The following is a 57,671-nucleotide window of genomic DNA, read 5'->3' on the forward strand; positions in this document are numbered from 1 at the left end:
CCGACCCACGTCCCGAGCGAGGAGGCCATGCGCCCACCCCGTAGCACCCCCAGAGCCGGCACCCCGGCGCAGTCCCCGCCCCCGCCCCGCGGCCGTCGCGCACACGCCGGACCACCGGCCGACGAGGAGGCGGGCGGGCCCCTCGACACGCTGCCGGACAACGCGCCCCCGCGCGCGGGCCGTTGGCGCATGCGTGCCCGCACGGTGCGTGCCAAGGTGGTCTGCCTGCTGATGGTGCCCGTCGTCTCCCTGCTCGCCCTGTGGGCGTACGCCACCGTCAGCACCGTCCAGGACGTGGCCCGGCTGCGGCAGTCCCAGCGGGTCGAAGCCGAGCTGCGCGCCCCGGTGGCCGCAGCTGTCGCCGCACTGCAGACCGAGCGGGCCGCGGCCGTGCGCCATGCCGCAGACCCGGGCGCGGGAGGCGGTGACGACCTCGAAGGCCTCGCCGCCCGTACCGACCGTGCAGTGGCCAAGCTGCGGCTCGGCCACGGCAACACAGTCGCCGACAGCCAGGAACTGCCCGCCGGAGTCGGCGGACGCCTGGAGGACTTCGTCACCGGCGCCGAGCACCTGCGCGCGCTGCGGACCGCCGTACGCGACCACAAGGCCGGCTGGAGTCAGGTGTACGCGCAGTACACGAACACCATCGGTACGGCCTTCACGGTGGACGGCGCCCTCACCGGCGTCCAGCAGGCCGACGTCGGCTCCGACGCGCGCGTGCTGCTCGAATTCTCCCGCGCCGCCGAGGCGCTGGCCCAGGAGGACGCGATTCTCGGCAGCGCGCGCCCGGCCGCCGGCCTGCAGGGCGAACGGCTGCGGCTGTTCGGCGCGGCCGTCGCCACGCGCCGCAACTTCTCCGAGGCGGCGGTGGCCGACCTGCCCGGCACTCAGCGAGCCGCCTGGCGTGACCTGGCCGGCAGCAGCGCCTATGCCGGCCTCACCGCCGCGGAGGACAAGATCATCACCGCCGGCACCGGTGCCAAGGCGGTGGACACCGCACCGGCGAGCGCCTGGAACATCACCTACGCGCGCGTGCAGGACGGGATGCGGACCATCGCGACGGACACCGGCCGTGCCGTCGCGGGCCGCGCCGACCCGTTCACACGCGGCTTCCTCAGCCCCGCCGGCGCCGCGGTGCTCTTCGGCCTCGCCGCCGTCGCCGCCTCGCTCGTCATCTCCGTCCGCATCGGACGGGCCCTAGTGGTCGAACTGGTCAGCCTGCGCAACGACGCTCTGGAGATCGCCCGGCGCAAACTCCCCGAGGCGATGCGGAGACTGCGCACCGGCGAGGAGATCGACATCCAGGCCGAGGCGCCCGCCGGACCACCCGCCGAGGACGAGACCGGCCAGGTCGCCGAGGCCCTGACCACCGTGCACCGTGCCGCCCTGCACGCAGCGGTCGAGCGCGCCGAACTCGCCAGCGGCATCTCCGGAGTCTTCGTCAACCTGGCCCGCCGCAGCCAGGTGCTCGTCCACCGCCAGCTCAGCCTCCTCGACAGCATGGAGCGGCGCTCCGACGACCCCGACGAGCTGAGCGACCTCTTCCGCCTCGACCACCTCACCACCCGGATGCGGCGCCACGCCGAGAGTCTGATCATTCTCTCCGGAGCCGCACCCGGCCGGGCCTGGCGCATGCCGGTGTCCCTCACGAACGTCGTACGCGCCGCCGTCTCCGAGATCGAGGACTACGCGCGCGTGGAGGTTCGCCAGCTCCCCGAGGCGTCCGTCATCGGCGCGGCGGTCGCCGACGTCACCCACCTGCTCGCCGAACTCGTCGAGAACGCCGCCCAGTTCTCGCCGCCCCACACGCGCGTGCGGGTCACCGGAGAACCCGTCGGCAACGGCTACGCCCTCGAAGTCGAGGACCGTGGCCTCGGCATGGGCGCCGACACCCTCGCGGAGGCCAACCGGAGGATCGAACAGTCAGAGGCCCTGGACCTGTTCGACAGCGACCGCCTCGGACTGTTCGTGGTCAGCAGGCTGGCCGCCCGGCACGGCATCAAGGTGCACCTGCGCACCTCCCCCTACGGAGGCACCACCGCGGTCGTCCTGGTGCCCACCGCCCTGTTGCACACCCGCGCCGCCGAACGCCCCTCCCAGGAGGAGGCACCGGCACGGCCGGAACGGTCGCGCGAGTACGCGCCCGTGCCCGACGCGCCCCCGCCGCCCTCCGAGGTCACCGCGCAGACCGGTCGGCCCGCCCTCGGGGCCGGTGTCCCGGCCCCCTCGACCCCCGCGCACGAACCCCCGCCCCCCGGAGTCACCACCTTGAGGCTGCACCGCCCTCCGAACGACTCCGAATCCGTCGACGACCTTCCACGTCGCGTGCGCCAGGCGAGCCTCGCGCCCCAACTCCGCCATCAGCGCCCCGAAGGGACGGCGCCGGAACCCGGCCCGCGCGGCGACGACCGGCGCACCCCCGAACTCGTACGGGACCGCATGGCGGCCTACCGCGCGGGCTGGGCCCGCGGCGGCGGCAGGCAACCCGGCCGCGGTGCCGCCCCGGAACCCGAAACGGGCAGTGACAGCACTGAAGGAGACCCGGCATGATCCAGGACCCGAGCATGAGTGCCGCCCAGCGATCCGGTGAACTCGACTGGCTGCTGGACGACCTGGTGATGCGGGTGAGCGAGGTACGGCACGCCGTCGTGCTGTCCAATGACGGCCTGGCCGTCGGCGCCTCCACCGCCCTCGCGCGGGAGGACGCGGAGCACCTCGCGGCCGTGGCCTCCGGCTTCAACAGCCTCGCCAAGGGCGCGGGACGGCATTTCGGGGCGGGAGGAGTGCGCCAGACCATGGTGGAGATGGACGACGCCTTCCTTTTCGTGGCCGCGGCCGGTGAAGGCTCCTGCCTCGCGGTGCTCACCGCCGTCACCGCCGACATCGGGCTGGTCGCCTACGAGATGGCACGTCTGGTCAAACGCGTGGGCGAGCACCTCTACACAGCGCCCCGCGTCGCCGCCCAGCCGCCTGCCGCGGGCTGAGCCGGAAGGGCGGCACCCACCCATGACCGAGAACCCGAGCGGCGCCCGGCGCGAGCAGGGCAGCCAGTGGTACGACGGCGAGGCCGGGCCCCTGGTTCGCCCCTACGCCATGACCGGCGGACGCACCCAGCCCGGCCCCACCGGAGTGCGCTTCGACCTGATCGCCCTCGTCACCCTCGACCCCGCCGCACCCGCGGTGGACGACGACACCCTGCTCGGCCCCGAACACCGCGCCCTGGTCGACCTGTGCCGCATCGAGACACAGTCCGTCGCCGAACTCGCGGCCGACGCGGACCTCCCGGTGGGCGTGGTCAGGGTGCTCCTCGGTGACCTCCTGGAACTGGGCTGCGTCGCCGTCAGCCGCCCGGTACCCCCGGCCCACCTGCCGGACGAACGCATTCTCCGTGAGGTCATCGAGGGGCTGCGGGCACTGTAGATGAACGTTCAGAATCCGACGGATGTCTCACGGCATCCCGTTCCGTGCGCGTTCCGGAACCGACCGGGCGCGATTCGGTCACATCAGGCGTCTTCCGGTCCAATCCCGCAGGGGAATAGCGGAGTTGTCATGATGCTGACTTCCTGCCCCGAGCAGTCCGACACCGACCGAAGCCGGCCCTCCCGAGAGAAGTGATCATGGTCTCCGAGCACTCAGACGCCGCCGTCGACATCTCCGCCCTGGCGCTGAAGATACTGGTCGCCGGCGGCTTCGGTGTCGGAAAGACGACACTCGTCGGGGCCGTCAGCGAGATCCGCCCGCTGCGCACCGAGGAACTCCTCAGTGAAGCCGGCCAGCTCGTTGACGACACCGACGGCGTGGACCAGAAGGTCACCACGACCGTCGCCATGGACTTCGGGCGCATCACCATCCGCTCCGGCCTCTCCCTGTACCTCTTCGGCACACCCGGACAGGACCGCTTCTGGTTCCTGTGGGACGAACTGGCACAAGGAGCCCTCGGCGCCGTGGTCCTCGCCGACACCCGCCGCCTGGAGGACTGCTTCCCGGCCGTCGACTACTTCGAGCACCGGCGCATCCCGTTCGTCGTGGCCGTCAACTGTTTCGCCGGAGCGCGCAGCTACGGCGCCCACGACGTCTCCCGGGCCCTGGACCTGGACCGCGGAACACCCGTGGTCCTGTGCGACGCGCGCGACCGGGACTCCGGCAAGGAGGTGCTGATCCGCCTCGTCGAGTACGCCGGGCGGATGCACACCGCCCGACTCCTCGACTCGGTGGGCTGAGCCTCAGCCGGTCAGATCCTTCAGCGCCACCACCTTCTCCACGGCGACCCGGACCAGCAGCTCGCCGGGCACGCCGTTGCGGGCGCCGAACTCGTCCGCCCGCTCCTCGCCCATGTACCGGGCGGCGATGCGGGTGGCCCAAAGACGCACCTCGTCCAGCTCCTCCGACAGTCGGGCGCGCCCCTGCAGCACCACGAAGTGGAACGGTGGCCGGTCGTCGTCCACGCACAGGGCGATCCGTCCGTCACGGGCGAGATTGCGCCCTTTCACGGTTTCCTTACCGGTGTTGAAGACCACGTCGTCCCCGTCCAGCAGGAACCAGATCGGGGCCACATGCGGGCTCCCATCGGCGCTTACGGTGGACAGCTTGCCGGTTCGGGTGCCGTACGAGACGAACGCCCGCCATTCCTCATCGGTCATCTTCTGTGCCATACGCCCATCCTGCTTGCCCGTAGGCCGGTCGTGGGGAAGGCTGGCGGACAGTTCCTCCAGCCAGGGGGAGACGTCACACGGGGAGACGGAACATGGCGCAGAACCAGGGACTCGGCTGGCTCCTGGACGATCTGACCGGGCGGGTGGACCATGTGCGGCACGCGCTGATCCTGTCCAACGACGGCTTGGTCACGGGAGCGAGCACCGGCCTTCGCCGCGAGGACGCCGAGCATCTGGCCGCAGTCGCGTCCGGGCTGCACAGCCTCGCGAAGGGATCGGGGCGCCACTTCGGCGCGGGCAGGGTGCGTCAGACGATGATCGAGTACGACGACGCCGTGCTGTTCGTGACCGCCGCCGGCACCGGCAGTTGCCTGTGCGTGCTCAGCGGTGCGGAGGCCGACATCGGCCAGATCGCCTATGAGATGACCCTGCTTGTCAACCGGGTCGGCGAGCACCTCGGCGTGGATGCCCGGCAGCCCGATCGCGCCCCGCTGTCAGATCTCTGACCTGCGTCTTTGTCTCGCGCCGTGGAGTTATCCACAGGCTGGCCACGATGTGCGTCGAACCGGCTACGGTGTGTGCACGGCGAACGCACAGGGCGTGAGCCATCGACTCCACGGGGGAGTACGACCATGTCGGGAAGCACCTTCGTCCCCGCCCGCACCGTCACCTGCACGCCGGGCCGAGCGGCTCGTGAACTGGGGATCCGGCGCCGCGAGTTCGACCTCGCCGTCCATCTCGGCCGCATCCGGACCGTGCCCGACGAGGGCGGAGGCGGGGGACGCCGGGTCGAACGGGCCGAGATCGACCGGCTGCGCACCCAGGACGGCTTTCCCGACACGCTCCGTGAGCGCCTGCGCGTCGTGGGCGCGGCAGAGGGTGCCGCGCTCATGGAGATCCCCGCGGGCAGGTTCACTCGGCTCGCCCGACTGGGTCTGCTGGTGCCGGTGCGTTTTTATCTGAACCGCTACCGAGCTGTGGTCTGGCTCTATCTGGCAGAGGAGGTACGGCAGTTCACGGCCGGTACGGAGAACGCACACCTGCTCAGGGGGCGTACGCCCGAGAGCCTCAGGGGTCAACTGGCGGCCGGGGTCGACCTTCGGGCCCGCAACTGGCGGGGTCGGCAACTCGGTTTTCTGACAAGGCAGTCCGAGGGCCCCTGGGCACGTGCCGGGGTCGTGGCCGCCTTCCTCCCGCCCGTCGACGTCGCGGACGTGGTCAAGGACCCCTATGAGCGCGCCCAGTTGAACCGCTTCCGGCCCGCTCCGCTCGACCACGGAGCGCCGGGTTCACCGTCCGCGCATCTTGCCGAGCAGCTGATGACGGCGCAGGACCCGGACGAGATCGGCTGGCTGCGGAGCGACCTGGCGCACGCGGTGGGGCAGGCCCGCAACCACGCACCAGCCCCGCGCCCGGCTGCACGGCCTACCACCGTGCCCACGCCCCGATCGGCCCCGCCGACCACACCCGGGGACCACGACTCCCGGCCGGAGGCACCGCGACCGCCCCGCGGACTGCGGGCCTGGCTCCGCCGCAGAAACCCCCGGCCCGCCGAGGTCTGAGCCCCGCGCTACAGGGCCCGGAACAGACCCTCCTGGACGACCGACACGAGCAGCCGCCCCTGCAGGTCGTAGATGCGCCCGCGGGCCAGACCGCGCCCGCCGGTCGCGATCGGGGACTCCTGGTCGTACAGGAACCACTCGTCCGCGCGGAACGGCCGATGGAACCACATGGCGTGGTCCAACGAGGCCATGTCGAAGTTCCGCGCGGCCCACAGGGGTTCGACCGGGATGCGGACCGCGTCCAGCAGGGTCATGTCGCTGGCGTAGGTCAGCGCGCACGTGTGCACCAGCGGGTCGTCACCGAGCGGACCGACCGCGCGCATCCACACGGCGCTGCGCGGCTCGCCGCCCTCGATCTCCTCTGCGTGCCAGCGCAGCCGGTCGACGTAACGGATGTCGAAGGGCTGGCGGCGCGCCATCCGCTCCAGCTGCTCCGGCAGTGCGCCCAGATGCTTGCGGATCTCCTCTGTCACCGTCGGCAGGGACTCCGGGTCCGGCACCTCACGGGCCGGCGGCAGCTGGTGCTCGAACGGTCCTTCCTCAGGCTTGTGAAAGGAGGCGGTCAGATTGAAGATCGTGCGGCCCTGCTGCACGGCCGTGACCCGGCGCGTCGTGAACGACCGGCCGTCGCGGACCCGTTCCACCTGGTACACGATGGGCACGCCCGGCCGGCCCGGGCGCAGGAAGTACGCGTGCAGCGAGTGCACCGGGCGTTCGCCGTCCGTGGTGCGGCCGGCGGCGACCAGTGCCTGGCCCGCCACCTGGCCACCGAAGACCCGCTGCAGGGACTCCTGCGGGCTTCGGCCGCGGAAGATGTTGACCTCGATCTGCTCCAGGTCGAGCAGGTCGACCAGTCTCTCGGCCGGGTTCGTCATCGGTGGGAATCTCCTGTGGTCAGAGCTGGCCGACATCGGTGACGCGCACGACGGCACGTCCCTCGGCGTCGGAGGCCACCAGGTCGATCTCCGCGCTGATGCCCCAGTCGTGGTCGCCGTTCGGGTCGTCGAAGATCTGGCGGACGCGCCAGAGGCCGTTCTCCGGCTCCTCCTTGATGACCAGCAGCTTGGGGCCGCGGGCGTCGGGGCCGGTGCCGAGGTCCTCGTACTCGTCCCAGTACTTGTCCATCGCCTCGCCCCACGCCTCCGCGTCCCAGCCGGCCTCGGTGTCCATCTCGCCCAGGTCCTCGACCTGGTCGAGGGCGGCCAGCTCCACACGGCGGAACATGGCGTTGCGGACCAGGACCCGGAAGGCGCGGGCATTGGCCGTGACCGGCTTGACCTCGTCGGCCTTCTCCTGGGCCTCCTCGGCCGTCATCTCCTCCGGGTTGGCCAGCTGCTCCCACTCGTCGAGCAGGCTGGAGTCCACCTGGCGCACCATCTCGCCGAGCCACTCGATCAGGTCCTGGAGATCCTCGGACTTCAGGTCGTCCGGGATGGTGTGGTCGAGGGTCTTGTACGCGCTGGCGAGATAGCGCAGCACGATGCCCTCGGTGCGGGCCAGCTCGTAGAAGGACACCAGCTCGGTGAAGGACATCGCCCGTTCGTACATGTCCCGGATGACGGACTTGGGCGACAGCGGGTGGTCGCCGACCCACGGGTGGCTCTTGCGGTAGGTGTTGTACGCGTGGAAGAGCAGCTCTTCCAGCGGCTTCGGGTACGAGATGTCCTGGAGGCGCTCCATGCGCTCCTCGTACTCGACACCGTCGGCCTTCATCGCGGCCACGGCCTCACCACGCGCCTTGTTCTGCTGGGCGGCGAGGATCTGTCGCGGGTCGTCCAGTGTGGACTCGACCACGGACACCATGTCGAGGGCGTAGGACGGCGAGTCGGGGTCGAGCAGTTCGAAAGCGGCGAGCGCGAACGTGGACAGCGGCTGGTTGAGGGCGAAGTCCTGCTGGAGGTCGACGGTGAGCCGCACGATGCGGCCCTCGGCGTCCGGCTTGTCGAGCTTCTCCACGATCCCGCCGTCCAGCAGCGAGCGGTAGATCGCGATCGCCCGCCGGATGTGGCGCAGTTGCTGCCTGCGCGGCTCGTGGTTGTCCTCCAGGAGGTGGCGCATCGCCTCGAAGGCGTTGCCGGGACGGGCGATCACCGACAGCAGCATCGTGTGGGTCACCCGGAACCGCGAGGTGAGCGGCTCGGGATCGGACGCGATCAGCTTCTCGAAGGTGTTCTCCGTCCAGCCGACGAAGCCCTCCGGCGCCTTCTTGCGCACCACCTTGCGGCGCTTCTTCGGATCGTCGCCGGCCTTGGCGAGCGCCTTCTCGTTCTCGATGACGTGCTCGGGCGCCTGCGCCACGACCAGTCCCGCCGTGTCGAAACCGGCCCGGCCGGCCCGCCCCGCGATCTGGTGGAACTCGCGGGCCCGCAGCGTGCGCACCCGGCTGCCGTCGTACTTGGTCAGCGCGGTGAACAGCACCGTCCGGATGGGCACGTTGACACCCACGCCGAGCGTGTCCGTGCCGCAGATGACCTTGAGCAGACCGGCCTGGGCGAGCTTCTCCACCAGGCGTCGGTACTTGGGCAGCATGCCGGCGTGATGGACGCCGATGCCGTGCCGGACGTAACGGGAGAGGTTGCGGCCGAACTTGGTGGTGAAGCGGAAGTTGCCGATCAGCTCGGCGATCTGGTCCTTCTCCTCGCGCGAGCACATGTTGATGCTCATCAGGGCCTGTGCCCGCTCCACGGCCTGAGCCTGGGTGAAGTGGACGATGTACACAGGGGCCTGCTTGCTCTCCAGCAGATCGGTGAGCGTCTCGGTGAGCGGGGTGAGCTGGTACTCGTAGGAGAGGGGCACCGGGCGGGTGGCCGAGCGGACCACCGCGGTGGGGCGGCCGGTGCGGCGGGCGAGGTCCTTCTCGAAGAACGTCACATCGCCCAAAGTGGCCGACATCAGGATGAACTGTGCCTGCGGCAGTTCCAGCAGCGGGATCTGCCAGGCCCAGCCCCGGTCGCCCTCCGCGTAGAAGTGGAACTCGTCCATCACGACCTGGCCGACGTCCGCGTTCTTGCCGTCGCGCAGTGCGATCGACGCCAGCACCTCGGCGGTGCAGCAGATCACGGGCGCGTCGGCGTTCACGGAGGCGTCGCCGGTGAGCATGCCGACGTTCTCGGTGCCGAAGAGCTTGCACAGCTCGAAGAACTTCTCCGACACCAGCGCCTTGATCGGAGCCGTGTAGAAGGTGACCTCGTCCCGGGCCAGCGCGGCGAAGTGCGCGCCCGCCGCGATCATGCTCTTGCCCGAGCCGGTGGGCGTCGAGACGATCACGTTCGCCCCGGAGACAGCCTCGATCAGCGCCTCCTCCTGGTGGGGGTAGAGCGTGAGACCGCGCTCCTGCGCCCACGACTCGAAGGCTTCGTACAGGGCGTCGGGGTCGGCGGTCGGCGGCAGCTGATCGATGAGGGTCACGCACCCATCTTGCCTGGCCTTCTCCCCGAGAGGGGAATCGGCTGTGAGTGCGAAGATCACGGCAGCTACGCTGTGTCGCCGACGGCGCGTCAGTGCACCGGGTCAACTGGACAGCGGCACATGAGGAATGGGGCGGGAAGCGGCCATGATGGGACCAGCACACTCACTGTCGGGGGCCGCGGCCTGGCTCGGCGTAGGAGCGGCGGCCGCCGCGGCCGGGCACCCGATGCCCTGGCCGGTCCTGCTCGTCGGTGCGCTGATCTGCGCCGGTGCGGCGCTCGCCCCGGACCTCGACCACAAGGCGGCCACCATCTCGCGGGCCTTCGGGCCGGTCTCGCGATGGCTCTGCGAGATCGTGGACAAGCTGTCGTACGCCGTCTACAAGTCGACCAGGAAGAAGGGCGACGCGCGGCGCTCGGGCGGCCACCGCACGCTCACACACACCTGGCTGTGGGCGGTCCTCATCGGCGCCGGCAGCTCCGCGGTGGCGCTCGCCGGTGGCCGGTGGGCGGTGCTGGCCATCCTCTTCGTGCACATGGTCCTGGCGATCGAAGGGCTCCTGTGGCGGGCGGCCCGGGGCTCCAGCAGCGATGTCCTGGTCTGGCTGCTCGCGGCGACGAGCGCCTGGATCCTCGCGGGGATCCTGGACAAGCCGGGCAACGGCTCCGACTGGCTGTTCACCGCGCCGGGGCAGGAGTACCTGTGGCTGGGGCTGCCGATCGTGCTGGGCGCGCTGGTGCACGACATCGGGGACGCGCTGACGGTGTCCGGCTGCCCGATCCTGTGGCCGATTCCGGTGGGCCGCAAGCGCTGGTACCCGATGGGGCCGCCCAAGGCGATGCGGTTCCGGGCCGGCAGCTGGGTCGAGCTGAAGGTGCTGATGCCGGTGTTCATGCTGCTCGGGGGAGTGGGCTGCGCGGCGGCCCTCAACGTGATCTGACGCTCCCGGCCGCGTCAGCCCGGCTCGCCCGGCTCCGCCCCGCCGTACCGGCGCTCGAACCGGGCGATGCGGCCCTCGGTGTCCACCGTGCGGGCCTTGCCCGTGTAGAAGGGGTGGCTCTCGGAGGAGATCTCCACGTCGATCACCGGGTAGGTCTCGCCGTCGTCCCACTCGATGGTCTGCTCGCTGCTGGCCGTGGACCGGGTGAGGAAGGCGTAGCCGGCGGCGCGGTCGCGGAAGACCACGGCGTGGTACTCGGGGTGCTTGTCCTGCTGCATCGCGGCTCCTCGCGCGGGGCGGTCGGGCAGGGGGCGTCCTGGTCAGCCGGAGAGGGAGTCCTCGTCGACGATGTGCATAGCGGCCTCCTCTGCGGAGGCGGCGGCTCCGTCGATGCCGACGTCGGTGGCGATGAGGGCGCTCTCCTCGTCCTCGTGGGCGCCTTCGTCGGGGGCGACCAGGCGGCCGGAGCGGCGCGCACCGACTTCGTTGTCGAGGAGTTCGCCGTCGGCCTCGCAGTCGCCGATGCCGTCGCTGTCGGGTGCGACCGTGTCCGGCAGTTCCTCGGCGAGCCGCTGGTCCAGCGTCTCCCCGGACAGGCGTTCGCTCGCCGTCACCCCGTTGTGCTCCACCGCCCACGGCCGCTCCGGAGGGGACCAGCCGCGGTCCAGCGGGTCATCGACGCCGTCGAAGTCCAGTGTGTCCTCGACGTCGAGCACGCCCGAGTCCTCCCGGACCTCCGAGGCATCGGGCTGGTAGACGTCGTCCCCCCATCCGTCGGCGCTGTCCACGGGTACCTCCAGGTGGTGAGGACGGCCTCGTGCCCCGGCGAGGGGCAGGGCGCCGCCGGCACGCTCGGCACGGGTTTCACGCGGCCGGAACCAAAGGCGTCCCAGCCGTTCCCCGAGTCGGTGCCGCTATCCAGCCTTCCACCCCTGTTCGGCACTGCGCAACGGCACGGGCGGTGGCTCGTGGCCGCGCACCCTCGCCAGGCCCCGCCTCTCCGCTCCTTCCCGGGGTCACCCACCCGCCCCCGTCCGGCCCATGCGGTCACTGTCCGTGACGCCGCGTGCGTGGTCGCCGTCAGTGTCGCCACGAATGCGGCGACACGATCCTCAGCCCCTGCCCGCGAGTACTCAGCCGTGCCACGACCGCCACAGCGCCGCGTACGCCCCGTCCGCCGCGACCAGCTCCTCGTGGCTGCCCAGCTCGCTGATGCGGCCGTTCTCCACGACGGCGATCACGTCGGCGTCGTGGGCGGTGTGCAGGCGGTGGGCGATGGCGACCACCGTGCGGCCGTCGAGGACGCCGGCCAGGGAGCGTTCCAGGTGGCGGGCCGCGCGGGGATCGAGCAGCGAGGTCGCCTCGTCCAGGACCAGGGTGTGCGGGTCGGCCAGCACCAGCCGGGCCAGTGCGATCTGCTGGGCCTGCGCCGGGGTGAGCGCCAGTCCGCCGGAGCCGACCTCTGTGTCGAGCCCGTCGTCCAGCGCCCGCGCCCAGCCGTCCGCGTCGACCGCGCCCAGCGCCGCCCACAGCTCGGCGTCGTGGCTGCCGATGGGGGTCCCCCCGCTCGAACGAAGCCGAGAGTGGGGGAGGGCCAGCAGGAGGTTGTCGCGCAGGGAGCCGACGAAGACGTGGTGCTCCTGGTTGACCAGGGCGACGTGCGAGCGGACGCGTTCGGCCGGCATCCGGGACAGTTCCGCGCCACCGAGGGTGATGCGGCCGTCCCGGGGCGCGTAGATGCCGGCGAGCAGCCTGCCCAGCGTGGACTTGCCCGCACCCGAGGGTCCGACCAGGGCCAGCCGGGTGCCCGGGGCGACCTGCAGCGAGACCTTGCGCAGTACGTCGACGCCCTCGCGGTAGCCGAAGTGCACCCGGTCGGCGTGCACGTCCCGTCCACCGGGGGCCAGCGAGGCGTCCCCGGTGTCCGGCTCGATGTCCCGGACACCGACCAGCCGGGCGAGCGACACCTGGGCCACCTGCACCTCGTCGTACCAGCGCAGGATCAGGTTCACCGGGTCGACGAGCATCTGAGCGACGAGCGCGCCCGTCGTCAGCTGACCCACCCCGATCCAGCCCTGCAGCACGAACGCACCGCCGACCATGAGGACCGAGCCGAGCACGATGACGTGGACGGCGTTGATCACTGGGAAGAGCACGGACCGCAGCCAGAGGGTGTACCGCTCCCAGGCGGTCCACTCCTTGATCCGCCGCTCCGACAGGGCGATGCGCCGGGCGCCCAGGCGGTGCGCCTCGATGGTGTGGCCCGCGTCCACGGTCTCGGCGAGCGCGGCGGCGACGGCGGCGTACCCGGCGGACTCGGAGCGGTAGCCGGAGGGCGCCCGTTTGAAGTACCAGCGGCACCCCGCCAACAGCACCGGTACCGCGAGCAGTACGGCGGCCGCCAGCGGCGGGGCCGTCACGACGAGCCCGCCGAGCAGCAGCAGCGCCCACACGACACCGATCGCCAGCTGCGGTACGGCCTCCCGCATGGCGTTGGCGAGGCGGTCGATGTCGGTGGTGATGCGAGAGAGCAGGTCACCCGTGCCGGCCCGCTCCAGCACGCCCGGCGGCAATCCCACCGAGCGGACGAGGAAGTCCTCGCGCAGGTCGGCCAGCATCCGCTCGCCGAGCACCGCACCGCGCAGCCGCACCCGCCGGACGAACAGGGCCTGTACGAGGAGGGCGCACACGAACAGCCCTGCGGTCAGGCCCAGATGAAGTTCCCGTGCTCCGTCCGACACGCGTTCGACGAGGCCGCCGAGCAGGTACGGGCCCACCATGGAGGCGACCACGGCCACGGTGTTGACGGCGATGAGGAGCAGGAAGGCCCGGCGGTGCCGGCGGAACAGCTCGGACACGTACGCGCGCACGGTCGAGGCCGCGCCGACGGGCAGGGTGGTGGCGGTCGTCGGGGCCGCCGGGTCGTACGCCGGTGGCGCAACGCCGATCATGCGCTCTCCTCGATCTCTTCCAGCTTGTCGAAGGCACCCAGGAGGGTGCCCCCGTCGACCAGGGCCGTATCCCCGTCGGCCGCGGCCAGCTCCTCGTCGGTCTCACGTGTCACCACGGCTCGGTACCGCGGTTCGGTGTCGATCAGTTCGCGGTGCGCGCCGACCACCACCACCTCGTCCTGGTGGACGAGGGCGACGTGGTCCGCGCGGTCCAGCAGCAGCGGCGAGGAGGTGAAGACCACGGTCGTCCGGCCGGAGCGCAGCCGCCGCAGCCCGTCCGCGATCCGGGCCTCGGTGTGCGAGTCGACCGCGGAGGTCGGCTCGTCCAGCACCAGCACCTCGGGGTCGGTGATGAGGGACCGGGCCAGTGCGAGCCGCTGCCGCTGGCCGCCCGACAGGGAGCGGCCGCGCTCGGTGATGCGGGCGTCCATCGGGTCGGCGGCGTCCAGCGACCCCTGGACCAGCGCGTCCAGGACGTCCTCGCACTGCGCGGCCGCCAGCGCGTCCTCCGCGCTCACCGCACCGGAAGAGGGCACGTCGAGCAGTTCGCGCAGCGAGCCGGACAGCAGTACCGGGTCCTTGTCCTGGACGAGTACAGCGGTGCGGGCGCTGTCGAGCGGGAGGTCGTCCAGCGGCACCCCGCCGAGCAGCACTGCCGGGCCCGGCTCGGCGGGGTGGCCGCCCAGCCGCTCCGCGAGTCGCCCGGCCGCGTCGGGGTCGCCGCACACCACCGCGGTGAACCGGCCGGAGGTCGCGAGCAGACCGGTGGCCGGGTCGTACAGGTCGCCGCCCGGCACAGCGTCCGTGCGAGAGCCGTCGGCGTCCGTGGACCGCTCCAGCGACAGCACGCGCGCTGCCCGTTTGGCCGAGGGCCGGGAGAAGGAGTACGCCATGGCGATCTCCTCGAAGTGCCGCAGCGGGTAGTTGAGGACCATGACCGCGCTGTAGACGGTGACGAGTTCGCCGACCGTGATCCGCTCCTGGCGGGCGAGGTGGGTGCCGTGCCAGACGACCACGACGAGCAGCAGTCCGGGCAGCAACACCTGGATCGCGGAGATCAGCGACCACATCCGGGCGCTGCGCACGGCCGCGTGCCGTACCTCCTGCGAGGCGCGGCGGTAGCGGTCGAGGAACAGTTCCTCGCCGCCGATCCCGCGCAGCACGCGCAGTCCGGCGACGGTGTCCGAGGCCAGTTCGGTGGCCCGGCCCGCCTTCTCGCGCTGGATGTCGGCGCGACGGGTGGCCCTGGGCAGCAGTGGCAGCACGGCCAGCGCGACGATCGGCAGGCCCACGGCGACGACCGCACCGAGGGCGGGCTGGTAGACGACCAGTCCCACGCAGACCACGACGACGGTCAGCGCGGCGGCGGTGAAGCGGGAGACGGCCTCGACGAACCAGCCGATCTTCTCCACGTCGCCGGTGGACACGGCCACCACCTCGCCGGCCGCGACTCGCCGGGTCAGCGCGGAGCCGAGTTGGGCCGCCTTGCGGGCCAGCAACTGCTGGATCCGGGCGGCGGCGGTGATCCAGTTGGTGACGGCGGTCCGGTGCAGGAAGGTGTCGCCGACGGCGATGGCCGTGCCGCACAGCAGCATCAGAACACCCGTCAGGGCGAGCCGGGTGCCTGAGTGCTTTATGACGGCCTCGACGGCGAGACCGACGCAGAAGGGCAGGGCGGAAACGGCGACGAAGTGCAGCAGGCCCCAGGCGAGCGACTTGAGCTGGCCGCCCATCTGATTGCGCCAGAGCCACCACAGGAGGCGAGGACCCGAACGTGCGTCCGGCACGCCGGGGTCGGAATACGGAAGGTCTTGAATCTGCATGACGTCCCAGTGGCTCGTGTCAGGGAGGACGGGAGGCGGGAACAAACCGTGAAAGGGTCGCGTCGCAGAGTGGTGAATTTCAACCGGTTTTCCCCGACGGCCTGCGAAATCCGCCGGGTTCCGGCCAGGTGCCGTCGCGCCCGGACCGGCTCATGTCCGGGAGCCCTGTGGTCCGGTGCGGCGCATGCCCGGAGGGTCGCTCGATCGGCCGATACGTGATGTCATCATGTTCGCGTGCGGATAGACGGTGTGCGGCGAGTGACCATTGCGGTGGCGGCTTTCGGAACCCTCCTTGCGGCCCTGTCCGCGTGCGGGGCGGAGGGGCGCGGCCACGCCGACCCGGAACCCGGTGGCCAGGCCCGGCAGTCGGGCACGGCCAGCCGTGACCCGCGCAGCATCCCGGGCGTCGGCGCCGGCCTCCAGCGGCGGATTCCGGCCGACTCCCAGCAGGTGGTGGCCGTCTACGGCGACGGCAAGGACTCGGCGGACTCCACGGTCGTGCTCTACGCCAAGCGGGGCGAGGCATGGCAGCGGGTCCGCAGTTGGTCGGCACACAACGGCAAGAAGGGCTGGACCACCGACCACCACTCCGGTGACCGGCGCAGCCCCGTCGGTGTGTACACCCTGACCGACGCCGGCGGCGTGCTCAAGGATCCGGGCGCCGAACTGCCCTACACACAGGACGCTTCCTTCACCGCCCCGCGCTGGTGGGCCAAGTCGCACTGGCACGACTTCGACTACGTCATCGCGATCGACTACAACCGGGTCAAGGGCACCCCGCCGAACGATCCGACGCGCCCACAGGGTGAGGAGAAGGGCGGGAGCATCTGGCTGCACATGGACCACGGCAGCGGTACGTCGGGCTGCGTCAGTATGTCCAAGTCGGCCATGGAGTACCTGCTGCGCACGCTCGACCCGGATCGGCATCCGGTGGTGGTCATGGGGGACAGGGCTGACCTGATGAGCTAGTGCGGTTGGCGGCACGCCTCATTGCGGGGTGGACCCGACTCCCCGTAGAACACCGGCCATGAGAAGACGGATAGTCATGTCCATGCTCGCGGGAGCGACCCTCCTGGCGGGCACGTTCTTCGGTACCGGGGTCACTGCCGCGCAAGCCGCACCCCAGGGCGCCACCGACGTTCCGGCCGAGTTCGGCACCGACTGGCACGACCCGGTGACCGCCGCCCCACCCGTCGACCGTCCGCACGCCAAGTCCTGCCAGGTCACCCTGGCCGAGGCCCAGTTCCGTGACTTCACCCCCTACCGGGGCGCCTACACACCGCCCCAGGGCTGCGGCGACCGCTGGAGCAAGGTCGTCCTGCGCCTCGACGGCAAGGTGAAGGGGCGCCAGTACGACCGCCTCGGCTATCTGCACGTCGGCGGGGTCGAGATCCTGCGCACCTCGACGCCCGAGCCGTCACCGGACGGCATCGAGTGGCATGTGGAGAAGGACGTCACCCGCTACAGCGACACCTTCCGCAGCCCGCAGGACGTCGAGATGCTCATCGGAAACGTCGTGGACGACACCTACACCGGCGTCATCGACGTCAAGGTGACGCTCACCTTCTACGCGGGCCGCGCCGAGACACCCATGCCCGACCGCGTCCTCACCCTGGCCGACACACCCGACGGCACGACCCTCACCACCCCGCGCAACAGCGAGCGCATCGTGGCCGAGGTGTACGCCACCGGATCCGGCGGCGGCTGCGAGGAGTTCTGGTACCTGACCGTGGCCGACCCGGCGTCGTACTCCTGCAAGGCGGACCACGGGCCGTACCGAGAGGTGCAGATCAAGGTCGACGGGCAACTCGCCGGTATCGCCGCGCCGTTCCCGAACGTGTGGACCGGTGGCTGGTCCAACCCCTTCCTCTGGTACGTCATCCCGGGTCCGCGCGCCTTCGACGTCAGGCCCGTCGAGTACGACCTGACACCCTTCGCCGGACTCCTGAACGACGGCCGCCCGCACCGCGTCGAGGTCTCCGTCGTGGGAGTGCCCGCGGGACAGTCCGGCTGGAGCGTCCCCGTGAACGTCCTGGTCTGGCAGGACGCCCACCGCGCCCACGTCACGGGTGCCCTCACCACGGACCGGGCGAGCGACATCGACAACTCCTCGACCTACTCACCCGGTTCGGAGAACCGCGTCGACACCGAGGCCGGCCACCGGCTCACCGTCTCCGGATACCTGAACACCTCGCACGGCCGTGTGACCACCACAGTCACCCGCACGCTCGCGAACACTTCCGCGCACCGCTGGACCGACGGCGAGAACACGGACGGGCTCGACGCGACCTGGACGGACGACGAGACGGTGAACGTGCACGGGCAGGGGCCCGCGCGAACGACGCACACGCACCGGACGTACACCATGAACGGCGCCACGACCCTGGGTGCGAACGACCGGCTGCGCACCGTGCTGGACCTCGGCGACCGGACGACGGTCGTGGAGCGGCAGGGCGGCCGGCGCACCGCGTGGTCGCGGCTCGACGACACCTACAGCGGCGACGCGGCGTACACGATCAACGTGCCGCGTGACCAGCGCCATGCGGTCGGCACGTCGAGCGAGCGCTACCGCCTCACCGGCTCGGACGGCTGCTACGACCGTTCGCTGACCACCGTCCAAGGGATGCTGACGGAGGACCGCAGCCGTTGCTGAGGGCGGCGGTGCGGGCTGCGCCACCCGAGTGATCTACCTGGCTGTGGCACGGGTGTCTCGGGCGTGATCAACGGACCCTCCAGAGTCGTAGATGCGGAAGCCGCTTTCCGTATTGCAGAAGTCCCGTCCGGCTTCTGTGAGTCGACGTCCCCTCCAGGGGTGCCCGTGCCGCAGTCCGTACCGTCTCTGCCGCGCCGTGTCGCACGCATACTGCGAACCTCTCTGTTCGTGCAGGTCGCCTGTGCGCTCGTGCTCGGCATCGTCGTCGGAAAGCTGTGGCCGGACTCGGCCACGGCTCTCCAGCCGCTCGGCGACGGTTTCGTGCGTCTGATCCAGGCGGTGATCGCGCCGCTGGTGTTCTGCATGGTCGTCGTCGGCATCGCCAAGGCCGGTGACCTGAAGGCTTTCGGGCGGATCGGGCTCAAGGCCCTGATCTGGTTCGAGGTCGCCTCCACGGCCGCGCTGCTGCTCGGTCTGACCGCCGCCGACGTGGTCGGACCCGGTTCCGGTATGCACGTCGATCCCGCGGGCCTCGACGCCTCGGCGCTGGACCGGCAGACCCAGGGCGGATCGCTGCCGTCCACCACCGAGTTCGTCCTCGGCGCGCTGCCCAACAGCTTCGTCGGCGCCTTCGCGGACAGCGCTCTGCTCCAAGTCCTGGTGCCGGCCTGTCTGGTGGGCGCCGCCCTGCTCCACCTCGGCCACACCGAGGTGCCGAAGATCCTGCCCGCGATCGAACAGGCGCAGGAGGTCGTCTTCGCGGTCGTCGGCTTCGTCGTGCGACTCGCTCCACCGGCCGTGTTCGGTGCGATGGTCCATCTGGTGGGGCAGTACGGCCTCGGCGTCATCAGGACCTACGGCAAGGAAGGCGCGCTGGACACCGTACGGGCCAAGAAAGTGCTGGACGGCGAGATCGCGTTCGTACCGGAGAAGGCACCGGAGGCAGACGCCGACGCCGTGCCGGTGTCGTCCGTCAAGACAGGCCGCCGCCGAGGCCGGTTGACCCGCGTCCGTACACACGCGCGGCCCCGCTCCGACCTCGTGGAGCGGGGGCCGCGGCCGTTCAGCAGGGCTTGGCCGTCTCTCCGTCGATCAGGGTGTCCAGCAGCACGCCCAGTACCTCGCGCTCCTTCTCCGTCAGCGGAGCGAGGATCTCCGCGGCGGCCGACCGGCGCGCGCCGCGCAGCTCGCGCAGGGTCGCCCGCCCCTCGTCCGTCAGCTCGATGCGGGTCACCCGCCGGTTCGTCGGGTCCGGCACCCGCCGCACCTTGCCGCTCGTCTCCAGCCCGTCGACCAGTGTTGTCACCGCACGCGGCACCACCTCCAGGCGCTCGGCCAGGTCGGCCATGCGCGGGGGCGAGCCGTAGTGCGCGAGGGTGCGCAGCAGCCGGGACTGGGCCGGCGTGACGCCCAGGTCGCGCCGCTCCAGGTGGCGCTTCTGGATGCGGTGCACCCGGCGGGTGAGCCGCAGCAACTGCTCGGCGAGCAGGCCCTCGGGATCGGGGGTGGTCATGCGGGAACAATATCAGGATGCCGTTCATTGTGAGTATAGGTAACAATGAGCTACGATCCGTCCGCCATCGTCGGCCACACCCTGGGCCGGCGCCCGCTCACCTCCGTAGGAGCCCATGCACCCCGACCGTGAACCCTCCTGGACCCCGCCTGCCGACGCCAAGGAACAGCCCCGGCAGGTGCGCCGCATCCTGAAGCTCTTCCGTCCCTACCGTGGGCGGCTCGCGATCGTCGGCCTTCTCGTCGGCGCCTCCTCGCTGGTCTCGGTGGCCACGCCGTTCCTCCTCAAGGAGACCCTCGACGTCGCGATCCCCGACGGCCGCACCGGCCTGCTGAGCCTGCTCGCGCTCGGCATGATCCTCAGCGCCGTCCTGTCCAGCGTCTTCGGCGTGCTCCAGACGCTGATCTCGACCACCGTCGGCCAGCGCGTCATGCACGACCTGCGCACCGCCGTCTACGGCCGCCTGCAGCGCATGTCGCTCGCCTTCTTCACCCGCACCCGCACCGGCGAGGTGCAGTCCCGCATCGCCAACGACATCGGCGGCATGCAGGCCACCGTCACCTCCACGGCCACCTCCCTCGTCTCCAACGCCACCAGCGTGGTCGCCACGATCGTCGCGATGGTCGCCCTCGACTGGCGCCTGACGGTCGTCTCGCTGCTCCTGCTGCCGGTGTTCGTGTGGATCAGCCGCCGCGTCGGCAACGAACGCAAGAAGATCACCACCCAGCGCCAGAAGCAGATGGCCGCGATGGCCGCCACGGTCACCGAGTCGCTCTCCGTCAGCGGCATCCTGCTGGGCCGCACGATGGGTCGCTCCGACTCGCTCACCTCGTCCTTCGCCGAGGAGTCCGAGCAGCTGGTCGACCTCGAGGTGAAGTCGAACATGGCCGGGCGCTGGCGCATGGCCGTGATCACGATCGTCATGGCCGCGATGCCCGCCGTCATCTACTGGACCGCGGGCCTGGCCCTGCAACTCGGCGGCCCGCAGGTCTCGCTCGGCACCATCGTCGCCTTCGTCTCCCTCCAGCAGGGCCTGTTCCGCCCGGCCGTGAGCCTGCTGGCGACCGGCGTCCAGATCCAGACCTCCCTCGCGCTCTTCCAGCGCATCTTCGAATACCTGGACCTGCCCATCGACATCACCGAGCGCGAGGAGCCGGTCCACCTCGACGCGATCAAGGGTGAGGTCCGCTTCGAGGAGGTCGAGTTCCGCTACGACGGCAAGGGCGGCCCCGTCCTGGACGGCATCGACGTCACCGTGCCGGCCGGCGGCAGCCTGGCGGTGGTCGGCCCGACCGGCGCCGGCAAGTCCACGCTCGGCTATCTGGTGCCCCGGCTCTACGACGTCACCGGCGGCCGCGTCACCATCGACGGCATAGACGTGCGCGACCTCGACTTCGACACCCTCGCCCGCGCGGTCGGCGTCGTCTCGCAGGAGACGTACCTCTTCCACGCCTCGGTCGCCGACAACCTCCGCTTCGCCAAACCGGACGCCACCGACGAGGAGCTGCACGCGGCGGCCCGGGCCGCCCAGATCCACGAGCACATAGCCGCGCTGCCCGACGGCTACGACACGGTCGTCGGCGAACGCGGGCACCGCTTCTCCGGCGGCGAGAAGCAGCGCCTGGCGATAGCCCGCACCATCCTGCGTGATCCGCCGGTCCTCATCCTCGACGAGGCCACCAGCGCCCTGGACAACCGCACCGAAGCCGCGGTGCAGGACGCCATCGACGCCCTGTCGGCCGACCGGACGACTCTCACCATCGCCCACCGCCTGTCCACCGTCCGCGGCGCCGACCAGATCGTCGTCCTGGACTCCGGCAAGGTCGCCGAGCGGGGCACGCACGAGGAGCTGCTGGATCTGGACGGGCGCTACGCGGCCCTGGTGCGCCGGGATGCCCAGTTGGAGCCCGCGGGCTGAGACGGAACCGCAGCCGACAAGCTGACGATATGTCGGATTTGAAGCGATATACGTATTAACGTGCCTGCATGCAGATGAACACTCCGCGACGGAGCACGATGCGACTGACGCGCCGGGGCAGGCTCCTCCTCGTCGTGTCCGGCGCCGCCCTGGCCGGCACCGCCGCCGTGGCGGTGCCGCTGCTGACTCGGGAGAGCGGTCACGTGGAGGCGAAGCCCCCCATGCTGGTCGTCCCGGAGGGCTGGCGCGCGAACCAGATCTACGACGCCGTCGACAGGGCCCTCGCGCTGCCACCGGGCAGCACCCGGAAGTCCCTCGACAAGGCCGCCCTCAAGCTGCCGAAGGAGGCCGCGGGCAACCCGGAGGGCTACCTCTTCCCGGCGACCTATCCCGTCGAGAAGGGTGCCACCCCCGAGTCGCTGCTGCGGTTCATGGTCGACACCGCCAACAAGAAGTTCAACGGGGCGCCGGTCGCTGCCGGGGCCCAGCTCAACGCGGTGAACGTCTACCAGGCCGTCACCATCGCCAGCATCGTCCAGGCCGAGGCCGCCACCAAGGCCGACATGGGCAGGGTGGCCCGGGTCATCTTCAACCGGCTGCAGCGGGGCATGCCGTTGCAGATGGACTCCACCATCAACTACGCACTGAACCGCAACACCGTGCACACCAGCCTGGACGACACCCGCATGGAGAGCGTGTACAACTCCTACCAACGCATGGGGCTGCCGCCCACCCCGATCGACAACCCCGGCGAGGACGCGATGCGTGCCGCGATCAACCCGCCGCCGGGCGACTGGCTGTACTTCGTCACGATCAGGCCGGGCGACACCCGCTTCACCGCCGACTACTCCGAGCACCTGCGCAACGTGGCCGAGTTCAACGCCGCGCACCAGTCGTCGGGGCAGCCCCAGCAGCCCCAGCAGCCCAGCGGAAGTCCGCAGCGGCTGCCGGCCACGCAGCCGCCCCGCTGAACCGGCGGGACATCACGCGGCGGCCGGCTCGTCCGGTTCGACCCGCTCGCCCGGCTTCTCGGCCAGCAGCCGCGTGATGTCCCGTACGGCCGCGCGTCCGGCCCGGTTGGCGCCGACGGTGCTGGCCGAGGGGCCGTAGCCGACGAGGTGGATGCGCGCGTCGGTGACCGCGCGGGTCCCCTCGATCCGGATCCCGCCGCCGGGTTCGCGCAGCCGCAGCGGTGTGAGGTGATCGAGTGCGGCCCGGAAGCCGGTGGCCCACAGGATGACGTCGGCGTCCACGTGCCGGCCGTCGTTCCACTCCACCCCGTCCGGGGTGATCCGGTCGAACATCGGCTGCCGGACCAGGACCCCGTCGGCCAGTCCATGCCGGATGGCGTCGTTGAGCGGAAGTCCGGTGACGGAGACCACACTCCTGGGCGGCAGGCCCTGCCGTACCCGCTCCTCCACCAGGGCCACCGCCGAGCGGCCCGCCTCCTGGTCGAACGGGCCCTCGCGGAAGACCGGGGGCCGCCGGGTGACCCAGGTGGTGGCGGCCGCGTACGGGGCCAGCTCCAGCAGGTGCTGGGTGCCGGACGCCCCGCCGCCGACGACCACGACCCGCTTCCCGGCGAACTCCTTGGGCCCGGCGTACCGCGCGGTGTGCAACTGCCGTCCGCGGAAGGTCTCCTGACCGGGGTAGCGCGGCCAGAACGGCCGGTCCCACGTGCCGGTCGCGTTGATGAGCGCCCGCGTGGACCAGCTGCCGTCCGAGGTCTCCACGAGCAGTCGCCCGTCGTCCCCCTCGCGCACGGCCCGGACGTCGACGGGGCGCCGTACCCGCAGGTCGAAGGTGCGCTCGTACCGGTCGAAGTACTCGCGGATCACCTCCGCCGAGGGCCGGGCCGCATCGGCGTCCGTCAGCTCCATGCCGGGCAGGGAGTGCATCCCGTGGACCTTGCCGTACGTCAGCGACGGCCAGCGGAACTGCCAGGCGCCGCCAGGGGCGGGGGAGTGGTCCAGGACCACGAAGTCGCGGTCCGGCTCGTAGCCGGTGCGCCGCAGGTGGTAGGCGCTCGACAGACCGGCCTGTCCAGCGCCTGCCACCACTACCTCGACCTCGCGCAATTCGTTCACGGTTCCACTAACAGCGAGGCGGTCATGGATCTTCCCGAGCGCTCGGCACCCCCTCGCGACCGGCCTCAGCCCTTGGCCGGAGTCGTCGACGCCGGCAGGTCGCCGTTGAACCGCGGGTCCACGAAGTCGCCGAAGTCCACCTTCTTCGGGATGAGCTTCAACTCGGTGAAGGTGTCGGCGATCCGCTGCTCGGAAGCGATGAGCGGCTTGTCGACGGCGACCGGGACCCGGGTGGCGTTGGTGCGCTTCACCGAGGCCGACGCCACCTCGTAGGGCAGGCCGGTCTCCTTCGCCCACACCTTGGCCCACTCCTTCTGGTGGCCGTACACCCAGGTCTGCGCGCGCCGCAGCCGTGCCACGTAGTCCTTGACGGCGGCGGCCTTCTTCGGGTCCCGCAACGCCGAGGGCGCCGCCACCTGGAAGGTGAGTCCGTTGGTGAGGCCGTCGCCGGTGGTGAGCACCCTGCCCCGCCCGGACTGCAGGATCTGGGACGTGTACGGGTCCCAGACGGCCCATGCGTCGACCTTGCCGGAGGTGAACGCGGCGAGCGCGTCGGCCGGCTGCAGGTACTTGACCTCGACGTCGTTCAGGCCGAGCCCGGCCGCCTTGAGGGAGGCGACCAGCTGGTAGTGCGCGGAGGAGCCCTGCGCCACCGCGATCGACCTGCCCTTGAGCTGAGCGGGCCCGGTCAGCTTCGAGTCGTTCGGCACGAGAATGGCGTCGCCCTTGGACGTGCCGTGCCAGGCGGCCACCACCGAGATCTTCGAGCCCGCGCCCGCCGCGAAGACGGGCGGCGTATTGCCGACACCGCCGATGTCGACGGCCTTGGCGTTGACGGCCTCCAGCAGGGGCGGGCCGGAGGTGAACGTCGACCACTTGATCCTGTAGTCCAGGTTCTTCAGCTCACCGGCGACCCGCAGGATGGCCTCCGAACCGCCCTTCTGGTCACCGACATCGAGCGTGACGGAGCCTTTGCCGTCGATGTCGGTGCCCGTGCCGGCGGACGAGTTCCCGCCGCAGGCGGTGAGCAGGACGGCGAGGGGGAGGAGCAGTGCGGCGGGGACGAGACGTCGTCGCATGGCGGTTCCGTTCATGTGCGCGGGAGTTGTCGTGGATGGGGAAGCCCGGGATACCCCGGATCAGGCGGCTTCGGCGGCCGTGCTGACGCCGAGTCGCTCCAGCAGAAGGGCGCGGAGCGCTGCGAACCGGGGGTCGGCGATGTCGCGCGGGCGGTCGAGGTCGATGCGCTGTTCGTGGGCGATACGGCCGCTGTCCATCACCAGGACGCGGTCGGCGAGCAGTACGGCCTCCTCGACGTCGTGCGTGACCAGCAGCACGGCGCAGCCGCGGCGCTGCCACAACTCGCCGACCAGCCGCTGTACCTTGATCCGGGTGAGCGCGTCGAGAGCGCCGAACGGCTCGTCGAGCAGCAGCAGATCGGGCTCGCGCACCAGGGCACGGGCGAGGGAGGCACGCTGTGCCTCGCCGCCGGAGAGGGTCCTCGGCCAGGCGTCGATGCGACGGCCGAGGCCGACCTCGTCCAACGCCCGCTCGGCGATGGCGCGTTCGGGCCTGCCGGGCAGGCCGAGCAGCACGTTGCGCCACACCTTCTTCCAGGGCATCAGCCGGGGAGCCTGGAAGGCGACGGCCCGGCGGCGGGAGACGAGGGCGGTGCCCTCGATGTCCCGGTCGAGGCCGGCCAGAATGCGCAGCAGCGTGGACTTTCCGCAGCCACTGCGACCGAGCAGGGCGACGAACTCACCCGGCTCGATGTCGAGTCGGAGATCGTCGATGACGGCACGGCCGTCGAAGGAGCGGGTCAGCCCCTCGACGTGCACCGCCTTGTCGGGACGGGTCGCCACGGGGCTCACCGGCCGGTGAACGTCGGTCGCCATTGCAGCAGCAGCCTTTCGAGGGAGCGGACGAGGAAGTCGGCGAGCAGGCCGAGGAAGGCGTAGACGATCAGGCAGACCACGATCACGTCGGTGCGCAGGAAGTCCCGCGCCTGCACCATCAGGAAGCCGAGGCCGGCGTCGGCGTTGACCTGCTCGGCGAAGACCAGGGCGAGCCAGGCGACGCCGAGCGAGTACCGCAGCCCGGTGAGCGCGCCGGGCAGCGCGCCCGGGAGCACCACATGGCGTACGAGACCCCAGCGGGACAGCCCCAACGACTCACCGGCCTCGATGAGTTGGATATCGACACCGCGGATGCCGGCGTACACGTTGAGGTAGAGCGGGAAGGTCACGCCGAGTGCGATGATGGCGATCTTCGGGGCCTCGCCGATGCCGAACCAGATGATGAACAGTGGGATGAGACCCACGAACGGCACCGTCCGCAACATCTGCACCGGCGCGTCCACCAGGTCCTCGCCGATCCTGAACAGCCCTGATAGCAGGGCCAGTCCGGTGCCGATCACCGCGCCGAACAGCAACCCGGCCGCGACACGCCGGAGCGAGGTGCCCATGGCCGAGGGCAGCGAACCGTCGGCGACCAGATCCCAGCCGACCTGGGCGATACGGCCCGGCGGCGCAAGGACGTCGGATGCCAACACACCTGTGGTGCTGAGGAGTTGCCAGAGGGCCAGCAGGAGGAGTGGGCCGGTCGTGCGACGCAGCCGGCGGGGCACCCGGGTTCGGCGGGTGGAGGCGGGGACGAGGGGCTGAACGGGAGGGGAGGAGTGTTCGGGCCGGTCCGGTCCAACGCCGAGGGACTTTGATATACCGGAAATATCAGGTTCTGGTGAGCTGGGTGGGGCATGGCTGATGCTCATGGATGCTCCACGGCAGAGGAAGGCGGAGGATGTGGGGACGGCTTGGTGCCGCCGGTCACGCCCGCGCCAACAGCGGATCAGGGCCAACAGCGGATCAGGGGTGACGTGCGGGTGCGGCGGCAGACCGCGCCGAAGCGGGGGAGGAGGAGGGCGTCAGCGGCCGCGGCGACACGCGGCGGAGGCCACCCGCAGCAGGTCGATGTGACCGCGCGTGGTGAGCAGGGCTGAACGCAACATGCGGCCGAACGTAGCCAGACGGCGCTCCATGGTCAACGGTGTCTCGTCCTATGGACCTCACGTCCCAGGAACCGTCGCGCCACACCATGGGAAACCCGGCGTATGGGCCAGGATGGAGGCATGTCAGATGCCTTCACCACTCGGATGCTGCACGTCGCCACCGGCTCCCGGGAGCGGGTCGTCGACCTGACCTCCGACTGCGAGGAATTCCTGCGCGAGGCGGCGGCAGGCCGCGACGGCCTGCTCAACATCTTTGTGCCCCATGCAACTGCCGGCATCGCCGTCATCGAGACGGGCGCCGGCAGCGACGAGGACCTCCTGGCCGCCCTGCACGCCCTGCTCCCCGCCGACGACCGCTGGCAGCACCGACACGGCAGCCCGGGTCACGGCCGCGACCACGTCCTGCCCGCGATCGTCCCACCGCACGCGACCCTTCCCGTCATCGGCGGCCAACTGGAGCTGGGCACCTGGCAGTCGGTGTGCCTCGTGGACACGAACAGGGACAATCCGGACAGGAAGGTCCGCCTGTCGTTCCTGGGCTGAGACGGCGTAGCGCGGCGACGGTATCCCGGATGTCCGGCCGAATGTCGAATGCATTCGAGTAGGTGCCGGCCGACGTACTGATCCGGTGCTCCCGTCAGGCCGAGGGCCTCACATCACGGGTGAAACTAGTGCAAATGTGTACACCGTGCTAAACTTACTGTCAGTTGCAGTTGTGGTTCCCGAAACTTCAAGTGCCTCGACGACTGCATGTCGTCGGGCATTTCTGTATCTCCGGTGCTTATCCGGACGGGGTTCATTGTGGCAACGCAGGGGCTCGCACGGTGTGGGCCCGCGGGCACTGCCCCCAAGGAGATCTGACATGGCTACTGGCACCGTCAAGTGGTTCAACGCGGAAAAGGGCTTCGGCTTCATCGAGCAGGACGGCGGCGGCCCGGACGTCTTCGCCCACTACTCGAACATCGCCACCCAGGGCTACCGTGAGCTCCAGGAAGGCCAGAAGGTGAACTTCGACATCACGCAGGGCCAGAAGGGTCCGCAGGCGGAGAACATCACTCCCGCCTGACGTCGAAGCGTATGAGATATCTGGGGCCCCGCCTTGTGGCGGGGCCCCAGATATTTGTTTTGCATTTCAGTGGAATTCTTTTGGTCTCACATTCGGCTCGTTCTTTCGATTCGTCCCACCCGCGAGTTGGTTCAGCAGGTCACCGAACTGCTGGACCAGGTACGTCCCGACGGCCGGCGCATGCTGTTCTCGGCCACGCTGGACCGCAACATCGACCTCCTGGTCCGTCGTGACCTCCATGACCCGGGCGTCCATTCGGTCGACCCGTCGGCGGGCGCGGTCACCACGATGGAGCATCACGGTGGCCGAACTGCCCGCGCCGGCCAGTCCGGCAGTGTCGTCACGCCGGTCCTCCCCGGCCAGTGCCGGGACCTGGCCCGGCTCATGTCCGACGCAGGCATCGGGCCGCAGATCACGCAGGTCCGCTCCGGTGAGGCCGAGCTGAGTCGCAGCACCGGCGCCCAGGCTCCCTCCGGTGTCCCGGTCGGCGGCAGCGGACCGGTCGCGAAGCGCCCGAAGCGCGGCGGTGCCCCTTTTCGCGGTCTGGGTACCCGCCCGGGGCGGGCCGGCGGCGGGGGCGAGTCCCGCCGGTCTGCTGCGGCCCGCCAGATGGCCGAGGCCCGCAAGGCCGCCCGGGTCCGTCGTGGCGCGTAGGTCGGCAACGGTGCCCTTCGATGCCGCTCGGCGACATCGAAGGGCACCGCGACCTGTCCGGGCGGCAGGAACCGCAGCGGCGCGTACGCCCGGGTCGATGACGAACCGCCGCCGGGCGTCAGGTGACGTGCGGCGTTTCGCGGAACGCGCCGCAGCCGAGAACTGCGCACCGGCCGAACGCACCGCGCCCGACGGCGGCTCAACCCAACTCGACACCCGCGCTGGACCGCGTGCTCCTGCCCCGACGTAGGGGGTGCCCGTCGCCGTCATGCCGACGGTGGCCGACGTTCTGCCCGAGGCGAGGGCGGGAACGGCCTGTCGTCATCAGGAGTCACAGGCCGGCTCACGCTGAACGATCCGCGTCCTCTGCCGGCCCCCCGGGACCCTCGGCGGCCCAGGCCCATCCGCACAAGACTGCCGAGTACGGCGGAGCTCGTCGTTCCCCGTGCCGCGCAGGAACGGCAGCCGTCAGCGGCGCGGACGCTCGAGAGTGAGCAGCAGGCCCTCGACCGCACCGGGCCCTATACGGCCCTTGACGTCGGCAGACGTGATGGCCTTGAGGGCCCACCCGTCCTCGGCGTGCTTGTTCAGAACCTTCTCCAGTTTGTCGCTGTCCAGTGCGTCTCCGATCAGTGACTCGCGGAACGTGACGACCTTGTATTCCAGTGCGTAGGGGTTGCTCATGGCTGGGGCCTTCCCGTGGATGGACCGGCTGACGGAATCGGGGACAGCCAATCACCGTTCGACGCTGCCCCACACGGCGGGGTGGGGGTGATGCCGGCTCCCGCCGCGACCTTCGCCTCGACGCTCCCTCGTAACTGGTCCGGCTGACCCGGGCGCTCTAGATCCACCGATCAGAAAGGGCCGGCACAGGGCCCCTGGGTGCCGGGGGACGGGACCAGACCGAGCCGCTGAGCGCGCAGGACCGTGCCGACCCGGTCGCGCGTGCCCAGCTTGCGATAGACGTTCTCCACGTGCTTGTGCACCGTGCGGGCCGAGATGCCGAGTCGGCGGCCGATGGCGTCTGCCGTCAGCGCGTCGGCGAGCAGGAGCAGCACGGTCGTCTCGCGGGGCGTGAGCGCACAGTCCGCCGCCCGCTCGTCCGGCGCTCCGGCCGCGGCCAGCGACCGCCGCCACTGCTCCAGCAGCTGCCGCTGCCGCTCCACGCCGGCCAGCAAGGGCTGCGCGCGCTCGGCCATCGTGAGGTGGTCGTCGGTGAAGTCCGTCCCGGAGCGGTAGACGAGGCAGCCGGTGATCGGGGCGCTGCTCCCGGGGAGCGGTACGCCGAGCACGTGGTCGACGTCGAGGGCGTCACCGAGCAGGCGGGCCGTCGGACTGTCCGGCCAGTCGTGGCGCGCCGCCCGGTACGCGGTGACCGGGGTCCGGTCGGGCCGGGCCGTGTAGTGGCCGGCGAGGGGGTAGCCCGCGCGCAGCAGAGCCAGGTCCGAGTCCCGGAGCCGGCCCAGTTCCCTGGCGGCGGCGTCGGGGGCCATCCCGACGGTGCCCTCGTACTCGCTCCAGTCGTCCAGCTTGTGGACGACCGCCTCGCCGCCGCACACGTCCGTGAGCGCGGTGCCGAGCAGTGGCCACAGACGCCCGGGCTCCCGTTCGTGGAGCGCCGTCACGGCGACCTCCACCAGGCGTTCGTAGGCCTTGTTCAGCCCCTGTGCCACGTGTTTCTCTCCGTGTGAGTCTCCCGCCCGCCGTCCTCCCGCCCGGCGCCGCGTACGTACTTGTACGCATACCCCTGCCGTCCCCAGCTGTCGCAGACTTCAACCCGGCGGCGACGACCAGCTCGGACGCACGCCGGACGGGCCGCCGGCGCGGGGGAGCGGCGGCCCGTCCGGCGTGGCCGCCTCCCCACGCCGTCCGCCCGCCTCAGACACCCCAGGCCGCCGCGCACAGCGCGCGGTCGACCTCGTCGGTGTAGCGGGCCGCGGCCAGCCAGGCCCGGGCGAACCGGTCGGTGTCCGCCGGGAGCAGCCGGCCGAAGACATCGCGGGACCGCTCCGCAGCGGCCGCGTGGAGTTCTTCCACGAGGTCCCCCGCCGTCGCCAGACCGTGCCGGCTCAGCCGCCGGGCGTCGGCCGCCGTGTTCCCGGGGAAGGACAGCACGAGCCGGCCGCCCGAGGCCGCCTGGTGCACGCGCCGGCGCAGCAGGTGCACCGGAGCCTCGTCGGGCGTGGGCGCCGCGGCCACGGGCGCCGGAGAGGCGGGCAGGTCGGCACGGAGCAGCCGGTCCAGGCCGGCGTCGACGCGGGTGCCGGGGATGGTGGGATGCTCGGTCGCCAGCAGCTGGGCCCTGGGGTGCGGGGCCGGGACGAACCGGGCCACGACCCGGAGCCGGCTGCCGCGGGCGGCGGCCAGCAGGCGGAGGTTGTCGCGGTGGGGGAGCGCAGGGTGGTCGTGCGCGGCGGTCAGCCGCAGCGGGACGCCCCCGCAGTCGGCGAGCAGACTGTCGCCCGCCGCCTCCCGGACCGTGCCCGTGAGGGTGACGTCCAGGAAGAGCAGGTCGTGGCCACCGCTCAGGGCACGGGACAGCTGGTCGGCGACCGGCACCGCCCAGAGCCGGTCCAGGGGTTCCGCGCGCCAGTCGGCACCGGACGCGCGGACCGCCCGTACCCCCGCGCCCGCGCCGAGCCGCCCCGTCGGGGAGACCGTCGCCCCCGACACCGCGAGACCGGCCCGGGACAGTTCCCGGTGGGTCAGCGCCGTGTCACCGACGCGTACGGCCCGGTCGGCCGCGCCCACCGCCCGACGGGCGCCGCCCGGTGCCACGTCCGACACCTGGTACAGACGGCCCTCGGCGTCGGCGGTCCAGGTGACGGCGCCCGCGTACCCGCTCGCCGTGAGCACCGGCTCGGAGAACAGGCCGTACAGCCGCAGTGAGCCGTCCGGGCGGTACGGCTGCCGTACCGTGCCGCGCAGCTCGGTCAGTTCCGGGCCGACGGCGTGCGGGATGCGGTGGGCCGCCGCCAGGGCGTCGCGGAGCGCGGTGACGAGGTCGGCGAGGCGGTGGGCCGGGTCGGCGGAGCGGGCGGCGCGCAGCGCGGTGACCACGGAGATCGCCGTGGCGGCGGCCCTCGGGAGACCGGCGAGGCGCGCCGTGTGCGCGGCGCGCAGCAGTTCCGCCTGGAGCACCGCCCCGGAACCGTCCGTACCGGCTTCGAGTACGGCGGTCGTGGCGCCACGGACGGCACGGGCGGCGGCGCACTGTTCGGGCGTGGCCCGCTCGGCTTCGGGTTCCGTCCCGTCCACCGGTTCCTCCGAACCGGTCTGCGCCGCACCGGAATCGACGGCAGCGCCCGGTTCTGCCGCCGGTTCCCCGTTCGGAGTTGTCGCCGGTTCCGCTTCGGCCGGCGGGGCTGCGACCGGTTCGGCTTCCGGTTCAGCGATCGGTGCCGCCGACGCCGCAGCGGCGCGGTGCAGACAGTCCGGCGCCAGCAGACAGCCGCAGCGGACGGCCTCCGCGCTGGTCACCGCGCCGCCGGGGGCGTGGAGTTCGACGGCGGTGCTGTCGTCGACGGCGATCCGCACGGTGTCGCCGTCCCGGACGACCGGGCGCTCCGCCAGCTTGGCCACGCCCGCGTCGAGCCGCTTGCGCAGCCGGGGCGAGAGTGCCGCGACGAGCTCGGCGGTCACGGCCGGGGCGACCGGAGGCAGAGCCGCGCTCTCCCGCTGCTCGCTCTCGAGATCCTGGCTCATGCGATCTTCTCCCCTACCCAGCGGGCGAGTTCGAGCGGACTGAGGGCGGCCACCGGCATCCCCGCGGCGACCAACTGGCTGGCGACCCCGGTGGAGTACCGGGGCCGGCCGGCGTCGTCCAGGCTCGCGCACCCGAGGACGTGGCAGCCGGCGCCGACCAGGGCGCGGACCTCGGCGAGCAGCCCGCCGAGGGGGTAGCCCTCCTCGAAGTCGCTGACGACCACGACGAGCGTCCGCGAGGGCACGCTGACCAGTTCGCGAGCGTGCCGCAGCCCGGCCGCGATGTGGGTGCCGCCGCCCACGCTGACCTCCAGCAGCAGCGACAGCGGATCCTCGACATGGTCGGTCAGGTCGATGACCTCGGTGGAGAAGGCCAGGAAGTGCGTGGACAGGGTGGGCACCCCGGCCAGCACGGAGGCCGTGAGCGCCGCCCAGATCGTGGACGCCTCCATGGACCCCGACACGTCGGTGACGAGAACCAGCCGCCAGTCGGCGGCCTTTCGGGCCCGGGTGCGGAAGACGGGACGCTCCGGGATGACCTGGACCGTGCCGTCCGGAGCGCGGCGCGCGGTGGCCAGGTTGGCCCGCAGCGTACGCGGCAGGTCGAGTCCGCCGCCCGGACGGCGGCTGGGGCGCGGCAGGGCGGTGCCGTGCAGCGCCGGGCGCAGCCGCGTGGCCAGTTGCCGGGTCAGCGCGTCCACCAGGCGGCGGACGAGCGGACGCAGCGTCGCCAGCCGGGCCTCCGGCAGTCCGCCCGCGTGCCGGAGTACCGAGCGGAGCAGGTCGACCGAGGGCCGTACGGCGTCGGGCTCGAGTTCCGTGAACACGTCCGGCCGGCCCGTCGCGGCGGCGGCCGCCAGCACCTCCTCCCGGATGCCCGGGCCGAAGAGCGCCGCCAGTTCCTCGGACCACTCCCGCACTCCGGGATAGGACGCCTCCCGGCCGCCGCCGCGCCCCGCACCGGTCAGGTCGCCCCGGCTGCCCTCCCCGCGTCCGCTGCCGTACAGCTCGTCGAGCGCGGTTGCCAACGGACGGGCAGAGCCGGGCAGTTGCTCGGTACGGCGGCCCAGCACGAGGCGCCAGCGGTCGGCAGGAGCGAGCCGGTGGTCCGCGCCGGAGGCGGCGTCGGCCGGGGCGTCGGCCGCGGCCGGGGCGGTCTCCGGCTGCCGGGGCGGCGGCAGGAGCCCCCAGGCGCCGAGGGCCTCGCGGGCCGCGAGGTCGGCCCGGGTCCAGGCGGCCAGCGCGCCGGGGTCGACGGCGCCGGTGTCGGCCAGACGGCGCTCGTCCAGGCGCTCCTCGACGGCGGACAGGAGCCGGTCGCGGGCGGCGGGGCTGAGCGTGTCGAAACCGCCCCGCAGCGCGGGCAGCCGGTCCAGGAAGTCCCGGTCGGACAGCTCCGACACCCGCCCCAGCAACGGCTCCAGCGCGGGCGCCGCGGACTCCAGCAACTGGCCCGCCGCGGTCAGCAGCCCTGTGAGCCGCGCCGTCAGCGCGGACCGCGACCCGGGATCGCAGGCGCCGTCCACCCAGGACGCCACCCGGTCGCCGAAGCCCCGCGGATCCTCGTGACCGAGCAGCACGCGTACGGCACCCGCGGCGCCGCGCATCAGCGGGGAACCGTCGGCGGCCAGCCGGGCCAGCGCGTCGGTGAGCCGGATGCCGCCCAACAGGTCGGCCCGGTGGGCGAGTTCCAGCAGGGCGTGTGCGTCGGCCGGGTCCTCGGAACCGGTGAGGCCGTCCACCTGGCGCACGGCGGCGGCGGTGAGCAGCTCGGCCACGGCCGCCGCCCGTGCCGTACGGTCCTCGTCGGCCGGCAGCCCCGCTATGTGACCGGACCGCAGCCGGTCCGACAGGGCCAGTCCGGCGAGGAGTTCGGGCAGCGTGCCGGAGTTCGGCAGCACCTCGGCCGTGTCGTCGAGCCGTTCGTCCACCAGGCCCGGCAGTCCGCACTCCGCCGCCTGCTCCAGGCCGTGCAGGGACTGCGCCGCGGTGGGCCCGCCCTCGTCCTGCTCCGCGCGCCGCCGTTCCCGCAGCAGACCCTCGGCGGCCTGGGCCGGGGTGACGCCACGGACGCCCGCCGCGGTCAGCATGGCCGCCGTCGCGGGTGTCCAGCGCACCTCCCAACGGGACGTCAGCGCCTCGGCGCCGCCCGCGCCGGAGACCTCCCTCGGCTCCGCGTACGGCACGGCGCACACCGTCAGGCGGCGCAGCAGGAGTTCGCGGCCGCGGTCCAGTTCGGAGCGGAGCGGGTCGAGGCGCAGATCGCGAGCGTTACCGGGGCCGGCGTCCGCCGGACCGGGCAGGCCCAGCGCGGCCAGCTCCGCCTCGACCGCCGGAGCGAGCCCGCTGCGCGGCGCGTCCGGTGCCGGCCGGCCCGCGCGCGTGCCGACGAGCACCTTCTCCATCGCGCGGGCGACGGCCCGCCCCCGCCCGTACGGCTCGCCCTGCGCGAGCACTGTCTGCACGGCCTCCACCAACTCGCCCCGGCCCGCCGCGGGCAGCCCCCGCAGCCGGGCCAGATCACCGGCGAGCCGCACGATCTCGCGCGCGTCTGCCGGCCCGGAAGGATGCCCGAGTGCCCGCAGCTCGGCACACACCCGCACGGCCGCACCGGTCAGCACGTCCTCCAGTGCGGCCGGATCACCGGCGGCGCCCAGCACCCGGTGCTGCCACTCGGGGTCGCGGATCCCGGCGGGATAGCCGGAGCGCTCGTCGAGGAGGGCGTAGGTGTACGGGATGAGGGAGGTCGTCCAGGGCGAGGCCGCGGCGCCGGGTCGCTCGGACGGGTCGCTGTCGGTCGGTGCCAACAGCGCCGGCGCGTGGAAGGCGCCGACCACCACGGCGGCCCGCTCCCCGTTCGCGGTGGCCCCGGCGAGACACGACCGCATCCAGCGCTCGCGCCGCAGATCCAGCTTCGGCACCCCGCCCGAGCGCGCCGCCTCCTCGCGCAGCGCCCACCCCGTGAGCAGCGCGGCCCGCCGCAGTGCCTCCGGCGACGAACCGGGGGCGGTGGCCTCGACCAACCGGTCCCAGAGGTCGTCACCGGGGCGTCCGGTGAGGCGGGAGCGCAGGGCGGCACCGAGCCCGGCGAGGGAACCCTCCGCCGCCGGCTTCCCGCGGCCGGCGGGCTCCTCGTGCCCCTCCCCGCCCCACGCCCGGTCCGCGAGCGGCAGGTCGCAGGCCATGGCCGGTACGCCGTGCCGTGCCGCCCACCGCACCGCCACCAGTTCCGGTGAGAAGTCGGCGAAGGGATAGAACGCCGGGCCCCCGCCTGTGTCGCGGGGTGCGGCGGCGAGGGCGACCGGTGCCCGGGTCTCCTCGTGGGCGAGCCACGGCAGCCACTCCTGCAGTTCGGCGGGGAGTTCGACGAGCAGGACGTCCGGCTTCGCCGCGTCCAGCAGCGCCGGCACGGCCGCGGCCAGGGACGGCGCGTGGTGCCGTACGCCGATGAGGTACGGCGCCGCCGGATCGGTGAGGGCCAGGACGGCGGACTCGGGAGAAGGGGGGAGCACGGCCGTCAGCCCTCCAGGACCGTGCGCAGGTCCCACAGGGTCCGCCAGGTGGCGGAGCCCTGCTCGGCGCGGCGCCGGACGGGACCGTCCCAATAGCCGCGCAGCCGGGCCGCGTCGGCCGGGTCGTCCTTGCGCGCGACACCGAGGAGGTGGCCCGGGAGCAGGTCGAGGACGTCGCGGTCACCGGGGAAGTACGCGGCGGCCAGCCCCAGTGCGCCGGCGACGGACACGGCCTCCGCGGTGCTCATCACGGTGGAGGGCCGCTCCACCTCCCAGCCCTCCGCCGACCGTCCCTCCCGCAGGTCCCGGAACGCGGTCACCAGAGCCTCCAGCACGGCGTCGTCGACCTCGAAGGGCGCCCCGGCCCGCTCCACCGACGCCCTGGCCTGGCTGCGCACCAGCGCCGTCTCGGCGTCGAGGTCCGCAATGGGGCCCACGGTCTCGAAGTTGAAGCGGCGCTTGAGCGCGGCGGACATCTCCGAGACGCCCTTGTCCCGCAGGTTGGCGGTGGCGATGAGGTTGAACCCCGGCGCCGCGTGCGCCAGAGCGTCCTCGCTGCCCGCCAGTTCGGGTACGGCGATCCGCCGCTCCGACAGCAGCGACACCAGGGAGTCCTGCACTTCGGGCAGACAGCGCGTGACCTCCTCGACCCGGGCGATCGCACCCCGGGACATCGCGGTGAGCACCGGCGACGGCACCAGCGCCTGCCGGCTGGGCCCCTGCGCGAGCAACAGGGCATAGTTCCACCCGTACTTGAGCTGGTCCTCGGTCGTCCCCGCCGTACCCTGCACCACCAGGCCGCTGGTTCCACAGACGGCTGCCGAGAGCAGCTCGGACAGCATGGACTTGGCGGTGCCGGGCTCGCCCACGAGCAGCAGGCCCCGCTCACCGGCGAGCGTGACGACACACCGCTCCACCAGCGCCCGGTCGCCGACGAACTTGCCCTCCACCACCAGGCGCCGCGGCACTCCGTCCGGCACCTCGGCGTCCTCGGGCAGGCGCAGCGCCTGCCCGCCGCTGCCCATCACGAACGTGACGACGGCCCTGGGCGTGAGCCGCCACGCGGGCGGGCGCGGGCCGGCGTCGTGGGCGGCGAGGAAGGCCAGTTCGGTGGCGTACCGGTCCTCGGGCGGGACGATCTGACGGGTCGCGTCGGGGACGAGGACGGTGGTCATCGGCAGGTGCCCTTCAGGGTGGTACGAGTGGTGGTCGGTGAGGAGAGGATCATCGGCGCCGCCCCCTGCGCGTCGCCCGCGTGGTCAGCTCCTCGTAGGCCGGGGCGTCCCCGGCGCGGACGCGGTCCCAGGCGCGGGCGAACAGTTCGGGCACCGGCAGCAGGGGCAGGGCGCGCCGGTGGTCGAGGACCGGGTACAGGCCCTCCTTCCAGATCTCCACCGGCAGCGCGGGCGACTTCAGCTCGCGCCAGCCGCAGGGCAGGAACAGGCTCCGCCCGGCGCGTGGTCGCTTGGCCTCCACGACCAGGTCCGTCGCGGCCAGCTCCGCACGGGCCTTCTTCGTCCGGGCGGGCTTCCAGCCGGTCCAGCGTGCGCAGTTGCGGTCCGTCGGGTCGGGCAGGGCCAGCAGCATGAGGTAGAGCGCGGCCGCGTCCTCGCCCAGGCCGTGTGCCGAGGCGGCCTCGGCGACGAGCGACGGCACGGTGACGGTCGGGTCCTGCCCGTACCCCGAGGGACCCTCGGTGCCCATGCCGGCCTCGACCGCCCGGGCCAGGTCGTCGCCCAGGAGCGTGCGCAGCATGCGCAGCCCGTGACCGCGCGCACCGCCGACCAGGCCTTCCAGCAGCCCGAACACGGTGTCGTCGGGGCCGGTGAGGGCCGCCGGGCGCACCAGGACCGTCTCCGTGTCGCGGTACCAGGGGCGCAGGACGATCGCCTCGCCGACCCGGGTGAGACCGTGCGCGTCGGCGCCCCCCGCGGCCGGGAGGCCGTACGCCTTGCGCAGTTCGACCGCGGTCGAGCCGCCCTTTTCCGTCCACTCGACGTCCAGGTCGAGCAGCAGCTCCGGATCGGTCATCCGGCGGCGCAGGGCGGCCAGCCCCTCGGGCAGGGATGCGCGCAGCGGGTGGCCGTACGGCAGGACGTAGGCCAGCGCGGCCAGGGCGTTCACGGCGGCCGCCAGCTCGTGCCGGCCGGGGATCGCGCTCGGGTCCGCCCAGGCGAGGTTGCCGTCCTTGTCCGGCCGCAGGACCGTGGTGCGGGCGAGCCAGGGGGTGCGGGACGGGTTGAGCACCTCCTCGGCGTATCCGGCGCCCGTCCCGGCCAGGTCGGCGGCGAGTTCCTCCGGTACGCGGACCAGCGAACCGAGACGCTCGGCCCAGACCCGGCCGGCGGCCTCCGTGTCCGGTCCCGTGGTCCACAGGTCGGCGGGATCCGCGGGCAGCAGGGCGGCGAGGAGGGCGTTGCGCTCCTCCGGCTCCAGGGCGTTGACCCGGGAGACGGCGAACTCGCACTGCCGGGGCTTGAGTCCGAGCAGGGCCAGTCCCTCCGCGCCGGGCGACTGCGGCAGGCCGGCCAGCAGCACGGCCGCCTGCAGCGGACCGAGCCCGCCGCCCGTCGCCGCCACCAGCGCCTCGGGTGCCTCGGGCCGCCAGGGAGCGGCGCCCTTGTCCCGGATCAGCCGGGCGACGATGGCGAGGTCTTCGGCGGAGATCGCCGTGTCGTGCCGGACCTCGCTCTCCAGGACGAAGTGGGCGATCGCGCCGAACGCACCGGACGGGTCGTGGTCCAGGGCCAGCCAGCGCACGCGGTCCCGCTCGCTGTCGATGCTCTGGCAGCCGAGGACCACGACGGTGCGGCCGTCGCGGCGCAGCACCTGCCCGGCCCGCTGCTGCTTGTCGTGCGGCTCGCACAGCACGATCTCGCGCAGGGCGCCGCCGGCCGCCGCCAGCGGCCCTTCGGCGACCGCCTCCAACAGCAGGAGCAGCGGCTCCCGTCGGGCGTCGGACAGGGCGGGCGAGGCGGCCCGGTGGGCGAGCGCCCGCAGGACGCCCAGCGCGGGCGGCCACACCATGCCGATCCCGGGGATCGTGCGCTCGTCGCTGAGCCAGCCGTCGCCCAGCGCGGCGAGCTGCTCCCGGTCGGGCAGTCGCCCGCCCTCGGCGGGCTCGCCCGACAGCACGTGGTTCACCGCCCGGATCTGGCGTAGCACACTCCACCGCTCCCCGTACCACCAGCCGTGCAGGCCGGCCACCCCGGACAGCGCGTCGTGCAGGGTGCGGTCGTCGCCGTGCCGGGGTCGGTAGTCGGCGAACATCTCCTCGTTCTCGCCGGACTTCTGCGGCCGTTCCCGGGGCGGATCGGCGAACGTGGTGGCCGACTCGGTGAGGCGCAGCGTCACCCGGACCAGGGAGGTGACACCCGTGAGCAGCCGGCCGTCGGTGCAGCCGGGCAGGGCGAGGGCGACGGCTCCGAGCGCGACATGGTCCGCGGACGGCACGGCGGCCTTGGCGGCCTCGTCCGAGCCGGCCCGCTCCAGCGCCTGCCGCCGCCCGTCCAGTGCCAGCGCCGTGACCCGCAGCAGCTCGGCCGCCTGCTCGTCGGTCAGGGCGCGCAGCACGGCCGAGCCCTGCTCGTCGCGGGGGCGCAGCGCATGCCAGAAGGGCAGGGGCGGCACCAGCCGGGTTCCGGCGGCGAACTCGCTGCCGCGCTCGTTCGGCGTCACCCGGCCCAGTTCGCCGTCCGCCGAGGTGTCGTCGGAGGCGAACAGGCCGACCTGGCGGATCATCTGCGCGGCCACGGGCTCGGCCCCGCCGGGCAGCCGCAGGGCACCGAGCGGAGCAGAGCCGGCCCGACCGCCGTAGGACGTGGGTATGGAGACCGTGCGCCCGTCGGGCGTACCGGCGGCCCTGCGGGCCTCGGCGCCCTCGCCCTCCACGCGCACCCACCGGCCGAGCACCGTCCCGTCGGTGCCGAACGGGCTGTTCTCCAGCCCCGGTTGGAGCGGCAGCACCTCGCAGAAACCGGGCAGCAGGGACGTCTCGTCCCGGATCCCTGCCCGCAGCAGTGCGGGCAGGGAGGCACGGCCGTGCGTGCCGGTGGCAGGGTCGTACTCGAGCCAGACCGTCTCCAGGCCCTGCCTGCCCTGCCGCCAGTACGTGGTGCCGTCGCCGATGACGGCGCGGCTCGGAGGCACGACCGTGTCGCCCGCGTGCAGAGTGCGGCCGCCGGTCGCGCGGCCGCCGGTCGGCAGCGGGACGGAGGCGGTGTCCGTCTCGTTGCCGGACCACCAGGACGAGAGCTGCTCACCGCCCAGCTCCACCACCTCGGTGGGGCGGGCCGACCAGTAGCCGTGCTGCTTGCTGCCCTGCCGCCACATCACCAGCAGCTCCCCGTCCACGTACCGGAACCGGGGACGCTGCCAGCGCTCCAGGTCCTGGGGCAGCCGCAGGTCGTGTTCGAGGAGGATCCCGTCCGGGCCGACCACGATCGCCTTGTGCCCGCGCACCAGGATCAGCGCGGGCCATGCCTCGTGCAGCGTCAGCGTGTTGTCCTCGCCCTTCCTGGTCTCGGCGTCGATCAGCTCCAGCGCCTCGTCCAGGGCGGCCCAGCCCAGTTCGTCCAGGATCCCGGCGCGCAGGGTGCGGCCGAGCAGCGGTGCCACCTCGTGTCCGGCGACGCGGGCGACGGCGTCGGGACCGGCCTCGGAGGCGACCGTGCGGAAGGGGCGCAGCCGGTCGAGGGCGGCACGGGCGCGGGGCAGGCCCACCGCGCGCGTGAACTCCCCGGCGGCCTCGTCCAGCCACTCGCGCAGCACCACGGACAGCACGGGATGGGCGGCGACCGTCTTCAGCAGGGCGGAACTGTGGGAGTCGTTGCCCACCGGCTCGACGGCCTGGTGCAGCAGGCGCCGGAAGCGAGGGTCGGCCGCGACGGCCATCAGGTCCCGGCGGCCGGCCCGGGTGTCCTTCAGCCAGTCGGTGAGCGGCAGGTACACGTTCACCTCGGGGCCGGGCACGGTGAGCGGGACGTCCTCGGCCACGCACAGGTCCAGCAGGTCGAGGTCGGCGCCCGCGTGCCAGCGGCCGGTGAACAGGTCGACCGCCCTCCCGGCGGCGCGCAGCCCCGGAGCCATCCGTTCGACGAGCGCCAGCGTGCCCGGCGAGCGGCGCGACCAGGACCCGCCGTGCTTGCGGAACAGGGCCCAGCGGCCCAGCCAGTCCGCGGGATCGACCTCGTACTCCTCGGCCGCGGCCTGCTCGGTCAGCAGCCGCTCGGCTCCGCACTCGGCGAGCAGCGCCAGCCAGAACTCGTCGTCCTGGACCTCCCGGCCCAGCCCGGCAGGCATGATCTCCAGCAGACGCGTCCGCACGGCCGGCCGGCGCTCCGCGAGGACCGGCAGGACCGTGCGGTAGGAGTTCCAGAAGGACGCGGGCGCCCGGACGGCGGCGGGGGAGTCGAGCAGGTCGGCGACCAGGGCGCACTCCTCGGTGCCCCGGTCCAGGCCGGCCGCCTTGATCAGCCCGCGCACGTCCTGCGGCAGCGAGGCGTACGGCGGCATGCCGGCCGCACAGCGCTCGACCGTCAGCTGGCGGAACTGCGCCCACGCCGCGGCCGGGTCGAGGCGCCGGGCGAGGTCCTTCACGTGTTCCTTGAGGGCCTTGACGGTCAGTGCTCCGGCGAAGGCGAACTCCAGGAAGACCGCCCGCTGCCGCTCCTCGTCCACGGCGAGCGCGTGCACCCGCTCGGCCTCACGGGCCTTGCCGAAGAAGGCGGCCGCGTACGTGGTGTTCTCGTGCTGCAGGAAGACCCGTGCGGCCTGCTCGTAGAAGGTCGGCAGGAAGTGCGGCACGGCCCGGCCGAGCCGTTCGCCGAGTGCCTCGAAGCCCTCCTTGGCGGTGCCGGGGCGGGACTTGGCCTGCCGGGCGAGCCGCTCGACGTCCTTGACCAGGGCGAGTGCGTGGTGGCCGTTGGCCGGGTCGTTCACCAGCGCCCAGGCCGGGAAGCCCAGCGTCTCCTTGCGTACCTGCCCGACCTCGGGCGTCTCCGGCTCCCGGGCGAGGCCCAGGAACTCCAGCGCCAGGTCCTCGGCCTCGCCGAGGGTGCCCGGCACCAGACGGACCACCTGACGGCCGTCCAGGGCGGGGTGCGTGTAGGTGCGGACGGTGAGGCTGTCGGCGTCCTCGCGCGCGGTGCTGCCCGGGGGCAGTACGGCGCCGGCGTCCAGCAGCGTGGCCGCGGTGGTCTCGTCGTACCCGGTGATGGCCGTCATGCCGCCTGCTCCTCGTCCTGGATGTCCCGCCCGGCGTACAGCGCCGCCGCCATGCGCATGCCCTCCGACCAGGCGACCGGCCCGACCTGACCGAGCTTCAGCACGCGCCCGGCGGGATCGGACCACACCAGCGACCCGGTCTCGGTCTCCTCGTAGCCGTCGTAGTCGCCGACCCAGACGCGGGCCTCGATGCCGCGGCCGTCCTCCAGGACGGAGCACACGGCGTGTCCGCCGCGCACCCGGTAGCCGAGCTGGGTGGCCCTGCCGTGCAGGAAGCGCAGTTCCTTGTACGAGCCGCCCGCGTACTCCTCCACCTGGGTGCCCTCGGCGTCGATGCCGGCCGGGCGGTGCCAGACCTCGCGGAAGAGCTGCTGGGCCCGCTGCTCGACGCCCAGTTCGACGGCGAACTCGCGCAGTTCCTCCAGGTCGTCCAGGAGGACCGGGTGCGGGATGCGGACGAGGTCGGGGGTGATACGGACGGTGTCGCCGTCCAGGTCGACGAGACCCAGGCCGCGATCGGGGTCGGCGTCCCGCAGGAAGCCGGCGACCTGTCCGTCGTCGCCGGTCACGACCACGTCGCGCAGCGCGGCCTGCCAGGCGGGGTCCGGCCACACCCGGGCGACGGCGGCGAACGGCACCGGAAGCGAGCGGACCATCCACCGCTCCACGTCGCCCAGGCACTGCCGCTCGTGCCGCTCCAGCCACTCGGCGAGCTGCCTGAGCCCCACGACGGCCGGATCGTCACCGAGCTTGGCGGGCACGGACTTCAGCCGGCGCCCGGCCGCATTGCGGCACACCACTTTCCCGCCGTCGAGGGCGACCTCGTAGTCACCGGCCGCAACCCACCCCATACATGCCTCCCCGCATGCGCAGTGATCAAGTGACGGGAACTCTAGGGGAGGCCACTGACAACGCCGTCCGCCGCTCGGGAGACACGCACCCCGGCGGAACCGGCCACCGTGGATTGTGTACGAGTCGCGGAGGACTCGAGGGCCCCGGATCCGAGCGCCGGGCGGGCGGAGCGCTGCCTCCCAGGTGGCTGCGGTCGCCCGGGCACGGCCCGTCCGACGGCCCGTCACCCGCTGTGGGGAAGCTGTGGACCACCTGTCGGGGGCATGCGGGCAGGATGTGCGAAGGCCGGGAGTTGACCTTCACGAAACCTTTTCCCGGCCTGGCCGGAAGGCGTCTTGTTGGCCCAACTCGCAACACAACAAGGTGGGTTGAGCACTTGAGCATCAGGAGTCGCAAGCACACTGCTTGACCCGGACACCGACCGTCCGGGCGTCGACGGGGGAACTGATGCGGTGTGCGCTCGACCGCCGTCGCCCAGTCGCGCGGGGTCGCTTGCCGCACCGATCCGGAACATGTCCCTCCGCTGTCACTCTCTTGGTGCCTTCGTCCGGTGCCCGAGAGACAGGGACAGGAGGGGGAAAGCCGATGAGCGCGGTGAGCGCCGCCAGGCCGACGTATCCCGGCGTCTACGTCGAAGAGCTTCCCAGCAGCACCCGCACCATCTCGACCCTGACCACGTCGGTGACCGCTTTTGTGGGTCACACCCGGCGGGGTCCGCTGAACGAGCCGGTACGCGTCACCAGCTTCGCGGAGTTCGAGCGCCGCTTCGGCGGCCTGAGCGCACGCAGCGCCGTCGGCTACGCGGTCCATCAGTTCTTCGGCAACGGTGGCACCGTCGCCGTCGTCGTCCGCGTCACCAAGGCCGGCAGTGGGAAGGCCGCCTGCGTCACCCTCAAGTCCACCGAGGGCCACAGCGACAGCCCGGTCCTTCAGGTACACGCCAAGGAGCCCGGCGTGTGGGGCAACGGCCTGCGCGTGGCCGTCGACCAGGACACGCTCTGCCCCGACGAAACCTTCAACCTGCGTGTCCACGACGCCAGGGGCGAGGCCCGCGAGAGCTTCACCGGCCTGTCCATGGACCCGTCCAGCGGCCGCTACGCACAGACCGTGATCAATACCGGCTCCCGGCTGATCCGCGTCGAGGTGCTCGGCGACGGCCGCCCCGACCCGTCCGGGACGGTCTCCAAGCCCTTCGGGCACGAGCTGCCCGACCTGGCCGTCGACCTCACCGTCAAGATCGGCGACGTGGAGCGCGAGTTCACGCTCTACGACCCCGACTGCGACGGCGAAGCCCCGTGCAACGTGGCCGAACTGGCCCTGCTGCTCGAGCGCAAGCTGCGCGCGCTGCCCGACGCGCCGGGCAAGCACGCCTTCGCGGGCGTCGAGGTGACCGCCTTCGGCCGCCGCATCCAGGTGGTCGCGGGCTCCACCGACCCCGAGGACGTCGTCCGCTTCCTCGGCGAGTGCGCCAACGACCTCGGCCTGGAGGCCTCCGTCAACCCGCCCGTCTTCCCGCTGGCGGGCGGCGAGGACGGCGCGGCGCCCGGACCGCGCGACCTCATCGGCTCCGAGGCCGACAAGACCGGCATCCAGGCGCTGCGCGGCGTGGCCGACGTCAACCTGCTCGTCCTGCCCGAGCTGGCCGCGTACGAGAAGACCGAGGACGCGATCACGGTCGTGTCGGCCGCCCAGCGCCTGTGCCAGGAGCGGCGGATCTTCCTGCTCGTCGACGCGCCCGGCACCTGGGTCAGCGTGGACACCGCACGTGCCGGCGTCGCCGCCTTCGACGCCGTACGCGGCAACCACGCGGCCCTGTACTTCCCGCACCTGCAGCTCACCGACCCGCTCACCGGGCGGCTGCGCTCCTTCCCGCCCTCCGGCGCGATCGCGGGAGTCATCGCGCGCACCGACTCCGAGCGCGGCGTCTGGAAGGCACCGGCCGGCACGGAGGCGCGGCTCGCGGGCGTCCACTCGCTCACCGTCAACCTGACCGACCGCGAGAGCGGACTGCTCAACCCGCTCGGCGTCAACTGCCTGCGCAGCTTCCCGCTGACCGGCCCGACGGTCTGGGGCGCCCGCACCCTGGAGGGCGCCGACGCGCTCGACAGCGAGTGGAAGTACGTGCCCGTACGGCGGCTCGCCCTGCATGTCGAGGAGAGCCTCCAGCGCGGCCTGCAGTGGGTGGTGTTCGAACCCAACGACGAGAACCTGTGGCAGCAGATCCGCCTCGCCGCCTCCTCGTACCTGCACACGCTCTTCCGGCAGGGCGCCTTCAAGGGCGGCACCCCGCGCGAGGCCTACTTCGTCAAGTGCGACAGCGACACCACCACCGACGAGGACATCGCGAACGGGATCGTGAACGTCCTGGTCGGCATCGCACCGGTCCGCCCGGCGGAGTTCGTGATCGTCAAAATCCAGCAGACGTCCGGGCAGTTCGAGCTGTAGGCCCACGGGAATCTTGGAGAGCTGAAGGAATCCGATGGCAGAGTTCACGGTCAACGCCCATCGTTTCGACCCCTACAAGAACTTCAAGTTCCTGGTCCTGTGGGACGGTCGTACGGTCGCCGGCATCAGCAAGATCAGTCCGCTCAAGCGCACCACCGAGGTCGTCAAGCACCGCCACGGCGGCGACCCGTCCTCCCCGCGCAAGTCGCCGGGCCGCTCCGAGTTCGAGGGCATCACGCTGGAGCGCGGTGTCACCCACGACCCCGAGTTCGACCGCTGGGCCAACAAGGTCTGGCAGGTCGGCGCGGGCCTCGGCTCCGAGGTGTCCCTCGCCGACTTCCGCAAGGACATCGTCATACAGGTCCTGAACGAGGCCGGCCAGGTCGCCGTCTCGCACAAGCTCTACCGGACCTGGCCCAGCGAGTACCAGGTCCTCGGCGAACTGGACGCCAACGCCAACGCGGTGGCCATCCAGTCGCTGAAGCTCGAGTGCGAGGGCTGGGAGCGGGACTACGAGGTGCCCGAGCCCGAGGAGCCCTCCTTCCTCAACCCGGCCTGATCAGAAGCGAGGTGAGGAAGCCGGGGGGAACACATGGCGATCACCGGGGCGGCCGGGCTGCTGGCCACCTGGGAGGCGGGGCTCGCCGCGACGGCCACCGGACGCGCCCTGCTGCTGCACGGCACGGCGCGCCCGGACCTCGACGCCGCGGCGCTGCCCGCGGTGCCGGTCGGCGAGCGGGAGTCCGACCTGTTCGCCCTGCGCCGCGCCCTGTTCGGGGAGCGGATGCAGGTGCGGCTGGAGTGCCGGGCGTGCGGCACGGACATGGAGTTCGAGCTGGACGCCGGGGAGTTCGCCCGTTCCCTCGACGCACCCGAGGACACGGTCGTGCGGCTGACGGAGGGCGGCTGGGACATCACGTTCCGGCTGCCCTCTGCCGCCGACCTGACGACCGCGGCCCGAGCCGCGGACCCGCGCGCCGCGCTGCTCGCCCGCTGCCTGGTCTCGGCGGAGCACGACGGGACGCCCAGGACCGCCGACGCCCTTCCGGCGCCGGTGCAGCGGCGGATCGCCGAGGCCGTCGAGGCCGCCGACCCGGGCGCCGACGTCACGCTCAGCATCGGCTGCCCCGAGTGCGGTGCCGCCGGCCGGGCCGACCTCGACATCGCCTCCTACCTGTGGACCGAACTGGACGCCTGGGCCAGGGACCTGCTCCTCGACGTCCATCTGCTCGCCACCGCCTACGGCTGGAGCGAACCGGAGATCCTGGCGCTCAGCCCGCTGCGGCGCCGCTACTACCTGGAGCTGTGTGCGGATGTCTGACTCCTCCTCCCGGGCGCCCGAGGCGGAGCCCGACTTCCTCGACCGGCTGATCGCCCGGCACGCCGCCCCGAGGCCGGACACCGTCCGGGTACGGCCGCGGCTGCCCGGGCCGTTCGAACGCGTCGAGGCGGTACGGGCCCGCACCCCGGACCCGGACGCCACGGACTCCGTGCTGTGGCCCTCCGCCACGCCCGCACCCGTACCGGACCGGGACGTGCCACGGCCCGCCGCAGAGCTCCGGCTCCACACGGAACGGGAGCGGACCGTCGTACGCACCGAACGGGCCCCCGCGGAGCAGACAGCGCGACCCGCACCGACCGCCCTGCCCGAAGCACCGCTGCTGCGCCCGGCCGCGCCCCTGGCGCCCAGGCCGCTGTCGGTGCCCAGGACCGGTCCGCGCACCTCCGGGCGGGGAGGCCCGGAGCAGGGCGCGGACCGGGGCGCGGCGCCCGCACCCAACCCCCCGGGTGCGGGCGCCGCTCCGCCCACCGTCGTGTCTGCGGCACCGAGACCGAGCGCCGCTGACGCGACGGCGGCCCGGGAGGCCGTACGGCAGGCCGCCGCACGCCGGCCGGGGAAGGCGCCCGAACAGGTGGTGCAGGTACAGATCGGCCGTCTCGAGGTGACCGCAGGGCAGTCGCCGTCGAGGAACGGGCCACGGCAGCCGGCAGCGTCGGCGGAGCGGCCCGGGGCGGCCCTCAGCCTGGCGGACTACCTGGCACGGGGGCGCGAGTGAGCCGCACGGCAGTGAGCGTGGCGGGAGAGGCCACACGAGAGGAACCGGGGAACTGACGTCATGAGCAACGCACTGGCCCTCGCCCATGTCAGCCAGGCCCTGGCCCTGCTGATCGAGTCCCATCTGCAGCCGGACATCGACATGGCCGTCAAGGTGGAGCCGCGCAAGCCGCCCACCGAGCCGCCGACGGACCCCACCATCTCCGTCTTCCTCTACCAGGTCACCCCCAACACCTCGCAGCGCAACAACGACCTGCCCACCCGCGCGCCCGACGGCAGGCTGGTGCGCCGGGCCGCCGCCGCACTCGACCTGCAGTACCTGATCACCGCGTACGGCGACGAGACCGAGCTGGTCGGGCAGCGGCTCATCGGCTCGGTGGTGCGCACCCTGCACGAGATACCCGTCCTGCCCGAGGACGTCATCGAACTCGCCGGTGAGAAGCCCTACCTGGCGGGCAGCAACCTGGCCGAGGCGGCCCAGCGGGTGCGGTTCACCCAGTCGGTCATGGACATCGACGAGACGTCGAAGCTGTGGGGGATGCTCTACCAGACCCCGTACGCGCTGTCGGTGGTCTACCAGGCCTCCCTCGTCTTCATCGACGGCCGCGAGACCCCGGTACCGGCGAAGCCCGTGGAACGGCCCGAGGTACGGGTGCTGCCGTTCGGCGCACCGGGAGCTCCGGTCCCTCCGGGGGCCGAGCCGCAACCTGAGGAACCGTCAGCGGGCGGGTCCGGCAAGGAAGTCGAGACCCACGCCGAAGAGCCCGTTTCCGGCAAGGCCGCGAAGGCGGCGCCTGCCAGGGCCGTCGCCAAGACCGCGGCCAAGGCACCCGCCCGCACCCGGAAGGCGGCGCAGCCGGCGCGGACCACGAAGCGGACGCCGAAGAGCGCACGGCCCGCCGAGGAGACGGACTCCGGCTCCGGAACGCGGGCGGGCGGCGACGAGGGCGCGGAGAACTGAGACGGCATGGGCGACACGACGGGGGCAGGTGAACACATGGGCACGAACGAGCCGAGCGCGACGGACGCGAGCGACGGCGGCACGGCGCTGACCGCCGGGATCCGGCGCGTCCTGGCCCGCGTCGACGCTCACGCGGCGCGCGCCACCGGGCAGAAGTCCGGCGACACCGGCGCCGACACCGCCGTCGTACCCGTACCCGTACCCGTACCCGAGACGATCGCACCCCTCGACGCGCTCGTCGCCTGCTTCGGCCTCACCCCCTTCGAACGCGACCTCGTCCTGCTCACCGCCGCCGACGAACTGGACCCCACGACGGCCGCCCGGTGTGCGTCGGCCGCCGGAGACCCGCAGCGGGCGTACCCCACCTTCTCGCTCGCGCTGGCCGCCCTGGACGACCCGCACTGGAGCGCGCTCACCCCCGTGGCACCGCTGAGGCGCTGGCGGATCGTCGAACTGGAGGACGAGACCCGGCTGACCGTCTCCCGGCTCCGGCTGGACGAGCGCATCCTGCACTTCCTGCTGGGCTCGCCCTATCTGGACGCCCGGCTGCACGGCAGGCTGCGCCGCACCGCGGCACCGGACGCGCTCCCGCCGTCGTACGACCTGGCCGCCAGCCGGCTCGCCGAGGGCTGGACCGAGGACGGCCGCAGCCCCGACGCACCGCTGCTGGTCGAGGTGACCGGCGGCGACCTGCGCAGCCGGGCCGACCTCGCCGCCGCCGCGGCCGCCCGCTGCGGGCTCGGGCTGTACGCCATGAACGCCGAGGACGTGCCGGCCGACCCCGTCGAACGCGACCGGCTGGCCCGGCTGTGGCAGCGGGAGGCGATCCTGCTGCCGGCCGCCCTGCTGCTGGAGGCCGGCGAACTCGACCGCGACCAGCGGACGGCGACCGAGGCCTTCCTGGCCGGGGCCGCCGTACCCGTCGTCGTCTCCAGCGAGGACCCGTTGCGCACCGAGCGCCCGCACGGCCTTCGGGTGACCGTGCCGCGCCTGGACGACGACGAGCAACTCGCGCTCTGGGCAGACGCGTTCGTGGACGTCGCCGACCTCGAGGAGGGCGAACTGCGGTCCCTGGTAGCCCAGTTCCAGCTGCCGCCGCACGTCGTGCGGTCCGCCGCGGCCGCGGTACGCCGCCGGCTGCCCCGCGAGGACGAGCTGGACGCCGCCGAACTCGCCTGGCTGGCCGGTCTGGACGAGGCCCGCATCGGCATGGACGAACTCGGCCGCCGGATCGAGCCCAGGGCCGGTTGGGACGACCTCGTGCTGCACGAGCGCCAGACGGCCGTGCTGCGGGAGATCGTCGCGCACGTACGGCAGCGGTCCACCGTCCACCAGGAGTGGGGCTTCGCCGCGACCCTGCGCCGGGGCCTCGGCGTCACCGCCCTGTTCGCGGGCGGCTCCGGCACCGGCAAGACCCTTGCGGCCGAGGTCATGGCCAAGGAACTGGGCCTCGACCTGTTCGTCGTGGACCTCTCCCAGGTGGTCAGCAAGTACATCGGCGAGACCGAGAAGAACCTCCGCCGGGTGTTCGACGCCGCCGAACGCGGCGGCGCACTGCTGCTGTTCGACGAGGCCGACGCCCTCTTCGGCAAGCGCAGCGAGGTCAAGGACAGTCACGACCGGTACGCCAACCTCGAGGTCAGCTATCTGCTCATGCGGATGGAGGCCTACCGGGGCCTCGCCATCCTCACCACCAACATGAAGCAGGCCCTCGACACGGCTTTCCTGCGGCGCATCCGCTTCGTGGTCGACTTCCCCTTCCCGGCCGAGCACGAACGCGCCGAGATCTGGCGCCGGGTGCTGCCACCGCAGGCCCCCGTCAAGGACATCGACCCGGCTCTCCTCGCCCGGCTCACCGTCGCCGGCGGCTCCATCCGCAACATCGCCCTGTCCGGGGCGTTCCTCGCCGCCGAGGAGGGCGATCGACTGCAGATGCGGCACATGCTCGCGGCCGCCCGCACCGAGTACCTCAAGCTGGAGCGCTCACTGACCCCGACGGAGGTCCGCGGATGGGTGTGAGCAGAAGGCCTTCGGCGATCCGCGTGGAGATCGGCGAACTCGTACTCGACGGCTTCCGCGCGGACCCGGCCCGCGTCTCGGCCGCGTTCGAACGCGAACTGACCCGGCTGGTACGGCTGCACGGCGTACCCCTGGCCGCGCACGGCGCGCTGACCGTCGACGCGCTGACCGGCCTCGCGCCCCTGCCCGCCGGGCTGTCCGCACGCCGACTCGGCCAGGAACTGGCCCGCGCGGTGCACGAGGGACTGAGCGGCCACGGGGAGGTGACGCCGTGAGCTCCCAGGCACAGCAGGAGAACGCGGAGCAGAGCGCCGAACAGCGCCGCCGCAAGCGCAAGGAGCGGGCCGCCAAGTCCCGCGCCCCCGAACCGAAGAACATCGTCAGCGGCGCCGGACAGCCCCTCGACCCCGGCGTACGACGCGAGCTCGAGGAGCAGCTCGGCCACGACCTGAGCCGGGTACGCCTGCACACCGGCCGGGACGCCGCACAGCTCACCCAGCTGCTCGGCGCGGACGCCGTGGCCGTCGGCCAGGACATCCTCTTCGGCGACGGCGCCTTCAAACCGGGCACCGACGAGGGCCGGCGACTGCTCGCCCATGAGCTGCTGCACACCGTGCAGAATCCGCATGGTCTGGGGGCGCTGCGGGCCGGGCGTGAGCCGGGGGCGGTGAGTCTGCCGCAGCAGGCGATCGAGCGTGAGGCGGAGGCGGCCGCCCAGAGCCTCGTACGACCGGACCGGGCACAGTCCGCCCCGGAGGTGCGGGAGGGGCAGGCGACACCCGGTTGGCTGCGGTACGCCACCCTGGACGCGGACCGCAGGCGCACGGAGGCGATCGATCCGGCGACCCTCGTCGACCGGCTCGCCAACTCGGTCGTACGGTCGCTGCGCGGCGACCCGGAGGACCTGTCCAAGCGCACCCGCAAGCAACTGGCCGGACTGCCCGAGGAGTTGCTCGACCAGGTTCTCGACCGGCTGGAGAACCGGCTGCTCGGCTCCGAACAGGACCGTGTGCTGGACCTCGTCGACGAGATCGACGCCTACGACGACTTCGCCGACGACCGGGTGGAGCGCGACGCCCACGACGCCCCCGAGATCGAGCCCGACACGGCCGAGGAGATCCGGGCCGAGCGGGAGAGCACCCGGAGCGGCGACGCGCAGGAGCAGGCCCGGAAGGAAAAGCCGGAGACCGCACCCGGTCCGGAGAAGGACCGCACCGACCACGAGGGCGCGCCCGGAAGCACTCCGCCGAACGGCGGCACCCGCGAGGAGCAGCGGAAGCAGTCGGGCTCCGAGGCAGGCGCCGGCGGAGCCCGGTCGTCCTCCGGATCCGGGCAGCGGGAGGCGACGGCCGCCGCACCGGCGGCAGCGGTCACCACCACGCAGAGCGGCCAGGGCGCACAGGCCGAGGAGACGGCGCAGGCCCAGGGAGCCGACCAGGGGCAGAAGAAGGAGGAGGGCAGCAAGGAGACGGGCGACCAGCAGGGCGCCCCCACGCCCGGAGCGGAGGAGTCCGCCGCCCGGAACCGCCCCGGCGCCGCCGAGCAGTTCGTCACCGGCAAGCAGGCAGGCAAGGAGGACAAGCGCGGCCCGGAGCAGCCGACCGCTTCGCCCACGGTGGGCCGGGACACCGAGCTGCCCGCTCCGTCGAGCAGGCTGGACGGCGTACGCAGCCAGGATCTCGACGGCCCCGAGGAGTCGGCGGACGAGGACGCGGCCCAGTCCGACAGCACCTCGGAGGTGGAGGTCGGTGGGGGCGAGGCGAGCGCCTGGGACACCAAGCTCCAGCCGGAGGACTTCCTGCCGGAGCAGGACCCCGACCTGTCCGGGGTTCCGACGGCGGACGCGAGGCAGGACGCCACGTCCGGCAGCGAGTCGCTCCCCGACTTCCCCGCACCCCCGTTGACCAAGGCCGACCGGGTGCAGGCCGAGCGCGACGCCGAGGACGCAGCGGCCGAAGCGGAGGCGGAGTCCGAGGACGACACGGTCGAGGAAGCGGCCGCCGAGCCCTCGACGACCCGCGAGACGGAGGGCGGACCGGGTGACACCCTGCTCGCCGACCTCGGTGCGGACCGGACGGCCACGACTTTGGCGGACACCAGTACCGTCTCCAAGGACCCGAAGCGCGGAGACGATCCGAAGGCCGGACCGGTCACGGCACAGACCACGGTGCAGCAGGCGCCCGGCGCGCAGGACGGCGGGAGGTCGGAGGAGAGCGGGGCCGCGAAGGAGACCGCGGCCAAGCAGGAGAAGGGCACCCCGGCCGCGGGGGACGGGGCGGCAGTCGGTCAGCAGAAGAGTTCCCCGCAGGCGGTGGGCGGTACGGCCGCTGCGCCCGCGCCGAAGAGCGAGCACCAGCAGGCCCCCGCGGCCGCGGCCGCCGCAACCGAGCGCACGGACGACGCCAAGTCGCCCTCGGCAGCCCGCGACTCCCACATCACCGGCGGATCCAACGCGGACCGCCCCGGCAGCTCCACCAGTGGGTCGCAGAGCGGGGCCGCGCCCGAGGCCGACCGCACTCCGAGCGAGCAGAGCGCGGCACCGCAGCCCGCTCCGACACGGGCGCCCGCCCCCGCCCCGGCGCCCGAGCCGCCCGCGCCCAAGGCAGCCGATGCCGAGCCCGCGCCGACGGAGGACCGGGCACCCCGGACCATGGTCCCGAAGTCGGCACCCGCTGCCTCCGGCGCCACGGGCGGCGGCGTCGCCAGCAAGCCGGCCGGCAAGGGGAAGGGGAAGAAGGACTCGGGGCCGGCCCCGAACCTCTCCCAGGTCTCGCCCGAGGCCGGGCTGAGCACGGCCGCCCGGTTGAAGCCGCACCAGGCGCTGGAGGCGATGGGCGGGGTCAGCGGTTCGGTCGACCGCAGCGTCGGCGACGAACACAAACAGCTCGCTGCCGCGCCGCCCTCGATACAGCGTCCCGCGGGCGCGCCGCAGACCCTGGAGGGCAAGCCGAAGACCGACTCACCCGCCCAGTACTCGCAGGACCAGGCACAGAAGTCGGAGGCACCCGAGCAGGAGAACGCCGAGGTCACGGGGGCGAAGCAGCCCGAAGGCCAGATCGATGCGGAGAAGGCCGAGGAGCCGAGCGGCTGGCAGACCTTCAAGATGGCGCTCGGCTTCGGCATCGGCTGGCTCGCCGAGAAGCTCGGCTTCAAGGTCGACAAGCAGGAGCTGGCGGCCAAGTTCGCCGGGCTGCCCACGAAGGACGAGGCTCTCAAGCAGGCCCAGGCGGGCAACGCGCCGGGCGTGCAGATGCAGGGTGCCGCGGAGCAGACGGCCGGCGAACAGGGTTCCGCCGTAGACGCGAAGGGCCAGGAGACCGTCGACACCGCTCGGGACGACTCCGGCCGTGGGATGGGCGAGGACCAGGTCTACCCCGACGCCCCCCAGGAGCAGCTGAAGGGCAAGGTGCCCGGCGCGGACGGCGCCAAGGCCGCCGCGCCCGGCAAGGCGTCCACCGGCGCCGTGCCCCCCGACGCGGCGTCCGCGGTGGCGGAGCACGACCGCGGGCCCGAGTTCCAGGCGGCGTTCAGCCAGGGCCAGAAGGGCATGTCCGACAGTCGCCAGACCAAGGACAAGGACTTCCGCGACTCGCAGCAGAAGCACAAGCAGCAGGTCGACGGCGAGATCGGCAAGAACACGCAGGAACAGACGGGGCAGCGGGCGAAGGCCCTCGACGAGGTCACGGCACAGCGATCCGACTGGCGCAAGGAACAGGACCAGGAGCTCCAGAAGCTCGGCAGCAAGAAGACCGATCGGTCGGAGAAGCTCCGCAAGGATGTCGAGGACCGCGAGAAGAAGACCGACGACGACGTCTCGAAGCAGAAGACCGACAGCGACAAGCAGATCAAGGACAAGGGCGACCAGGCCGAGACGGACGCCAAGAACAAGGCGGACGGCGCGGCCAAGGACTCGGGCAACTGGCTCACGAAGGCCTTCGACTGGATCAAAGAGAAGGTCATCGAGATCAAGAACGCGATCGTCCGGATCATCCGGGACGCGCGTGACGCGGTCGTCGGCTTCATCAAGAACTTCAAGGAGACCGTCGAGCGCTGGATCAACGAGGCCCGCAAGTTCATCGTCGACACCGTCAAGAACCTGATCAACGACCTGATCGAGTTCGCCAAGGCGATGGTCCGGGCCGTCATCGAACTGGCTGCCCGCATCAGGAAGTTCATCACCGATCTCATCGCGGCGGCGATCGCGTTCGTCACCAGGCTCGCGGCACAGCTGAAGCAGATCGTCACGGACCTGCTCAACGCCCTCGCCAAGATGCTCAGCGACATCCTGAACATCCTCAAGAAGATGCTCATGGACGTCATCAAGTCCGTGATCGACGCGGTCAGGACGATCCTCGACTACGCCTCCAAACTCCTGGGCGCGCTGGGCGAGTTCATGATGATCGCGATCGACTTCCTGGACGACCCCGGCGGCTGGCTGAGCGGCGCGAAGAACTCCGCGGTCGACGGTGCGAAGAACCACCTGTTCCGTGAGGTCCAGTCCGCCGTCAAGCAGTGGTTCCAGTCGAAGATCGAGGAGATCATCGGCGTACCGAGGGCCATCATCGACAAGCTGATCAAGGGTGGCTTCTCGCTCGAGCGGATCGTGAAGGAGACCTGGGACGCCGTGGTGCCCCAGCTCCCGTTCATCATCGGCGAGATCGTGATCACCAAGGTCATCACGAAGCTGATCCCGGGCGCGGGCTGGGTGATGGCCGTCATCGACGCGATCCGCACGGCGATCGGTGCCCTGGGCCAGATCCTGAGCGCCATGGGCGCGGTCCTCGCCTGGCTGCGCGCGGTTCGCCAGGGAGGCGCGGGCCTCCTGTTCGCCAAGGCGGTCGCGGCAGGCATCGTCGCCCTCCTGGAGCTGGCCTACCAGGCACTGCTGGACGGCATCGGCAAGTACGTCGCGAAGGTGGGCAAGCGTCTGAAGGGCGTGGCGGCGAAGCTCGGGCGGGGTGGCAGGGAAGGCCGGGGCGAGGGCAGGCCTTCGGTCGGCGGAGCCGACGAGTCGGGCGCGCCGCGCCGGGACCGGCCAGCCGACAACGCTCCGGCCGGCCGCCCGACGAACACGCCCGCGGCGTCCACGCGTCCCAAGGACACGGGCGCGGCCCGGAGCAGGCCGAAGGACACCGGAGGCACCGGCAGGAAGCCCGCGACCGGTGAGACGGACACGCCCACCCGACCGAAGACGGGCGAGCCGAGCACCGCCCGCCCGACCGACAAGCCCGCCGGCAAGTCGGACACGCGTCCCACTCCTCCGGCGAAGCCGAAGCCGGAGCCCAAGGCGAAGCCGAAGCTCGACAAGGACGAGACCCCGGGCAGGCCGAAGGACGAGAAGGACCCGACCAAGCCCAGGAACGATGAGAAGACTCCTGCAGGCAATGAGCCGGACCGGGCCAAGCCCAAGAGCGACGGGGACGGATCACCGAAGAAGCCGAAGCCGGACAAGGACGAGACTCCGGGCAAGCCGAAGGACTCGAAGGATCCGAAGGAATCGGCCCAGCCCAAGGGTGACGGGGACGGACCGTCGAAGAAGCCGAAGCCGGACAAGGACGAGGGCGGCAAGAAGAAGGGCGAAAGCGGCAAGGAGCCGAAGGACAAGGACGGGAAGCACAAGGACAGGAAGCGCAAGGACGGGGACGATCCGAAGAAGCCCAGGCACAGGCAGGAGAAGAGGCGCAAGAGGAAGGAGGAGGAGAATTCCGGCGAGGCAAAGGAAAGGCGTCTCGACGTGATTGTCGCTCGCCTTCGCAAGATCCTGCGCGAAAAGCTCGACGGCGGTCTCTCCGTCCGGGATCATCGGGCGACCCTGGAGAGTCTCCGAGAGCACTTCAGGCTCACTGCGCTGATACGGACCGGCGGTGATCCGGACTTCGCCGTCACTGCGGTGCTCAACCCGCGCAGGCCGGTGATCCGGGGAAAGAACAACCTGCAGGGAGACACCCGTGACTATCTGTTTGTGATGAGCGATCCTGCGCTGCCCTTCACCAAGGTGCCCGCTTTCACCAACAACAGGCTCGCCCAGGACTTCGAGGCGCAATACATTACGAAGAAGTACGCGAACTCGCACGGCTCGAGTGCGGACAAGGCGCCCCGAAATGAACCCATTGGGTTCCGCCACCTCAACATGTACAAACTCAACACGGATCCGTCGAACTGGTGGGTCCGTATGCATCTCCTTTCGGATCAGCTCGGCGGGCCGGCGCTCGGGACGAATCTCGTTCCGGCCCGGGGACCCTCCGTCAACACGAAATTCAAGGACGAGATCGAGAAGCATGCATACGGATACCTGGGCGTCAACGAGCAACCCCCGAACCAGCGGGCGATCTGGTACCGGATTCGTGTGAACTACCACCCTGGGCCGTACCCGGGATTCCCGAGCTATCTGCAGGCAAGGTGGGGCAGGTACGAACTTCAGCGGCACAGGAACACCAGCAAGTGGGTCAAGATGGATGAATCCACACGTGGCGTCCATGAGTACCACACGGCGCCCGAAAAGCCGCCTCAGCCCGGGTCGAGGGCGAATGTAACCGTCAACAACGCGTCGCCGGGGCAGTTGAAGCACCTGCTGGATGTCACGCCAGAATTCGCCGACCTCGCGCACCGTGCCATCGTGAAGTTCAGGGCGGACACGGGGCGTGGCATCCGGACCGTACCCGAACTCGTTCAGGCGATTTCCAAGTACGAGAAGGATCGAATGAGGAGGAACGGAAGGACCAAATCCTACTTCCCGGACTTCGAGGGGAGGCTTGAGGAGATCCTCCAGGAGGGTGGGTCGCTACCCCTGTAGGAATTTAGTTGATCTTTGGAACGGAGTTGTCATGCGCCCCCTGTCACCCGGAGAACAGAGCCAGGTGGACTCGCTGAATGAGATTCGCGAATGTGATGCTCTGGAGGTCGACTTCTTCGAGCGCGGAGACCTGCTGGAAGAGCTCACCGAGAACCCGGAGATCTTCTCGTTTCTGGGGCGATTCAAGAACGTGAATCTTGGGGCGTCGCTACGTGAGTGCAACATCCGCGTCACGGAGATCTCCTGTCGCTGGCGCACAGCGGAAGGAGAACCGGAAGTCGGCGGAGAGTTCAGGCTCGGGGATCTGTACGAGGCCATCCTCAATCCGGCGCCGCAATTCGCCGAAGGGACGGTGAGTCCGGGCGATCTGGAAATATATCAACAGCTTCGCGTGATTGACTTCCCGCAGCATGCTGGAACCGGAAATTTCTGCGCCATCCGCCTGCAGGAGCATGTGGATCCGTTGGAGATGTGGTACTACGACATGCGCTTGAGTACTGCTCCGGGATATGAGTCCGATCTCATCAAGATGGAGCTCACGTACTGTGAGTACCTCGAGACTGTAGTGCTCACCAAAGGGGTTTTCGGGTGGCAGTATCTGTTTACTGATATCTCACTGAGAGGTCAGGTGTTCCGTGAAACCGTGGCCCGGCTGAGGCGCATGATTGAAGTATTCCCGACGCTTTTCCCGAACCACGACTACAGCTCGTTGGCTGCCCGGCTGGAGGCCCGCCTGTGACCCGCTACGCCGACATCCCCAAACCCATCCGCTCGGGCATAGTCGTCGTCGACCCCGACACCGGCACCCCCCAACGCATCATCGTCCTCCAGTTCAACCCCGACACCCTTGAGCGCAGCATCGCGCCGCA

43 protein-coding genes and 3 pseudogenes (1 of these 46 only partly in view) are annotated in these 57,671 nt (G+C 71.9%); 25 read left to right on the top strand and 21 right to left on the bottom strand.

The annotated features are described in order from the left end of the window. Positions 1 to 27 precede the first annotated feature (27 nt). From ACIF83_RS03720 to ACIF83_RS03735, 4 genes are all read left to right on the top strand, one after another. A complete protein-coding gene (locus ACIF83_RS03720) occupies positions 28 to 2,550 on the top strand; it encodes a nitrate- and nitrite sensing domain-containing protein (RefSeq protein WP_399723222.1) in 2,523 nt (840 codons plus the stop codon). Beyond that, positions 2,547 to 2,984 carry a roadblock/LC7 domain-containing protein gene (locus ACIF83_RS03725; protein WP_393478390.1) on the top strand — a complete coding sequence of 146 codons (438 nt, stop codon included), beginning with the start codon at positions 2,547 to 2,549 and terminating at the stop codon, positions 2,982 to 2,984. Before ACIF83_RS03720 ends, ACIF83_RS03725 begins: the two co-directional genes overlap by 4 nt. Positions 2,985 to 3,006: 22 nt before the next feature. Continuing rightward, positions 3,007 to 3,420: a DUF742 domain-containing protein gene (locus ACIF83_RS03730; protein ID WP_393478393.1), complete on the top strand. Its 414-nt coding sequence runs from the start codon at positions 3,007 to 3,009 to the stop codon at positions 3,418 to 3,420. Between the two features lie 197 nt (positions 3,421 to 3,617). Then, positions 3,618 to 4,220: an ATP/GTP-binding protein gene (locus ACIF83_RS03735; protein ID WP_393478395.1), complete on the top strand. Its 603-nt coding sequence runs from the start codon at positions 3,618 to 3,620 to the stop codon at positions 4,218 to 4,220. Between the two features lie 3 nt (positions 4,221 to 4,223). On the opposite strand, the gene ACIF83_RS03740 is transcribed toward ACIF83_RS03735, so the two are convergent. Then, a complete protein-coding gene (locus tag ACIF83_RS03740; RefSeq protein WP_398140016.1) occupies positions 4,224 to 4,652 on the bottom strand; it encodes a PPOX class F420-dependent oxidoreductase in 429 nt (142 codons plus the stop codon). A gap of 92 nt (positions 4,653 to 4,744) precedes the next feature. Here ACIF83_RS03740 and ACIF83_RS03745 point away from each other — a divergent pair, with 92 nt between their 5' ends. Both ACIF83_RS03745 and ACIF83_RS03750 read left to right on the top strand, forming a co-directional pair. Further along, positions 4,745 to 5,158 carry a roadblock/LC7 domain-containing protein gene (locus tag ACIF83_RS03745; protein ID WP_393478399.1) on the top strand — a complete coding sequence of 138 codons (414 nt, stop codon included), beginning with the start codon at positions 4,745 to 4,747 and terminating at the stop codon, positions 5,156 to 5,158. A 126-nt stretch (positions 5,159 to 5,284) separates the two neighbouring features. Further along, positions 5,285 to 6,214, top strand: a complete 930-nt coding sequence (locus ACIF83_RS03750; RefSeq protein ID WP_399723225.1) for a DUF6397 family protein — start codon at positions 5,285 to 5,287, stop codon at positions 6,212 to 6,214. Positions 6,215 to 6,222: 8 nt separating this feature from the next. Here the strand turns inward: ACIF83_RS03750 and ACIF83_RS03755 are convergent, their stop codons facing one another. Beyond that, the gene (locus ACIF83_RS03755; protein ID WP_393478402.1) at positions 6,223 to 7,089 is read right to left on the bottom strand and encodes an acyl-CoA thioesterase; all 867 of its coding nucleotides are present in this window, start codon (positions 7,087 to 7,089) and stop codon (positions 6,223 to 6,225) included. A gap of 19 nt (positions 7,090 to 7,108) precedes the next feature. Continuing rightward, on the bottom strand, positions 7,109 to 9,622 hold the full coding sequence (locus ACIF83_RS03760) for a DEAD/DEAH box helicase (RefSeq protein ID WP_393478405.1): 2,514 nt from the start codon (positions 9,620 to 9,622) through the stop codon (positions 7,109 to 7,111). Positions 9,623 to 9,767: 145 nt separating this feature from the next. On the opposite strand from ACIF83_RS03760, the gene ACIF83_RS03765 reads away from it, so the two are divergent. Next, on the top strand, positions 9,768 to 10,562 hold the full coding sequence (locus tag ACIF83_RS03765; RefSeq protein WP_399723227.1) for a metal-dependent hydrolase: 795 nt from the start codon (positions 9,768 to 9,770) through the stop codon (positions 10,560 to 10,562). Positions 10,563 to 10,576: 14 nt separating this feature from the next. On the opposite strand, the gene ACIF83_RS03770 is transcribed toward ACIF83_RS03765, so the two are convergent. The 4 genes from ACIF83_RS03770 to ACIF83_RS03785 all read right to left on the bottom strand — a co-directional run bounded on the left by ACIF83_RS03770 (position 10,577) and on the right by ACIF83_RS03785 (position 15,336). Further along, the gene (locus ACIF83_RS03770; RefSeq protein WP_393478409.1) at positions 10,577 to 10,840 is read right to left on the bottom strand and encodes a type B 50S ribosomal protein L31; all 264 of its coding nucleotides are present in this window, start codon (positions 10,838 to 10,840) and stop codon (positions 10,577 to 10,579) included. 42 nt (positions 10,841 to 10,882) lie between these two features. Continuing rightward, positions 10,883 to 11,350, bottom strand: a complete 468-nt coding sequence (locus tag ACIF83_RS03775; protein ID WP_393478411.1) for a DUF5709 domain-containing protein — start codon at positions 11,348 to 11,350, stop codon at positions 10,883 to 10,885. 345 nt (positions 11,351 to 11,695) lie between these two features. Then, positions 11,696 to 13,513 (bottom strand): ABC transporter ATP-binding protein, encoded by a 1,818-nt coding sequence (locus ACIF83_RS03780; protein ID WP_399723230.1) that lies wholly within the window; start codon positions 13,511 to 13,513, stop codon positions 11,696 to 11,698. Next, the gene (locus tag ACIF83_RS03785) at positions 13,510 to 15,336 is read right to left on the bottom strand and encodes an ABC transporter transmembrane domain-containing protein (RefSeq protein WP_399723232.1); all 1,827 of its coding nucleotides are present in this window, start codon (positions 15,334 to 15,336) and stop codon (positions 13,510 to 13,512) included. Before ACIF83_RS03785 ends, ACIF83_RS03780 begins: the two co-directional genes overlap by 4 nt. Before the next feature lie 258 nt (positions 15,337 to 15,594). Here ACIF83_RS03785 and ACIF83_RS03790 point away from each other — a divergent pair, with 258 nt between their 5' ends. The 3 genes and pseudogenes from ACIF83_RS03790 to ACIF83_RS03800 all read left to right on the top strand — a co-directional run. After that, positions 15,595 to 16,305, top strand: coding sequence for a L,D-transpeptidase family protein (locus ACIF83_RS03790; protein ID WP_399723234.1), 711 nt, complete (start codon positions 15,595 to 15,597; stop codon positions 16,303 to 16,305). Between the two features lie 58 nt (positions 16,306 to 16,363). Beyond that, entirely contained in the window at positions 16,364 to 17,989 is a 1,626-nt protein-coding gene (locus tag ACIF83_RS03795; protein ID WP_399723236.1) for a peptide-N4-asparagine amidase, read from the top strand. A gap of 165 nt (positions 17,990 to 18,154) precedes the next feature. Then, positions 18,155 to 18,853: pseudogene (locus ACIF83_RS03800) on the top strand (cation:dicarboxylate symporter family transporter); the annotation flags it as partial. A gap of 199 nt (positions 18,854 to 19,052) precedes the next feature. Here ACIF83_RS03800 and ACIF83_RS03805 read toward each other — a convergent pair. Beyond that, a complete protein-coding gene (locus ACIF83_RS03805) occupies positions 19,053 to 19,502 on the bottom strand; it encodes a MarR family winged helix-turn-helix transcriptional regulator (protein WP_393478421.1) in 450 nt (149 codons plus the stop codon). A gap of 115 nt (positions 19,503 to 19,617) precedes the next feature. Here ACIF83_RS03805 and ACIF83_RS03810 point away from each other — a divergent pair, with 115 nt between their 5' ends. Together ACIF83_RS03810 and mltG are read left to right on the top strand one after the other, a co-directional pair. Further along, complete coding sequence (locus tag ACIF83_RS03810; protein ID WP_399723238.1) at positions 19,618 to 21,420, top strand: ABC transporter ATP-binding protein; 1,803 nt, start codon at positions 19,618 to 19,620, stop codon at positions 21,418 to 21,420. A gap of 68 nt (positions 21,421 to 21,488) precedes the next feature. Continuing rightward, entirely contained in the window at positions 21,489 to 22,391 is a 903-nt protein-coding gene (gene mltG, locus ACIF83_RS03815) for an endolytic transglycosylase MltG (protein ID WP_393478426.1), read from the top strand. 12 nt (positions 22,392 to 22,403) lie between these two features. Here the strand turns inward: mltG and ACIF83_RS03820 are convergent, their stop codons facing one another. The 5 genes from ACIF83_RS03820 to ACIF83_RS03840 form a co-directional block, all read right to left on the bottom strand. Continuing rightward, positions 22,404 to 23,507 carry an NAD(P)-binding domain-containing protein gene (locus ACIF83_RS03820; RefSeq protein ID WP_399723240.1) on the bottom strand — a complete coding sequence of 368 codons (1,104 nt, stop codon included), beginning with the start codon at positions 23,505 to 23,507 and terminating at the stop codon, positions 22,404 to 22,406. A gap of 65 nt (positions 23,508 to 23,572) precedes the next feature. Further along, positions 23,573 to 24,586 carry an ABC transporter substrate-binding protein gene (locus ACIF83_RS03825; RefSeq protein ID WP_399723242.1) on the bottom strand — a complete coding sequence of 338 codons (1,014 nt, stop codon included), beginning with the start codon at positions 24,584 to 24,586 and terminating at the stop codon, positions 23,573 to 23,575. 60 nt (positions 24,587 to 24,646) lie between these two features. Further along, entirely contained in the window at positions 24,647 to 25,402 is a 756-nt protein-coding gene (locus ACIF83_RS03830; protein WP_393478433.1) for an ABC transporter ATP-binding protein, read from the bottom strand. Then, positions 25,375 to 26,277 (bottom strand): ABC transporter permease, encoded by a 903-nt coding sequence (locus ACIF83_RS03835; protein ID WP_399723244.1) that lies wholly within the window; start codon positions 26,275 to 26,277, stop codon positions 25,375 to 25,377. Before ACIF83_RS03835 ends, ACIF83_RS03830 begins: the two co-directional genes overlap by 28 nt. Before the next feature lie 153 nt (positions 26,278 to 26,430). Further along, positions 26,431 to 26,544: a putative leader peptide gene (locus tag ACIF83_RS03840; protein WP_393478438.1), complete on the bottom strand. Its 114-nt coding sequence runs from the start codon at positions 26,542 to 26,544 to the stop codon at positions 26,431 to 26,433. A gap of 90 nt (positions 26,545 to 26,634) precedes the next feature. Between ACIF83_RS03840 and ACIF83_RS03845 the strand changes: the two genes are divergently transcribed. The 3 genes and pseudogenes from ACIF83_RS03845 to ACIF83_RS03855 form a co-directional block, all read left to right on the top strand. Continuing rightward, positions 26,635 to 27,057 carry a secondary thiamine-phosphate synthase enzyme YjbQ gene (locus tag ACIF83_RS03845; protein WP_393478441.1) on the top strand — a complete coding sequence of 141 codons (423 nt, stop codon included), beginning with the start codon at positions 26,635 to 26,637 and terminating at the stop codon, positions 27,055 to 27,057. A gap of 319 nt (positions 27,058 to 27,376) precedes the next feature. Next, on the top strand, positions 27,377 to 27,580 hold the full coding sequence (locus ACIF83_RS03850; protein ID WP_311699250.1) for a cold-shock protein: 204 nt from the start codon (positions 27,377 to 27,379) through the stop codon (positions 27,578 to 27,580). A 135-nt stretch (positions 27,581 to 27,715) separates the two neighbouring features. Further along, positions 27,716 to 28,234 (top strand): annotated as a pseudogene (locus ACIF83_RS03855) (RNA helicase); the annotation flags it as partial. Positions 28,235 to 28,254: 20 nt separating this feature from the next. Here the strand turns inward: ACIF83_RS03855 and ACIF83_RS03860 are convergent. The 8 genes and pseudogenes from ACIF83_RS03860 to ACIF83_RS03895 all read right to left on the bottom strand — a co-directional run. Continuing rightward, a pseudogene (locus ACIF83_RS03860) lies at positions 28,255 to 28,374 on the bottom strand (SAM-dependent methyltransferase); the annotation flags it as partial. 328 nt (positions 28,375 to 28,702) lie between these two features. Further along, a complete protein-coding gene (locus tag ACIF83_RS03865; protein WP_053666946.1) occupies positions 28,703 to 28,918 on the bottom strand; it encodes a DUF4177 domain-containing protein in 216 nt (71 codons plus the stop codon). A 170-nt stretch (positions 28,919 to 29,088) separates the two neighbouring features. After that, on the bottom strand, positions 29,089 to 29,907 hold the full coding sequence (locus ACIF83_RS03870) for a LuxR C-terminal-related transcriptional regulator (RefSeq protein WP_399723248.1): 819 nt from the start codon (positions 29,905 to 29,907) through the stop codon (positions 29,089 to 29,091). 205 nt (positions 29,908 to 30,112) lie between these two features. Then, positions 30,113 to 31,939 (bottom strand): hypothetical protein, encoded by a 1,827-nt coding sequence (locus ACIF83_RS03875; RefSeq protein ID WP_399723250.1) that lies wholly within the window; start codon positions 31,937 to 31,939, stop codon positions 30,113 to 30,115. Further along, positions 31,936 to 35,460: a DUF5682 family protein gene (locus ACIF83_RS03880; RefSeq protein WP_399724037.1), complete on the bottom strand. Its 3,525-nt coding sequence runs from the start codon at positions 35,458 to 35,460 to the stop codon at positions 31,936 to 31,938. Before ACIF83_RS03880 ends, ACIF83_RS03875 begins: the two co-directional genes overlap by 4 nt. Further along, positions 35,457 to 36,626 carry an AAA family ATPase gene (locus ACIF83_RS03885; protein WP_393478449.1) on the bottom strand — a complete coding sequence of 390 codons (1,170 nt, stop codon included), beginning with the start codon at positions 36,624 to 36,626 and terminating at the stop codon, positions 35,457 to 35,459. The genes ACIF83_RS03880 and ACIF83_RS03885 overlap by 4 nt, the downstream gene beginning before the upstream one ends. 49 nt (positions 36,627 to 36,675) lie before the next feature. Beyond that, positions 36,676 to 41,676 carry a hypothetical protein gene (locus tag ACIF83_RS03890; protein WP_399723252.1) on the bottom strand — a complete coding sequence of 1,667 codons (5,001 nt, stop codon included), beginning with the start codon at positions 41,674 to 41,676 and terminating at the stop codon, positions 36,676 to 36,678. Continuing rightward, positions 41,673 to 42,527, bottom strand: coding sequence for a DUF4132 domain-containing protein (locus ACIF83_RS03895; protein ID WP_399723254.1), 855 nt, complete (start codon positions 42,525 to 42,527; stop codon positions 41,673 to 41,675). Before ACIF83_RS03895 ends, ACIF83_RS03890 begins: the two co-directional genes overlap by 4 nt. A gap of 586 nt (positions 42,528 to 43,113) precedes the next feature. Between ACIF83_RS03895 and ACIF83_RS03900 the strand changes: the two genes are divergently transcribed. The 10 genes in view from ACIF83_RS03900 to ACIF83_RS03945 are tightly spaced (at most 60 nt apart) and all read left to right on the top strand, a layout consistent with a single transcriptional unit that may run on beyond the window. Continuing rightward, entirely contained in the window at positions 43,114 to 44,973 is a 1,860-nt protein-coding gene (locus ACIF83_RS03900; RefSeq protein ID WP_399723256.1) for a phage tail sheath family protein, read from the top strand. A gap of 34 nt (positions 44,974 to 45,007) precedes the next feature. Beyond that, positions 45,008 to 45,532, top strand: a complete 525-nt coding sequence (locus tag ACIF83_RS03905; RefSeq protein ID WP_004003113.1) for a phage tail protein — start codon at positions 45,008 to 45,010, stop codon at positions 45,530 to 45,532. 33 nt (positions 45,533 to 45,565) lie between these two features. Then, complete coding sequence (locus tag ACIF83_RS03910; RefSeq protein ID WP_399723258.1) at positions 45,566 to 46,294, top strand: hypothetical protein; 729 nt, start codon at positions 45,566 to 45,568, stop codon at positions 46,292 to 46,294. Next, positions 46,287 to 47,030 carry a hypothetical protein gene (locus ACIF83_RS03915; RefSeq protein WP_399723260.1) on the top strand — a complete coding sequence of 248 codons (744 nt, stop codon included), beginning with the start codon at positions 46,287 to 46,289 and terminating at the stop codon, positions 47,028 to 47,030. Before ACIF83_RS03910 ends, ACIF83_RS03915 begins: the two co-directional genes overlap by 8 nt. A 60-nt stretch (positions 47,031 to 47,090) precedes the next feature. After that, positions 47,091 to 47,990, top strand: a complete 900-nt coding sequence (locus ACIF83_RS03920; protein WP_393478465.1) for a DUF4255 domain-containing protein — start codon at positions 47,091 to 47,093, stop codon at positions 47,988 to 47,990. Between the two features lie 36 nt (positions 47,991 to 48,026). Further along, positions 48,027 to 50,009 (top strand): ATP-binding protein, encoded by a 1,983-nt coding sequence (locus tag ACIF83_RS03925; protein ID WP_399723262.1) that lies wholly within the window; start codon positions 48,027 to 48,029, stop codon positions 50,007 to 50,009. Next, the gene (locus ACIF83_RS03930; RefSeq protein ID WP_393478470.1) at positions 50,000 to 50,284 is read left to right on the top strand and encodes a hypothetical protein; all 285 of its coding nucleotides are present in this window, start codon (positions 50,000 to 50,002) and stop codon (positions 50,282 to 50,284) included. Before ACIF83_RS03925 ends, ACIF83_RS03930 begins: the two co-directional genes overlap by 10 nt. Next, positions 50,281 to 56,802 carry a DUF4157 domain-containing protein gene (locus ACIF83_RS03935; RefSeq protein ID WP_399723265.1) on the top strand — a complete coding sequence of 2,174 codons (6,522 nt, stop codon included), beginning with the start codon at positions 50,281 to 50,283 and terminating at the stop codon, positions 56,800 to 56,802. Before ACIF83_RS03930 ends, ACIF83_RS03935 begins: the two co-directional genes overlap by 4 nt. A 31-nt stretch (positions 56,803 to 56,833) precedes the next feature. Next, a complete protein-coding gene (locus tag ACIF83_RS03940) occupies positions 56,834 to 57,541 on the top strand; it encodes a hypothetical protein (protein ID WP_393478474.1) in 708 nt (235 codons plus the stop codon). After that, on the top strand, positions 57,538 to 57,671 hold the start of the coding sequence (locus ACIF83_RS03945) for a hypothetical protein (protein WP_393478476.1). It continues 553 nt past the right edge of the window; only the first 134 of its 687 coding nucleotides appear in the window; it begins with the start codon at positions 57,538 to 57,540; its stop codon lies beyond the right edge, outside the window. Before ACIF83_RS03940 ends, ACIF83_RS03945 begins: the two co-directional genes overlap by 4 nt.

Origin of the sequence: Streptomyces sp. NPDC085866 (assembly GCF_044541035.1) — a bacterium.
Classification (GTDB): Bacteria; Actinomycetota; Actinomycetes; order Streptomycetales; family Streptomycetaceae; genus Streptomyces.

Coding starts and splice junctions, on each gene's coding strand:
- ACIF83_RS03720 (WP_399723222.1), top strand. CDS start 28: ATGCGCCCACCCCGTAGCACCCCCAGAGCCGGCACCCCGGCGCAGTCC.
- ACIF83_RS03725 (WP_393478390.1), top strand. CDS start 2,547: ATGATCCAGGACCCGAGCATGAGTGCCGCCCAGCGATCCGGTGAACTC.
- ACIF83_RS03730 (WP_393478393.1), top strand. CDS start 3,007: ATGACCGAGAACCCGAGCGGCGCCCGGCGCGAGCAGGGCAGCCAGTGG.
- ACIF83_RS03735 (WP_393478395.1), top strand. CDS start 3,618: ATGGTCTCCGAGCACTCAGACGCCGCCGTCGACATCTCCGCCCTGGCG.
- ACIF83_RS03740 (WP_398140016.1), bottom strand. CDS start 4,652: ATGGCACAGAAGATGACCGATGAGGAATGGCGGGCGTTCGTCTCGTAC.
- ACIF83_RS03745 (WP_393478399.1), top strand. CDS start 4,745: ATGGCGCAGAACCAGGGACTCGGCTGGCTCCTGGACGATCTGACCGGG.
- ACIF83_RS03750 (WP_399723225.1), top strand. CDS start 5,285: ATGTCGGGAAGCACCTTCGTCCCCGCCCGCACCGTCACCTGCACGCCG.
- ACIF83_RS03755 (WP_393478402.1), bottom strand. CDS start 7,089: ATGACGAACCCGGCCGAGAGACTGGTCGACCTGCTCGACCTGGAGCAG.
- ACIF83_RS03765 (WP_399723227.1), top strand. CDS start 9,768: ATGATGGGACCAGCACACTCACTGTCGGGGGCCGCGGCCTGGCTCGGC.
- ACIF83_RS03770 (WP_393478409.1), bottom strand. CDS start 10,840: ATGCAGCAGGACAAGCACCCCGAGTACCACGCCGTGGTCTTCCGCGAC.
- ACIF83_RS03780 (WP_399723230.1), bottom strand. CDS start 13,513: ATGATCGGCGTTGCGCCACCGGCGTACGACCCGGCGGCCCCGACGACC.
- ACIF83_RS03785 (WP_399723232.1), bottom strand. CDS start 15,336: ATGCAGATTCAAGACCTTCCGTATTCCGACCCCGGCGTGCCGGACGCA.
- ACIF83_RS03795 (WP_399723236.1), top strand. CDS start 16,364: ATGAGAAGACGGATAGTCATGTCCATGCTCGCGGGAGCGACCCTCCTG.
- ACIF83_RS03805 (WP_393478421.1), bottom strand. CDS start 19,502: ATGACCACCCCCGATCCCGAGGGCCTGCTCGCCGAGCAGTTGCTGCGG.
- ACIF83_RS03810 (WP_399723238.1), top strand. CDS start 19,618: ATGCACCCCGACCGTGAACCCTCCTGGACCCCGCCTGCCGACGCCAAG.
- mltG (WP_393478426.1), top strand. CDS start 21,489: ATGCAGATGAACACTCCGCGACGGAGCACGATGCGACTGACGCGCCGG.
- ACIF83_RS03825 (WP_399723242.1), bottom strand. CDS start 24,586: ATGCGACGACGTCTCGTCCCCGCCGCACTGCTCCTCCCCCTCGCCGTC.
- ACIF83_RS03830 (WP_393478433.1), bottom strand. CDS start 25,402: ATGGCGACCGACGTTCACCGGCCGGTGAGCCCCGTGGCGACCCGTCCC.
- ACIF83_RS03835 (WP_399723244.1), bottom strand. CDS start 26,277: ATGAGCATCAGCCATGCCCCACCCAGCTCACCAGAACCTGATATTTCC.
- ACIF83_RS03840 (WP_393478438.1), bottom strand. CDS start 26,544: ATGGAGCGCCGTCTGGCTACGTTCGGCCGCATGTTGCGTTCAGCCCTG.
- ACIF83_RS03845 (WP_393478441.1), top strand. CDS start 26,635: ATGTCAGATGCCTTCACCACTCGGATGCTGCACGTCGCCACCGGCTCC.
- ACIF83_RS03850 (WP_311699250.1), top strand. CDS start 27,377: ATGGCTACTGGCACCGTCAAGTGGTTCAACGCGGAAAAGGGCTTCGGC.
- ACIF83_RS03865 (WP_053666946.1), bottom strand. CDS start 28,918: ATGAGCAACCCCTACGCACTGGAATACAAGGTCGTCACGTTCCGCGAG.
- ACIF83_RS03875 (WP_399723250.1), bottom strand. CDS start 31,939: ATGAGCCAGGATCTCGAGAGCGAGCAGCGGGAGAGCGCGGCTCTGCCT.
- ACIF83_RS03885 (WP_393478449.1), bottom strand. CDS start 36,626: ATGACCACCGTCCTCGTCCCCGACGCGACCCGTCAGATCGTCCCGCCC.
- ACIF83_RS03890 (WP_399723252.1), bottom strand. CDS start 41,676: ATGACGGCCATCACCGGGTACGACGAGACCACCGCGGCCACGCTGCTG.
- ACIF83_RS03895 (WP_399723254.1), bottom strand. CDS start 42,527: ATGGGGTGGGTTGCGGCCGGTGACTACGAGGTCGCCCTCGACGGCGGG.
- ACIF83_RS03900 (WP_399723256.1), top strand. CDS start 43,114: ATGAGCGCGGTGAGCGCCGCCAGGCCGACGTATCCCGGCGTCTACGTC.
- ACIF83_RS03905 (WP_004003113.1), top strand. CDS start 45,008: ATGGCAGAGTTCACGGTCAACGCCCATCGTTTCGACCCCTACAAGAAC.
- ACIF83_RS03910 (WP_399723258.1), top strand. CDS start 45,566: ATGGCGATCACCGGGGCGGCCGGGCTGCTGGCCACCTGGGAGGCGGGG.
- ACIF83_RS03915 (WP_399723260.1), top strand. CDS start 46,287: ATGTCTGACTCCTCCTCCCGGGCGCCCGAGGCGGAGCCCGACTTCCTC.
- ACIF83_RS03920 (WP_393478465.1), top strand. CDS start 47,091: ATGAGCAACGCACTGGCCCTCGCCCATGTCAGCCAGGCCCTGGCCCTG.
- ACIF83_RS03925 (WP_399723262.1), top strand. CDS start 48,027: ATGGGCACGAACGAGCCGAGCGCGACGGACGCGAGCGACGGCGGCACG.
- ACIF83_RS03930 (WP_393478470.1), top strand. CDS start 50,000: ATGGGTGTGAGCAGAAGGCCTTCGGCGATCCGCGTGGAGATCGGCGAA.
- ACIF83_RS03940 (WP_393478474.1), top strand. CDS start 56,834: ATGCGCCCCCTGTCACCCGGAGAACAGAGCCAGGTGGACTCGCTGAAT.